This window comes from Marinovum sp. 2_MG-2023 (genome assembly GCF_030548265.1).
Taxonomy (GTDB): domain Bacteria; phylum Pseudomonadota; class Alphaproteobacteria; order Rhodobacterales; family Rhodobacteraceae; genus Marinovum.
Map to the genome: position 1 here is coordinate 1 of NZ_JAUOSD010000023.1, position 54,559 is coordinate 54,559.

Genomic DNA, 54,559 nt, shown 5'->3' on the forward strand with positions numbered 1-54,559 from the left:
CAGACGCGGAAGCCGAATACCCAGATTCAACCTGCAGACTCTCATTATGAATGAGGGACCAGCAGGGGGCAGGTCAACCGCTTCGTCGATTTGACTGACGTCCGCGCCTATCTGGCGGATTTCTACAGCCACACGGGCCGTCCATCCGTCGATCCCGAGTTGCTGATCCGCATGCTTCTGGTCGGCTATTGCTTCGGCATCCGGTCGGAACGGCGGCTTTGCGAAGAAGTGCATCTGAACCTCGCCTATCGGTGGTTTTGTCGGCTTGATCTGAGCGACCGGGTTCCGGATCACTCAACCTTTTCCAAGAACCGCCACGGTCGGTTTCGAGAAAGCGAACTGCTGCGGCACCTGTTCGAGACGACTGTCGCCCTGTGTATCCAAGAAGGTCTGGTCAGCGGCCAGCGCATGGCGATTGATGCCAGCCTGATCGAAGCCGATGCGAACAAGCAGAACTCCACGCCGAAGGAGAACTGGGACGCGGGACAAATCGATCCCGCCGATGCGCCCCGCGCCGTGCGCGAGTATCTCGACACCCTGGACGAGGCCGCTTTTGGCGCCGCCAGCGAGGTGCAACCCAAGTTCACCTCGCGTTCTGATCCCGCAAGCCAATGGACAGCGGCCCTTAAAGGCCCTGCATTCTTCAGCTATTCCGACAATTATCTCATCGACACGGATCATGGTGTCATCTTGGATGTGGAACCCACCCGCTCCATCCGGCAAGCCGAGGTCGGGTCGACAAAGACCATGTTGAAGCGGGTCAAGGAGAAGTTCGACCTGCATCCCGAACGCCTGATCGCTGACACGGCCTATGGCACCGGACCGATGCTGGGTTGGCTGGTTGAACGCAAGATTAACCCGCACATCCCCGTCTTCGACAAATCTGGCCGCAGCGACGGCACCTGGAGCCGAGGTGACTTCGAGTGGGACGCAGAGAACGACGAATACATCTGCCCCGAGGGCCAAGAGCTGAAGCAGTTCCGGCGAAACTATTCCGATCCGAACCGAGGGCCGACCGGACAGGGCAGAACCAAATACCGTGCCCTAAAACTGACCTGCCAGACTTGCCCGTCCAAGGCGAAATGCTGCCCGAATGCAGACGCCAGATCGATCACCCGCGAAGAACACGAAGACGCCCGCCAAATAGCCCGAGACATCGCTAAGACCAAGCAATACGATATCTCCATGAAGCTCCGGAAGAAGGTCGAGATGCTCTTCGCGCACCTCAAGCGCATCCTCGGCCTCGGAAGGCTCCGATTACGTGGCCCATGCGGTGCAAATGACGAATTCCTCCTCGCCGCAACCGCCCAAAACATCCGCAAATTGGCCAAGATCTTTCCTGCACCGCAGCAGACGCGCACAGCCTGATAGGAAAGGCGCTCGCGCCCAACTCAAGCAACGAAATTCTGCGCCCGCGAACGGGTGTTTTTCCGCGGAATCGGCGGAAAGTGGACCTTCGCTGCGCCAATCGCGAACGGCAGCATTGCGCAGGTAGCTGCCGCTTCAAAGCTGCGAAGTGTCGGAGCCCTCAGAACAACGGCCCTAGGCAGAAGGTCGCGCCCGCCACGGCGAAGGTCCCGAGAGAACCCATACCTTTCCGGCGTGCCGGGCTCAGCATCGGCCGGAGAACATCCTAAGCGGTGTGCTAGGTCGCCGCAGGATGGTAGAGTTACGAGTGGGAAACGGGAACAGTGATTGTGTGAAAGTGACCATCACGAATCGCCGTAGTTCTTAACAGCGGATTGGACAATTCGATCACAATTCGCATCCAGGTTGGGCTTAACATCTCGAAGTGGACTGCCAAGCCATTCGGCTGGAAGTCCACGTCTAGCCGCCTCGTCTGAAATGGCTGAGTATCGATCTATCAAGTGCTCGAAGAAAATTTTAACTCTATCAACTCTCTTTTGAATTTTTTCGGTCGTCTTTCTGATTCTGAACACTTCATCGGTTTCGGCGCGCAGTTCGTGCCACAATGCTTCATCTTCAATAAAAGTATCCATACTAGTATTCTCCACAAAAACAAAATTTGAAATAAGATTCCTTATCACAAAGCCACCAAGACGAGATGGAATAAATTCGGCCTCAAAATTTGCCGGTCCATGCGAGACTGTGAAGATATAGCGCGCGCGACAGAGGTCGTCCAAAACTTTAAGCGTAATGTCAGGGGCGAACCCAATATCTAGAAAGATATTACGAATTTTTTCCCCGCTTACGGCTTCAAAATTTTTTCGAGCCGCGTGGTTTGCCAAGCCATGCAACAGGAAAATTCGGAGCATTTGCGCGCTCGACATATCTAGTTTCGCGTCAAATGGATTCGCGATTGGACTATACTCCTCAGAGTATACTGATCGGCTACCGATCATGATGGCGCGCATGGCTTCGTGCTCTGGGAGCTTATAGGTTCCATGCCTTTGATAGAGCTGAACCGCACGACCAGTAGCACTATATCCATTCCTTAGAAAGTCCCGTGTGATCCGAAGGGAAAAGCGAATGTCTCCGGTTGAAAATAGTGAAATTGAGTTGGCGACTTCTGTACCCATAACGGATTCGATAAGTAAGTCGGCGATAACAGATGCGTCGTCTAGAACAATTTCTTTTCCGTCCTCACTGGTGAAATTCACCGATTTGCCCTTTAAGAGTTCCTTGGCAATCGAGAATCTTTTGGACAACACAGAGGTCACATCAGGCGGCTCAACGCTGATCGGCTCGAAGTCAAAGGCATCAAATATTGGCAAACCCCTATTCCTGAAGTAGGTGTTATCCCTCATGGCCAAGATAATATTGCACTTGAGACGTCTGGATATAGCGATTCCGTTGGAGAAAATATCATCCTGAATCTGCTCATCTTCGAATTGATCTATATTATCGAGCACTAAGAAAATAGCCGCATTCTCGGCGGCGTAGGAAATAACCTTCTCAACATATGGTCGCTTCTGCTCATAGTCCTTCTGCAATATTTCAGCTATTTTGAGATTCACTTCACGCTCATCTCCAGCAAGGAGCGCGAGTGGCCCTTTCTTCAATGAGGATATCTCCGACTTGTAGGCATGTTTAAGACACCTATCATAGTCCGACAAAAATGGGTCATCCATTATGTATTGAAAGAGTTCAGAAATTATGAATTCGGAAGCGTTTTCAGACCGGCCGAAGTTTCGAAAGTCGACCTGTATCCAGTGGGGGTAAGGCTCGCCATCCTTCCTGGTAAAGTATTCACGGTTCGTCACTAGATGCGTGTGGTGAATGAAGGTAGTTTTTCCGGAACCAACGGGGCCAAGTATCAGAAGTGCTACTGGCTTGGCCTTGGCGGCTGCCGCGCGAATTCTGTCGCTCACTTGTGTTCTGCCGCCGGACGTCATACCCTTAACTGGTGCCAGCTTGCTCGCCGATCTTCGACGATGGATGTGCATTCCTATCCGTTTATCGTATTTTGTTCGGTCTGGAGTTTCCACGTAGCTTTTTTGAAACAAATCTATATCTGAAACAGTTATGTCCTCAGAAAACGCTGTCTCTATTTCATTGCTGATCACGTGATATACGCTGTTTCGCTTGAACTTTGTAAATGGTTGGTCTATATATTGATTTAATTTTCGCTCAATCAACTGATCTTCGCGACGTCCCAGTAGCTCATTATCAAGTGACCCCGAAATGACCGCTCCCCTTGAAAGCAATGAGTAGAACTCATCTAAATCATCTCTCAAAGCACTTTCGATTGTCGGAAATATTATGGCGGTAGAGCGATCAAACCTTACCCCGTCGTTCCTCAGCGCCGGGAATATAATCCATTGATTCCCGTTTGTGACTACAGCGAACTGCACGCTGAGTTTTCGGCAATAATCTCGTGCCTGAATAATAGCGTCGCCGGTTTCACCAGAGACGAGACGCCTATTGAGGGATTCCTTTCGCTTTGTCGGGACAGTAAGCTCCGCGCGGCCGATCTTTTTAGCTTCAATTACAAACGAGGAGAACCCAGTTCTGACGACGTAATCAGCGTATTCTACACCCCCGTCCTCAGACACATGCTGCTCGACGGTTACGTCATCATGTGTCCAATCAAGGATTTCAAACAAGACTCTATCGATAAGCTTCAACCGTGTTTCAGCTTCGTTTGCCTCATATAGGCGGAGCTTCTCGAAACGCTCGTATATACGGTTTGCTACGTCTTTTTGCATGTCGATCAACTTACCTCAGGCGCGTTGGGGTGGAGGGCCTAGTCCAAGAGAGTTCGGGAAGAGTTGTGGCTATCATTTGCGATAATGATGCAATGCAAGATCTTCTTTCGCAAGTTACACTTTCAACGTTATCAAGGGCACCTAATGCAAGGCCTTTTAGGGTCTTTTCAGCCAGATCGAGACTGCTCTCCACGATCCACTTGATGCGCACCTCAATCGCTCATGAACCACACTGCGCGGAACCGCTCTCGCCCTACATATCGGCGGACAATGTCCACTTTGGGCTGCCTGCGGTCCTTCGATTCGCCGCGCACGAAGTACCGCTGTGGGCCGCAAGCTGACTGCCAGACTGCGCTTATGGTTCTCGGTGAAAGTGCTAATCACACTCAGCATAGTACCTATCCGAATACTTCGGCCAGTCCCGTGCGTGCCCGGTCCGCACCATTTCACAGGCCAGGTCACGCCCGTCTGACAGCTCACACCGCGCGAAGACTCGGCTATTGCGGTCAAAATGGGGTTTCTTTTGCGCGGAATGAATAGGCCTGATTCGAAATGCTACCTGTTGGGCATGGGTTCAAAATTGCAGCAAAAACGTGTGACACCTTGCTTGTAACCCATTGACACACAATAGGCGGGATTTTCCCGCCGTGTGACACCTTGGCGTTGATATCATTGGTTTTTTTGGGAAGATGGTAGGCCCGGCAGGACTTGAACCCGCAACCAAAGCGTTATGAGCGCTCTGCTCTAACCAATTGAGCTACAGGCCCGCCTGAGGGTGATCTACCAGAAGGATACGGCAGGTCAAGTCGGCATGTCGGCTGGTGGAATTGCGCGGGGCTTTGGTGCGGCTGGGGTGCTGGGCATGATCGTTGCGTTTCAATTTGGGACAGGCGCGTGGCACAGGAAACGGGCAGGGCCCACGTGGTGGCCGCGAAATTCACTCAAATTCCCCGCGATACCCCATGCGCCGGGGCCAGATTTGTGGTCCAAAAGGGCGCTCTGTCATAGGATGCGTTGTCATCCAGGCCCAGTTGGTCTATCGCGGCGCACAAACTCAGCAAACGGGATCCGACACATGAGCACATCTCCCAAGAATGGTCTGACTTATAGCCAGGCAGGTGTTGACATTGATGCCGGCAATGCGCTGGTCGAACGGATCAAACCGGCGGCCAAACGCACGACGCGCCCCGGTGTGATGTCGGGTCTTGGCGGATTTGGCGCGCTGTTTGATTTGAAAGCGGCCGGGTATGAAGATCCGATCCTGGTTGGGGCGACCGATGGGGTTGGCACCAAATTGCGGATCGCGATTGACACAGGCGAGGTTGACGGCGTCGGCATTGATCTGGTGGCGATGTGCGTCAATGATCTGGTCTGTCAGGGTGCAGAGCCGCTGTTCTTTCTCGACTATTTTGCCACGGGCAAACTGGAATTGGACATTGCCGCGCGCATTGTCGAGGGCATTGCCGAGGGCTGTGTGCGGTCCGGCTGTGCGCTGATTGGTGGCGAGACTGCGGAAATGCCGGGAATGTACCCGGAAGGTGATTTCGATCTGGCTGGCTTCGCGGTTGGTGCGATGGAACGCGGCGCGGCGCTGCCTGCCGATGTTGCGGTGGGCGATGTGCTGCTTGGCTTGGCAAGTGACGGCGTGCATTCCAACGGCTATTCTCTGGTGCGAAAGGTCGTTGAATTGTCCGGTCTGGGCTGGAACGACGATTGCCCCTGGGCCGAGGGCACGTTGGGCGCGGCGCTTTTGGCGCCCACGCGGCTTTATGTGAAATCCACCCTTGCGGCGGTGCGCTCTGGCGGCGTGCATGCCCTGGCGCATATCACCGGCGGCGGGCTGACCGAAAACCTTCCGCGCGTGTTGAACGCGGGGCAGGGTGCTGCGATCGACCTTGATGCCTGGGATTTGCCGCCTGTGTTTGCATGGCTGGCGGAACATGGCGGGCTGGCGCCCAGCGAAATGTTGAAAACTTTCAACTCTGGCATTGGAATGGTGCTGGTGGTGGCGCCGGACCGGGCCGAGGCTGTGACCGCCTTGCTGGCCGAGGCCGGGGAAACCGTGCATCAGCTTGGGCATGTCACCGAGGGCGACAGCGTGACCTATACCGGGACGCTTGCATGAGCCTTCGGGTTGCCATCCTGATTTCCGGTGGTGGGTCGAACATGGTCACGCTGGTCGACAGCATGACCGGCGACCATCCCGCGCGACCCTGTCTTGTGCTGTCGAACAAGGCGGATGCTGGCGGGTTGGACAAGGCGCGTGCGCGCGGCATTGCCACGGCGGTTGTCGATCACCGCCCCTTTGGCAAGGACCGCGCCGCGTTCGAGGCAGAGGTGCAAAAGGCGCTGGAGGCCGCACAGCCCGACATTATCTGTCTGGCCGGGTTCATGCGGGTTCTGACCGCAGATTTCGTGACCCGCTGGCAGGGGCGGATGCTGAACATTCACCCGTCGCTTTTGCCAAAGTACAAAGGCCTGCACACCCACGCCCGGGCGATCGAGGCTGGCGATTCCGAGGCCGGTTGTTCCGTGCATCTGGTCACGCCAGAGCTGGATGACGGCCCGGTTCTGGGGCAGGCACGGGTCGAAATCCGGGCCGATGACACGCCGGTAACACTGGCAGAACGGGTTCTGGTCGAAGAACATCGCCTTTACCCAGATGTGCTGCGCGCCTTTGCCGGGCAATTGTAACATTCGCAATACACTACCGGCTTTTCATCCTGACATGATGCCCCTATGGTCGTGGAAACGGGAGCGCAAAAAAACCAGAAAAGAGCGCCTATGCGGATCATCACGACGACTGAGGAATTGGCAGAGTTCTGCTCTGCTGCGCGTCAGGAACCCTATGTCACGGTCGACACGGAATTCCTGCGTGAACGGACCTACTTTTCCAAACTCTGCCTGGTGCAGATGGCCATGCCGGGCACCGACGACAGCAATGCGGCGCTGATTGATCCGCTGGTCGAAGGTCTGTCGCTGGAACCGATGTACGAGCTGTTTCGCGATGAAAACGTCGTCAAGGTGTTTCACGCCGCGCGGCAGGATCTTGAAATCTTTCAGGTCGATGCCGGCGTCATTCCGAAACCGCTGTTCGACACCCAGATTGCCGCCATGGTCTGTGGATTCGGCGAACAGGTCGGATATGAAAAACTGGTGCGCTCCATCGCCCGCAAAGGTGTGGACAAGACATCGCGTTTCACCGATTGGTCGCGTCGCCCATTGAGCGAAGCGCAACAGGTCTATGCCTTGGCCGATGTCACGCATTTGCGCCAAATCTATGAATTTCTTGCCAAAAAACTGGAAAAGACCGGTCGCGCCCCTTGGGTGAAAGAAGAATTGGCAATTCTGGAAGACCCGGAAACCTATATCGTGCGCCCGGAAGATGCGTGGAAACGCGTCAAGACGCGGACCACCACACCGAAGTTCCTGGCAATTGTGCGCGAGCTGGCAAGGTTCCGCGAATCCTATGCCCAGGCCAAGGATGTGCCGCGCAATCGGGTCTATAAGGATGATGCGATGCTGGAGCTGGCCTCGACCAAGCCGGCCAATGCATCCGATCTTAGCCGGTCGCGGCTTTTGCTGCGCGAGGCCCGCCGTGGCGAGATCGCCGAAGGTATCCTTGCGGCGGTTGCGGCCGGGGTGGCCTGTCCGGCAGAAGACATGCCGAAACTGGACCGCACGCGCGACAAATTGCAGGTCAACCCGGCGCTGGCCGATCTTTTGCGGGTGCTGCTGAAAGCCAAGACCGAGACCAACGATGTCGCCCCGCGCCTTGTGGCGCCTGCGGCGGATCTCGATGCTTTGGCGGCGGGATTGCGCGACGTGGGCGCGCTGCATGGCTGGCGGTTTGACGTGTTTGGACGCGATGCGCTGCGCCTGTGTGATGGCACGGTGGCGTTGGCGGTCAAAGGCAATTCGGTCGAGATCGTCGATATCGGTTAACCTGTTTGAAATCGGTTAACCGATGGTCGATGTCGGGCGCTCAATATGAGCGGCGTTGAATCGGGGCGGGCCGCGTTTTAGCGGCGCGCCGTGCGCACGTTGTTTTCTGCGATAACCTTGATCGTGCTAATCCCCGCCAGATCCTGATCGGTGACATTGGTGGCGGCGGTGACGCTGCGCACATGTGCATTGCCCCAACCCCGACCGGCCGTTGGTTGAACCGCCCGAAGACTGAAAGCCAGAACTGTCGTGTCTTCCTCTTCTTCGCGCACCAGTTCCACGTCGTAACTGCCGATCGAATGGAAGACGCCGGTCACCTCGATCACCGCGCCGCCGGGCACGCGCCGAATGTGCAATTCGCTGACTTCCTGCACCAATGTGCCGGTATATTCCGGCTCTTCCGCCGGGTCGAGCACGGAGCGGCGTGACGGGATCAGCGGATTGACCGCTTCGGCATCGGCGGGCGCGGCCACTGGCGCCGACGACGACCGACCAAACCAGTTAAATGGATTGTAACGCGACTCGTTCACCGAGGCACAGCCCGCCACAGACGTGGCCATGACCAATGTTACCAGAACCAGTTTGCGCATTGGGTCAGTCTCCCTTTCATTCCCAACCGGGTTAGCGCATTGGCGCGGCGTTGAAAAGCAATTGCGACTGGACCTTTGCGTCCTGGCTTCATAGGTGAAGGAAACCAGCATCGGAGGGACCATGGCCAGCGCCGCGTTCGAAGAGATTGTCGAAGATTTCGAATTCCTGGAAGATTGGGAAGACCGCTATCGGCACGTCATAGAGATGGGCCGGGCGATGACGCCATTGGATGACGCGTTGAAGGTGCCCGCGACCAAGGTCGACGGCTGTGCATCACAGGTCTGGCTGCACACCCGGCCAGAGGGCGGTGTGTTTCAATTTGACGGCGACAGTGATGCGATGATTGTGCGCGGTCTGATCGCGGTGTTGCGGGCGCTTTATAACGGCGTGGCACTGGCGGATGTGGCGGCGGTTGATGCGGCGGGGGAATTTGCCCGTCTGGGATTGCAGGACAACCTGTCAGCGCAGCGGTCCAATGGGCTTCGCGCCATGATCCAACGCATCCGCGAGCGCGCAGCCGAGGCCGCCTGACACCGCCAAGGTCGGCAAACCGGGGGGCAGCGGGGGCAGGACCCGAACCGGCATATTGCCATCGCTTTCCTGCAAAAACAGAAAATGCGGGTCGATTATCAAATCGGCCCGCACCTCGTTTCAAACTTATATCAAATCGACGGTAGTTTTCCGATCAGAACGGAATCTCGTCGTCGATGTCGCGGCTCGGCATGTTTCCGCTGGTCTTGGGGCCGCTGTCATACCCTGTGTCGCGGGGACCAGAGTCATAGTTGCGATCATAGCCGCCGGGATCGCTTGGGCCTTGGTTGCCGCCGGGGCCTTCGCGACCGTCCAGCATGGTCAGCGTGCTGCCAAACCCCTGAAGCACGACCTCGGTGGAATACCGGTCCTGACCGGATTGATCCTGCCACTTGCGGGTTTGCAATTGGCCTTCGATGTAAACCTTTGAACCTTTGCGCAAATATTGCTCGGCAACCCGCACCAGACCTTCGGAAAAAATCGCCACCCGATGCCATTCGGTGCGTTCACGGCGTTCACCGGTGTTGCGATCTTTCCAGTTTTCGGACGTGGCAACCGTCAGGTTGCACACCTTGCCGCCATTCTGAAAATTGCGCACCTCGGGGTCGCGCCCGAGATTTCCGATAAGAATGACTTTGTTGACTGACCCGGCCATGATGCCCCCAAATACGCGTATTGATTGCGCCGCGAATGCGAATCCGGCGGCGATGTGACGTGCACATTACCCCAGCTTGGCCGGGTTAAAAACTGCCTATGACCCATTGGTCTGGTCGAATCCGAAAAAATGCCTATATTGCCCGCAACGTTTTCCAGGATGGAACGATTTTCAATACGACCAGGACGGAATGTATGCACAGGTTCTTTTGTTTGATTTTTTGTGCAGCGCTGATGCCTGCCGGGGCGTTCGCCGAAACGATTTCTTCCAAGGGCAATCCATCGCTGTTTCGGTCGAAGACCGGTCTGCTGGATCGGCGCGCATCGCAGCAATACAACAATTCGATTCGCCTGCAACCGCCCAAGGTGGTGACGCCGACAAAATGGGACACGCAGACCCCGAAATATGCCGGCAAGTACAAGGGCGTCTATTCCACCATGGCGCGGACTGCGGCGCGCCGTCATGGTGTGCCAGAGGATCTGTTCCTGCGATTGGTGCAGCAGGAAAGCGGCTGGAACCCCACCGCCGAGAGTCACAAAGGCGCCTTTGGTCTGGCCCAGCTGATGCCCGCGACGGCACGCGCGCTGGGGGTGGATCACAAGGATCCGAAACAGAATCTTGAGGGCGGTGCACGTTACCTCAAACAACAATACAAAAAATTTGGCTCCTGGCGGCTGGCGCTGGCCGCCTATAACGCCGGTCCGGGGGCGGTGTCGAAATACGGGGGCGTGCCGCCGTACAAAGAGACCAAGAACTATGTGAAGATCATCTGGGGCAGCTAAGCCCCTATTCTTCGTGCCAAATATCCGTCGGCACGGTCTGGAACGGATACCGGCCCAACATGTCATAGACCGGTGCCGCACCCCCGAGGGTGGAGTGCATCAATGTCATTTCTTCCACTGTGAAGTGCGGAATGTGGCGCGCGGCCTGCGTGGCTATGAGCGGTTGGATCTCGTCAGCGACATGGGCGGGCGGGCGCGCCCCAAAGCGGACCAATGTCACATGTGGTTTGAAGGTCTGGCGTTGCGGCGGCAGACCGGCCAGACGCGCCGCCGCGTGAACCGCGCGGTGTATCTGGGCCAATTCCGGGCTGAGGTGCACCGCCGCCACCAACAGCCGGGGTTTGGTGCTGCCAAACAGATCCAGCCCGGCGAATGTCACATCAAACGGCCAAGCACGGATGTCGTCCAATGCCGCATCCAGATCGGCCAGCATCCCCGGTGCAACATCGGCAAAGAAGCCCAGCGTGATATGCATCTGGTGCAGTGCCACCTGATGCCCAGCCCGCAATTGGTCCTGAAGCCCACCCAGATGGTCGCAAACCGCGTCAGGAATGGGCAGCGCCACAAAAAGTCGCATGTCTGACCCCTAGCGTCCCGAACCCTGGTGGCGGAACACCGGCGCGGTGCCGGGATGTTGTGGCGGCTTTGCGGCGGGGTTCATCGCGCGGCGCAGCGATGAGGGGGTCTTGCCGGTGTGATTCTGAATGAAACGGGTGAAATAGGCGGCAGAGCCAAAGCCCAGATGTTTCGCCACGTTCTGGACCGGTGGGTCAGGCTGCGCCAGCAGGGTCCGCGCCGCATGCAGCACCCGCGCGGTCAAGAGATCCGCCGCCGTCATTCCGGCGTTTTCGCGCAACACCCGCGTCAGATGGGTTGGGCTGACATCCAGCATCTCGGCAAAATCCGCCATGGAATGGCCGGCGCGATATTGCTCTTCCACCTGATCGGCGAACCGGCGGCTCAGACGCTGGCCGGCGGTTTCGCGTGTGGTCAGCGCCGGCGACACCCGGTCGGTGTCATCCAGCATCACCAGCATTTGCCGCCGCAACCACACCGCAGCCAGATTGAATTTCGCCAACAGCGCCTCGGCCTGAAGCGGTTGCGGATGTTGTAGTTCGCGTTGGATCATTTCCACAATGGCCGATAATTCCCCCTGCGCAGCGACATCGCGCATCCGCAGATGCTGTACCGTGTTTGGCAACAACCGGTGATCGCCATCGCGCAGGATCAATGCCTGGCCAAAACATTGGTTGCCGATTTCCAGCGAAAACTGGGCACCGGGCGGCAGGTAGATCACATTGTTTGCCCCAATGCCGCGTCGCAAACCGCGAATGGTGGCCCGACCCTGGCCCCGGGTGATCCAGATAAACATATGTTCGTCGCGTGCATGGGGCAGGGCGATTTGCCAGGCCCCCTGTTGCGTCAACTGCGCCAGGGTCGACACCCGCAGCGGCAGCACCGCGTCACCCTGATTGGCCTCGGCTTCGGCGATATGCTTGGGCTGTTGCACGGTCACGGCAGGCGCTGGTCCTTCTGCTCGGCGGGTGTGTGGCATTTTCACCAGCCTGCCGCAGTGCAGCACGTCACGCAAGCTTGTCGTGGCAATCATACCGATTTAGCGGCGAAAATCAGTGAGGTCGGTCACCCATTGACCCGTCAGTTGCGCAGGATCTGCCCCACTTGGCTGGCCGGATGGCCTAGCCCAATGTCGCCGCATCAACCCCATGCCAATCCGCCATGCGCGACCGTAACCAGGTGCGTTGGCGTTTGGCAAATTGACAGGTGGCAATGGTGGCTTTTTCCCGCGCATCCGCCAGCGACATTTCGCCGTTCAAATGCGCAATAAGTTCCGGCGCGCCGATGGCCTTGGCGCTTAGCTGGGTCGGGTCCCAATGCGCCAGATTGGCCTGCGCTTCGTCCAGGGCGCCTTGTTCCAACATCAAATCAAACCGCCGTGCGATCCGCGCATTCAGCCAGTCGCGCTCGACATCCACACGCAGCGCCAGCGTATCGGCCAGCGGCAAAAGCGGCGGCGGCGTGTTGTCCTGCCAATGGGCAAGCCCGCGCCCGGTGGTTTTTTGCACCTCCCAGGCGCGCTGTACCCGCATGGGATTGCGTTGGTCGATGCGCGCGGCGGTTTCCGGGTCAAGATCCGCCAACAACGCGCCGTGGCCTTGGGCAATACGAATATGATCGGCGTCGCGGCGCACCTCGGGCGGGGTGAGCGGAATGTCGGCTAAACCTTTGGTCAGGGATGAAAAATAGAGCCCAGTGCCGCCGATGATAATCGGCCTGTCCGCGCCGTGCAGCAATGGGGCCACATCGCGCAGCCAATGCCCCACGGAATAGGGCGCATCCGCCGCCACATGGCCATAAAGCGCATGTCGTGCCCGTGCCAGATCGTTGTCATCCGGTCTTGCGGTCAGCACACGCCAATTTTCAAACACCTGAATCGCATCGGCATTAATGATCACACCGCCCAGCGTTTCGGCGATGGCCAGCGCAAGCGCCGATTTGCCGCTGGCGGTTGGCCCGACGATCAGGACAGGCCGCATCGGCGCCAGACCGGACAGCACGCCGGGCAATGTTTTTGATTTCTGTGCCACGATCACCTGGTTTCCGTCGATTGCTGCATTGAATTGCCCGCTGTTTTGCGACATTTTGCGCGCAATCTAGCTTTCCCCCAGACCGGAGTACACCATGACCGTCAGCCCCCCTGATGCGACCGCCGCCACGGCCGACAATGAAACCACGTATAAACGCGTGCTTCTGAAAATTTCCGGCGAGGCGCTGATGGGCGATCAGGGCTATGGCCTGCATCCGCCCACGGTACAGCGGATCGCCGAAGAAGTGAAATCGGTGCATGATCTCGGGGTCGAGATTTGCATGGTCATCGGTGGCGGCAATATCTTTCGCGGCTTGCAAGGGTCGGCGCAGGGGATGGAACGGACAACGGCCGATTATATGGGGATGTTGGCGACGGTGATGAACGCCCTGGGGATGCAGGCGGCACTAGAGGAGCTGGGCGTGTTCACGCGGGTGATTTCCGCCATTCCGATGGATCAGGTCTGTGAACCCTATATCCGCCGTCGCGCGGTGCGCCATTTGGAGAAGAAGCGGGTTTGCATCTTTGCCGCCGGCACCGGCAACCCCTATTTCACCACCGACACCGCGGCCACGTTGCGCGCCAATGAAATGTCCTGCGAGGCCATTTTCAAAGGCACCAAGGTCGATGGGGTCTATGACAAGGATCCGGTCAAACATGCGGATGCCAAACGCTATGACACCGTCAGCTATGACGAGGTGCTGCAAAAACACCTTGGGGTGATGGATGCCTCGGCGATTGCGCTGGCGCGGGACAATTCCCTGCCGATCATCGTGTTTTCGCTGGATGAACCGGGCGGGTTCCGCGGGATTTTGGCGGGCCGCGGCACCTATACCAAGGTTGGCGATTAACACCGCCCATCAAGCGGCCCGGGACCCGTCAAAAGGCGGCTGGGGCCGCGTTGTGCCATACCAATGCACGTTTGAAAGCCGTAACAATCTGTGCAAAACGGATAAGCCGGTGTATATCCCGGGTAAACGCGCCACGGGACAGTGAGACTGGGCACTGACACGGGGCCGCCCGACGGGGCCGCCAGACAGGAAAGAGAACAAGACATGTCCGACGATTTCATTCTTGATACCGACGATCTAGAACGCCGCATGGATGGCGCAATGGCCAGCCTGCGGACGGAATTCGCAAGCCTTCGTACCGGCCGGGCCTCGGCCTCGATGCTGGAACCGGTGATGGTCGATGCCTATGGCAGCGCGACCCCGATCAACCAGGTCGGCACCGTCAACGTGCCAGAGCCGCGCATGGTCACAATCAACGTCTGGGACAAGGGCCTGGTCGGCAAGGTTGAAAAGGCGATCCGCGAAAGCGGTCTGGGCATCAACCCGCAGCTGAATGGCACGATCATCATGCTGCCGATCCCCGAACTGAACGAGGAACGCCGCCGCGAACTAACCAAGGTTGCCGCGCAATACGCCGAAAGCGCACGGGTGTCGGTGCGCAACATTCGCCGCGACGGCATGGATCAGATCAAGAAGGCCAAGGCCGACGGCATGTCGGAAGATGACCAAAAGTTCTGGGAAGCCTCTGTGCAGGATCTGACAGATGCTTTCGTCAAAAAGGTGGATGAGGCGCTGGAAACCAAGCAAGCCGAAATCATGCAGGTCTAAGGTGAAGATTGGGCACCGACCAGTTTCGGCGGTGCCCAAAATCACACCCAGTTTCAGTTTCAGTAGACTTCCTTTTCGCCAATCAGGAGCCAGCCCATGGCGCGCGACGCAGACGACACGGACGAACACAAAGGTCCGCGCCACGTGGCGATCATCATGGATGGCAATGGCCGATGGGCGCAGATGCGCCACCGCCCGCGACTGTTCGGCCATCAGGCCGGCGCCCGCCGCGTGCGCGAGATTGTCGAAGCCTGTCCCGAATTCGGCGTGAAATACGTCACGATCTTTGCCTTCTCCACCGAAAACTGGAAACGCACGCAATCCGAAGTTGCCGGCCTGATGAGCCTGTTTCGCCGCTATATCCACAAGGAAATGCAGGCGTTTCGGCGCGAAAACGTGCAGGTCCGGTTTATCGGCGATCGGGTGCGGCTGGATGCCAAGCTGCGTGCCTTGATGGATGAGGCCGAGGAAATGACCGGCGATTGCACCGGCACCAATCTGACCATTGCATTGAATTATGGTGGTCGCGACGAGGTGGCCCGCGCCACCAAACGTCTGGCCCAGGACGTAAAGGCCGGCCGTCTCGACCCGGATAAAATAGACGAAGAAACCCTGCCAAAGTATTTGGATACCTATGTTTTGCCCGATCCCGATCTGGTGATCCGCACCAGCGGCGAGGCGCGAGTGTCGAATTTTCTGCTGTGGCAATCGGCCTATGCCGAATATGAATTCATCGACACGCTTTGGCCGGATTTTTCCGCCGAGGAATTTGGCCGGCTGGTGGGCGCTTATGGTAAACGCGACCGCCGTTTTGGCGCGGTCAAGGTCTGAGATATGGCGCGAAAAGGCGGGAATTGGGATGATCTGATCGTCCGTATCGGATCAGCCATTGTCATGGTGCTTGTCGGTGTTCTGGCAATTGTGCTGGGCGGTTGGTGGTTTCGCGGTCTGATGATTGTGGTCTGCGGCGCGATGGTTTGGGAATTGATCCGAATGATTGGCGGCGCACAGCGGGTTGCGCTGGCGGTGGGGGGGCTGTCGGGGGCGTGTCTGCTCTTGGCGGATATAACCCAGACGGCGGCCAGCTTTGGCCTTATGATCCTGCCCAGCCTGATCGGCCTGTTCCTGATTGCGGCGCATCGCGGCATTTTCCTGCTGTTCAGCCTGGCCATTCCATTGGCCGCATATGCCATGCTCGCCTTGCGCGGCGATTTTGGCCTGTCCTGGCTTTTGTGGCTGGTTCTGGTGGTGGTGGTGACCGATGTGGCCGGGTATTTTGCCGGCCGCCTGTTGGGCGGACCAAAGTTCTGGCCCAAGGTCAGCCCGAAAAAGACCTGGTCCGGTACGGCGGCGGGTTGGATCGGGGCAGGGGCGGTTGGTATGATTTACTGGCTTTCGGGGGCGTCGGGGCCAAGTGTGATCGCGATTTCGATGGCCGTGTCATTGGCTTCGCAATTGGGGGACATCGCCGAAAGCGCGGTCAAACGCCGGGTCGGCGTCAAGGATTCCTCTGGATTGATCCCCGGACATGGCGGTGTGCTGGATCGGTTTGACGGCATGTTGGGCGCGGCATTGTTTGTCTGTCTGATCGTCCAGATCGCAGATTTTCCGCCTGTTGGCATGCCATGAAACGGGTTTCGATTTTCGGCGCAACCGGCTCTATCGGCCAGAACACCATTGATCTGATTTCCCGTGACCGCGCCGGATATGAGGTCGTGGCCCTGACCGGTGGGCGCAATATTGCGCAATTGGCGGCGGATGCCCGAAAGCTGAACGCCAAGGTCGCCGTGACCGCGCATGACGACCTGTTGGAGGATCTGCGCGCCGCATTGGTCGGATCGGATGTCGTGGCCACCGCGGGCGCAACCGCATTGACCGAGGCCGCAGCCCGTCCCGCCGATTGGGTGATGTCGGCGATTGTTGGCGCGGCTGGCCTTGCACCGGGGTTGGCGGCGCTGGAACAGGGCGCGACATTGGCGCTGGCCAACAAGGAAAGCATGGTCTGCGCCGGGCGGTTGATGACCGAAACCGCCGCGACCCATGGCGCGCGAATCCTTCCGGTCGACAGCGAACATTCGGCGGTGTTCCAGGCCCTGATCGGCGAAGATATGGCGGCGGTCGAACGGGTGATCATCACCGCATCCGGCGGCGCGTTCCGCGATTGGCCGATCGAGGCGCTGGCCCATGCCACGCCCGCCCAGGCCGCGACCCATCCCAATTGGGACATGGGCCAGCGCATCACCATCGACAGCGCGTCAATGTTTAACAAGGCGCTGGAGGTCATTGAAACACATGAATTTTTTGATCTTGATCCCAGCCAGATAGAGGTGCTGGTGCATCCTGAAAGCATGATGCATGCGCTGGTTGGATTTCGCGACGGGGCCTTGATGGCGCATGTCGGCCCGCCGGATATGCGCCATGCCATCGGCTTTGCGCTGCATCATCCGGAACGCCGAGAATTGCCGGTGGCGCGGCTGGATCTGGCCCAGATTGCCACCCTGACCTTCCGCCCGCCGGACGAGGTCCGCTGGCCTGCGCTGCGGCTGGCGCGTGAGGTGATGCAGCAGGGCGGATTGAGCGGCGCGGTGTTCAACGCAGCCAAGGAACGCAGTCTCGATCGCTTCATCGCTGGCGACATCGGGTTTTGTGAAATGGCCGAGGTCGTCGAGGCCGTTCTCACCGAAATGTCAGGCCAATCCGGTCTCATTGACGCCGCAATGACCCTTGATAACGTGCGCCAAGTGGACCATTTGGCACGGCAAGAGGCCGATAAGGTCATCCGTGACCGCAAAATAAAGACATAAAAGGTAGGGCAGTTTGGATATCGCAACCCTGATTCCGCAGTTTGGCAACACATTGTTCACATTACTGGCTTTTGTCGTGGCCCTGTCGATCATCGTCGCGATCCATGAATATGGCCATTACATCGTTGGCCGCTGGAGCGGGATCAAGGCGGATGTCTTCTCGCTTGGGTTTGGGCCGGTTTTGTTTTCCCGGGTGGATCGCCACGGCACAAAATGGCAGGTCGCGGCGCTGCCCTTGGGCGGATATGTGAAATTTCGCGGCGATGCCGATGCCGCAAGCGCCCAATCCGATCAGGACAGCCTGAACGCGATGAGCGCCGCAGAACGCCGGTCGACCATGGCGGGCGCGCCGCTTTGGGCGCGGACATTGACGGTTGCCGCAGGCCCGGCATTCAATTTCGTGCTGGCCATGGTGATTTTCACGGCGTTGTTCCTGACGCGTGGGGTGACGTCGGAACCGCTGACCGTTGGCGAGCTGCGCCCGTCGCCCAGCGTGCAGGAATTGCAGCAAGGCGATGTCCTGTTGTCGATTGCCGGTCAGGACGTGCCGAATTTTGATGATTCTGCCGGCTTTGCCGCATTTGTGGCTGCGCTGCCGCCGCAGAATGATCTCGATTATCGTATTCTTCGCAATGGCGATGAAATCATCGTGAGCGGCCCTTATCCCTATCCGCCGAATGTCACCCGTCTGGTGCCGCGCTCGGCGGCTTATGACATCGGGCTGCAACAGGGGGATGTGATTGTCGGGGTTGATGGCAAAGACGTCGCAACCTTTGATCAGATCAAAACCGAGGTCGAGGCATCCGAGGGCAGGGCGCTTTTGCTGGATGTCTGGCGCGATGGCGAGGTTCTGGAATTTGCCCTGGCCCCGCGCCGGGTGGATGAACCGGGCCCGGACGGTGGATTCGTCACCCATTGGCGCGTTGGCATTGTCGGCGGCTTGTTCTTTGATCCGGCCAAAACCGCCCCCAGCGTCGGCGAGGCGATTTCCGGCGGCGTGATGCAGACCGGGGCGATCATCCAAAGCTCGCTTTCCGGCATGTGGCATATCATCACCGGTCAGATTTCCACCTGTAACCTGTCGGGCCCGGTCGGCATTGCCGAAACCTCTGGCCAAATGGCGGCGCAGGGCACTTCCAGTTTCATCTGGTTTGTGGCGGTCTTGTCCGCGGCTGTCGGGCTTTTGAACCTGTTCCCCATCCCGGTTCTCGACGGCGGGCATCTGGTGTTTTACGCCTATGAGGCCGTGGTTGGCCGCCCGCCACATGACCGCGTGCTAAGCGTTCTGATGGCGGTGGGGTTGGCGGTGGTGCTGTCGGTCATGGTCTTCTCGCTCAGCAATGATTTGATCCTCTGCCCCTGATTGATCCCTTGTGATCACCGGCGATCCCCTTGACCGCATCCTTGGCAATGCCCGGATGGGCGGGGGTTTGCCGATCCTTGGTTGCAAAAGTGAAATCATCAACGTTGCAAAGGGGCAGAATTTGCTGTTTGCCCCATTGCTGCCCGATTTGTCGCCTAACCTCTGGCCTGCAACGCCCGAGAAAGAGCGAGAAAAATGCAGACTTTGACCCATGGATATCGCGGATTGCGCCTTATTGCGCATATCAATGCTGACCGGATTCTTTTCATCGCCACATTGGGCTTTGCCTTGATGTTGGCCGGCCATTTGGCCTCTGTCGTCTGAAAACATCCATATTTTGTGTATTTGGCGCAAAGATTCCTGTCTGCGCCCCGCCGCTTGGTTTTGACAACACCCGCCGATACCGATACTCAGCCAATGTGGGATGTTAAACGGATTGGCACATGCATATTCGACAAGGCGCGCGTGCGACCAAACGCACAGCAATTGAGACCGGTCTTCAATCAGTAAAGTCTGTTCTCTTCGCGGGTGCAGCCGCTATCGCGGTTCAGGCGGCGATGGTGCCGACAACCGCCGTGGCACAGAGCTATAGCTTCAATCAGGTTGCAATCGAAGGTGCGCAGCGGATCGAACCAGCCACCATTCTGAGCTATGCCGGCATCGCCCGTGGCCAGAGCGTGTCCGCCGCCGAGTTGAATGATGCCTATCAACGGATTTTGGCCTCTGGCCTGTTCGAAGAGGTCGAAATCATACCGGTCGGCAACAAGCTGGTGATCCGGGTGGTGGAATTCCCCACGATCAACCGCGTTGTGTTTGAAGGCAACCGCCGGATCAAGGATGAGGACCTGAGCGGTTTGGTCACCTCGGCCTCGCGCCGGGTGTTCAATGCATCGACCGCCGAACGCGACGCCCAAACGATTGTACAGGCCTATGCCGAACAGGGCCGCGCCAGCGCCCGTGTGACCCCGCGTTTGATCCGCCGCTCTGACAACCGCGTCGATCTTGCCTTTGAAATTCTCGAAGGCGGGGTGATCGAGGTCGAGCGGATTTCCGTGGTCGGCAACCAGAAGTTTTCGGATCGGCGTCTGCGCCGGGTTCTGGAAACCAAACAGGCGGGTCTGTTCCGGTCGATCATTCGTCGCGACAGCTTTATCGAAGACCGTGTTGCCTTTGACAAACAGGTCCTGACCGATTTCTATTTCTCGCGCGGCTATGTCGATTTCCGCATCAATTCGGTCAATGCCGAGGTCGCCGAGGAACGCGACGGCTATTTCATGACCTTGAATGTGCAAGAAGGCCAGCAGTTCACCTTTGGCGCGATCAGCACCGTATCCGATGTGGCCGAAGTCGATGCAGATGATTTTCAGGATGTGCTGAAAATTCGTCAGGGCGTGGTTTATTCGCCGTCGTTGGTCGAAAATGAAATCGCGCGACTGGAGCGGCTGGCCAACAAGAAGGGCCTGAATTTCATCCGGGTGGAACCGCGCGTCACACGCAACGACCGCACGCTGGAACTGGATGTGGAATTCATCCTGACCCGGGGACCGCGTGTTTTCATCGAACGTATCGACATCGAAGGCAATACCACCACGCTGGACCGTGTTGTGCGCCGTCAGTTTGATGTGGTCGAGGGTGATCCGTTTAATCCGCGTGAAATCCGGCAATCCGCAGAACGCATTCGCGCCCTTGGCTTTTTCAGCTCTGCTGACGTCAATGCACGCGAAGGATCAAGCGCCGAACAGGTGGTGATCGACGTCGATGTGGCCGAACAACCCACCGGGTCGATCGGTTTTGGTGGCTCCTATTCCACCGATGGCGGTGTTGGCGCGAATATTTCCTTCTCGGAAAAGAACTTCTTGGGCCGTGGTCAGCAATTGTCGCTGGAATTCACCACCGCGTCGGGGGCATCCAACTATGCCTTCAGCTTTGCTGAGCCGGCCTTTTTGAACCGTGATCTGCGGTTCGGATTTTCGATCAGCTACACCGAGACAGACAACCAATATACCGACAGCTATGATACTGTGCTGGGCTATTTCAGCACAAGCCTGGCCTTCCCGGTGGCGGAATACAGCACGCTTCAGACCCGCTATACCGCGCGTTACAATGAAATGCGCAATCCCGGCGACGAGCTGGGTGAAATTCTGTCGGCTGAGGTTGCCGAGGCTGGCAAATATACCAGCGGCATCGGCTATACCTATGTCTATGACACCATCAACCGCGGGCTGGACCCGAATTCCGGTGTCCGTTTGGAATTCGGTCAGGATTTCAACGGCTTGGGCGGCAATGTGAATTCAGTTCGCACCACGGCCAAGGCCACGGCGGAAAAGAAGATCCGCAACGAGGAAATCACCCTGCGGGCGGTGTTCGAAGGTGGGGCGCTGTGGACCGGCGGAGATGGCAGCCGTGTTATCGACCGGTTCCGCCTCGGCTCCAGCCGGATGCGCGGTTTCGAACCCGGCGGGATCGGCCCACGTGAACGCGGCGCGGGTGGGGTCAATGACTCGCTCGGTGGCAATTATTTCGCGGTCGCCCGTTTTGAAGCGGAATTTCCGCTGGGATTGCCTGAGGAATACGGGCTGTCGGGTGGGGTGTTCTATGATGTCGGCTCGCTCTGGGGGTTGGACAACACATCGACGTCAAACAGCGTTTTCTATGACGAGGCCTCGGCGCGTCATGTGATCGGTGCGTCGATTTTCTGGACAACGGCCATTGGCCCGCTGCGGTTCAACTTTACCAAGGCGCTGCAAAAAGAAGAGCACGACAAAGATCGGCTCTTTGAATTCACCATTGCGACGCAATTCTGATCGCGGGGGCACGTTTGCGCACCAGTGATGCCAGATCAACGAAGAAGGCGGCGGCGTGGGTCGTCGCCTTTGCCGTCTTTTGGTCCGGGATGACGGGCCTGTTCGGTATGGCACATGCACAAGAGCCGTCCTCGGCCCTGCGCAGTCCGATATTGGTGATTGATTTTGAGACTTTGTTCCGCAACTCGGAATTTGGCCGAGCCATTCAATCCGATCTGGATGAGAAAAGCCGCGCCTTGGCGGCGGAAAATGCCCGGATAGACAGGGAATTGGCGGCCGAGGAAAAGGCGCTGACCGCGCAACGCGGCACCCTGGCCGCCGAAGATTTTCGCAACCTGGCGGATGACTTTGACGCCCGCGTGCAACAGCTTCGCGCGGAACAGGATGAAAAAGCACAGGCGATCAATCGGTTACAGGCAGAGGAACAATTGCAGTTCCGTCAGGCCGCCGTGCCGATCCTGGGCCAGCTGATGTTGGAAACCGGGGCGTTGATCGTGATGGAAAAGCGCAGCGTATTGGTGTTCAATGACGGGATCGACGTAACCGAAATCACCGCTGAACGGCTGGATGCCGTGCAGGCAAACGCGCTGGACAGTCCCACACCGGGCACGGTCGAGGGCACCATCCCAGACGTGCCCCAGGATACTGGCACAGAAGCGACGCCACCCCCCCAGCCGGAGCCCACCCCGGAACCCACGCCAGAATCCACCCCGGAAACCGGCATTGAAAGCGGATCAGATGCCCCCGATGGCATAACCGCAGAGCCCGCCGACCAGGACTGACAGGATCCGGCAAATACTTGCCCGATGCCCACAGGGTTGCTAGGGACAGGTCCGCACAAGACGGATAAAGGAAGACCACAGATGAGCGACACATTGAAAAGCGCGGATATTCAGTTGATCCAGCAGATCCTGCCGCACCGTTATCCGTTTCTTTTGGTGGACAAGGTCGTCGATATCGACGGCTATGCCTCGGCCAAGGGGATCAAGAATGTGACCATGAACGAACCGCATTTTCAGGGGCATTTTCCCAACACCCCGATCATGCCCGGCGTCACGATCGTCGAGGCGATGGCCCAGACCTCTGGTGTGATGATCGGTGTTGCGATGGATCTGGCAGACAAGGATCTGTTGATCTATTTCATGGCGATCGACAAATGCAAATTCCGCCGCAAGGTGGTTCCGGGGGACGTGCTGGAGATGAATGTGAAAACCGTGCGCGGCAAACCCGGTGGCAGGGTGTGGAAATTCGCGGGTGTTGCCACCGTAGACGGTGAAATGGCCGCGGAATGCGAATTCACTGCAATGATGGATCTGTGATGACTGATGGTCTTATCCACCCCAGCGCGGTGATCGAAGACGGCGCGCAGATCGGCGAAGGCGTGCGTATCGGGCCGTTTTGCCATATCGGCCCCAAGGTTGTTCTGGGCCCCCGTGTCGAGCTGATGAGCCATGTGGTGGTGACCGGTCGGACCGAAATCGGCGAAGACACCGTGGTTTTTCCCTTTGCGGTGATCGGTGCGATTCCGCAGGATTTGAAATTCTCGGGCGAAGAGACGCAGCTGATTGTCGGCAAACGCAACCGGATCCGCGAACATGTGACGATGAATACCGGCACCGAGGGTGGCGGCGGCATTACCCGTGTGGGCGATGACGGCCTGTTCATGGCGGGGTGCCATGTGGCGCATGACGTCCAGGTCGGCAACAAGGTGATCGTGGTCAACAACGCCGCTTTGGCCGGTCATTGCGTCATTGAAGACGAGGTGATCATCGGCGGGCTGTCCGGCGTGCATCAATGGGTGCGCATCGGGCGCGGTGCCATCATCGGCGCGGTCACCATGGTGACCAATGATGTGATCCCGCATGGGCTGGTACAGGCCCCCCGTGGCAAGCTGGACGGGCTGAACCTCGTCGGGTTGAAGCGGCGCGGCGTGGCGCGGGCGGATATTACCGCATTGCGGGCTGCATTTCAGATGCTGGCACAGGGCGAGGGCGCCTTTGTTGAACGTGCAAAACGGCTCGGCAATGACAGCGATAATGAATATGTCCGCCAGATTGTCGATTTCGTCGCGGGCGAGACCGACCGCAATTACCTGACCCCCGGGAGCTGATCCAAATGACCGGCAAACTGGCGATTCTGGCTGGCAGCGGCGATCTGCCTGCGGCCCTTGCCATGGCTTACGAAGATGCGGTCTGTGTGGTGTTTGACGGCGTTGACGCCCCGATGCCACGGGTGGATGCCCGCCATCGGTTCGAGGCCTTTGGCGGCTTTCTGGACGATCTGACGGCGCGTGGCGTCGACCGGGTTGTGCTGGCGGGGGGCATTGGCCGACCGCCGCTGAACCCAGCCACCTTTGATCCCTTCATGCAGAAACTTGCCCCGCGTCTGCTGGCGGCATTGCAGGGCGGCGATGATGCCCTCGCACGATTGGTGATCGACGTGTTCGAGGGGGCCGGGATCGCCGTGGTCGGTGCGCATGATCTTCTGCCAGAGTTGACCGCCGCGCCGGGGGCGCTGGTGGGTGCGGAGCTGAGCCCGCAGAACCGGGCCGATTGCGACCGGGCCAATGACATCCTGCGCGCCTTGTCGCCGCTTGACGTCGGGCAGGGCGCGGTGGTGGCCAATGGTCTGGCGCTGGGGATCGAAACCCAGCAAGGCACCGATGCGATGTTGCACTTTGTCGCGGCAACCGACGCCAGCTTGCGGGGCAAGGGCGGCGTTCTGGTCAAACGTCCCAAGGCCGGACAGGATCTGCGCGTGGACATGCCGGCCATCGGCCCGGACACGGTCCGTGCTGCGGCCGCCGCCGGTCTGGACGGGATTGTCATCGCCGCGCGTCAGGTGGTGTTGATCGACCGAACGGGTCTGATTGCCGCGGCGCAGGAGGCGGGGATTTTTGTCTTTGCCGACGAAGGATAGAATGCGCGTCTTTCTGATCGCGGGTGAGCCTTCGGGCGACAAGCTGGGCGCTGCATTGATGGCCGGGCTGCGCGATTTGTTACCCGATGCCGAGATTTCCTTTCATGGTGTCGGTGGGCCCCGCATGGAAGAGGCCGGGCTTGCCAGCCTCTTTCCCATGGATGACATCAGCGTCATGGGCGTCAGTGAAATCCTGTCGCAATATGGCGCGTTGAAAGCGCGTGTGAACGAGGCTGCCGAGGCGGTCATCGCACAGAAGCCGGATGTGCTGATCACCATTGACCTGCCGGAATTCTGTCTGCGGGTGGCGAAAATCGTTAAATCCCGCAGCAACATCCGCACCGTGCATTATGTTGCGCCCACCGTTTGGGCCTGGCGTCCGGGGCGGGCCAAACGTATGGCGCGCCATATTGATCAGGTGCTGGCGTTGTTGCCGTTTGAACCGCCTTACATGACGGCGGCGGGCATGCGCTGTGACTTTGTCGGCCATCCGGTGGTGACAGAGCCGGTGCCAACCGATGCCGAAGTGGCAGAGTTTCGCGCGCGCCATGGGCTGGGCGCGGCACCGACCTTGCTGGTTCTGCCGGGATCGCGGCGCAGCGAAGTTGGACGGCTGGGCGGGATCTTTGGCGACACCCTGGCGCGCATTCATGCCCAACGGCCCGACATGCGATTTGTTGTGCCCGCCGCTGCGCCGGTGGCCGCGCTGGTGCAAGAGGTGACCTCGCATTGGCCGGGCGCGCCGGTGGTGCTGGATGGCACAGCCGCCGGGGCGCAGGACGAAAAACGCCGGGCCTTTCGTGCCGCTGATCTGGCGCTGGCTGCGTCGGGCACCGTGTCACTGGAGCTCGCGGCTGCAGCCACACCGATGGTGATCGCCTATGACATGAATTGGCTGTCGCGCCAGATCATCGGGCGCATGTTGCGGGTGGATACGGTCACATTGGTCAATCTGGTGTCCGAGACGCGGGTCGTGCCAGAGTTCATCGGCAAAGCCTGTCAGCCGGATGCAATTTCCAGTGCGGTTCTGGAATTGGCCAAAGCCCCGGATGGGCAAAAGGCGGCGATGGCGCTGACCATGGATCGGTTGGGACGCGGACAGGAACCCCCGGGGCGGCGCGCGGCGCGTGCCGTGCTTGAGGGACTTGGCTGAGCCGGATCAAACCCGGACATAGCCCGGCCTTAACATTCAACATCCTGACATGAAAACGCCGCCCAGTGGGCGGCGTTCCAATACATCATGGCGGCGAGAGCTTATTGCTGAAGCACGCTGGCCAATTCGAAACCGGCTGTGAAGCCAGACAGCGACATGGTCGAGGCCACGATCTGATCCGGTGCCGCGAAGGGGCGGATCATCACCTTGGCTTCGGCGCCACGTTTGAAGGCGGCAATGTCTTCTGCGGTCAAACCGATGCGGGCGTAACACCCCTGGCGGTTGCAGAAGGAAAACGGATAGCTTTTGGGCTTGGACCCATCCACAGAAATCCCCAGCTGACCCGTCAGCAGCGTTTCCAGCGGCACGATCACGGTCGCACCGGCGGGCAGCTTGCTCTCGGCTGGCAGGCGGAACATAGAAATTTCGGCCAGCGCATTGCCGTTTTCTTCTTTCAGCAATTGATACAGCTGGCAGGGGTCATTTTCCGGGGTCTCGGTCCGGATGCAGCGCAATTCCCAGTCGCCGCTTTCCTGTTTGACATAGGTGCTGCCAAGTTCGGTTGCCTCTTGGCCCACGGCCAACTGATCCTCGACCGAGCTGCCAGCAGCGCCTTCGGCGGGCGTTTCTTCAGCAGCTGCGTCCTGGGCGGCTGCCGGCGCGGTCAGGGCCATCAGGGCAATAAAAGGCAGTAAAGAAAGAAATTTGGGCATCACACCCCCCTTTGTTAACACTTGTCTGAATGCATGCGCCGCATTCGCCCGCTGCGCTTAACATGGTTGATTGCCGCTGTCAGGCGGATTGTCCAATTGCGGGCCGTTCCCATGGTGCATTTTTCCGTGAAGGACTGTCAACGACATGGCAAAGCTGACCGGCAAACCCTTGCCACAATTGGAAAAAGGGGCCGAGTAATCGACCCCTTTTCCTATTTTTTTGCTCCCCGTCGGACTGGCCGACTTAGTCATTGACGGGACGCTACGAACATTTTTGCCGCCGGTCAACAGCCAAGTTATAATTTTTCACCCGGAATGATGAAAGCGCTTTGGTTTCCATGGCTCCGGAACCATCATTTGAAAAAAGGCCGCACCGGGAGGGGCGCGGCCAGTCTGACAGGGAGGAAGTCAATCCAGCCCCGGACAAGGCCCGAACGCTGGACATTACATGGTATGACAGACAAAGGTTAAGCCGAGATTGCGACGCGGGACGTATCCCGATCGCCTATGATGAGAGAGTCGGAGGGGCCCATGGCGGGGATATTCATTGGTGGCGGCGGGCCAGAGTATGGCGAGGCACAGGAGCTGTCGCTGAAATATGCCAATCGACATGGGCTGATTGCCGGGGCCACCGGCACCGGGAAAACCGTGACGCTGCAAATCCTCGCCGAGGGGTTTTCCAAGGCCGGCGTGCCGGTGTTTCTGTCTGATGTCAAAGGCGACCTGTCGGGGCTTGCGGCGGCGGGACGAGCGGATTTCAAATTGCACGATGCCTTTGCCCAGCGCGCGGCCAAGATCGGTTTTCACGATTACGCCTATGCGGCTTTTCCGGTCACGTTCTGGGATCTGTTTGGCAAACAGGGGCACCCGGTGCGCACGACGGTGTCTGACATGGGGCCCTTGCTGATCGCCCGTCTGCTGGAGCTGAGCGAAGCCCAGGAAGGCGTGTTGAACATCGCTTTTCGGCTGGCGGATGAACAGGGTCTGCCGCTGCTGGATCTGAAAGATCTGCAATCCCTGCTGGTCTGGGTCGGAGAGAGCCGCAAGGCGCTGTCGCTGCGCTATGGCAATATTTCCACCGCCTCGATCGGGGCAATTCAACGGCGGTTGTTGGTGCTGGAAAATCAGGGCGGCGCTGGCCTGTTCGGCGAGCCGGCGCTGGAGCTGGATGATCTGATGCAGGTCGACGCCGATGGGCGCGGGCGGATCAATATTCTGGCTGCGGATACGTTGATGGCGTCGCCACGGCTCTATGCGACGTTTCTTTTGTGGCTGTTGTCAGAATTGTTCGAAACCCTGCCAGAGGTCGGTGACCCCGACAAACCAAAGCTGGTCTTTTTCTTTGACGAGGCGCATTTGCTGTTTGATGGCGCGCCGGATGCGCTGGTCGACAAGGTGGAACAGGTAGCACGCCTGATCCGGTCCAAGGGGGTCGGGGTGTATTTCATCACCCAGAACCCCGATGACGTGCCAGAGGATATTCTGGGGCAGCTGGGCAACCGGGTGCAACATGCGCTGCGTGCCTTTACCGCCCGCGATCGCAAGGCGCTGCGCCTGGCGGCGGAAACCTATCGTGACAATCCCAGGTTCGATATTGAACAGGCAATCCGCGAGGTTGGTGTCGGCGAGGCTGTGACCTCGATGTTGCAGAAAAAGGGCGTGCCGGGGATGGCGGAACGCACTCTGATCCGTCCACCGTCGTCCCAGCTGGGACCATTGAGCGCCGAGGCGCGGCGCGCGGTGATGGCGCAATCACCTGTGTCCGGGAAATATGACCAGCCACAGGACCGGGTGTCAGCCTATGAAATCCTGACGCAACGGGCCAAGGATGCCGCACAGGCCGCAGAAGCGGCAGAGCGTGCCGAGGACGAGGCCGAGGAAGTGGCAGAACGGGAGTACCGATCCGCCCGGCGATATTCTGGCAAACGCGTGTCCCGTTCCACATCCCGCCCCAGAACCCGGTCGCGCCGGGAAGAAAGCTTTGGCGAGGCGATGACCAAAGTGGTGATCAAGGAGCTGAAGGGCACCACAGGACGGCGCATCGTGCGCGGCATCCTGGGGGGATTGTTCAAGGGGCGGTGACGGCACGCGGCGCAAACCTTGCGCATTCCGGTCCCGGACCTCGCTCCGGGACCTCCCGGTCAAATCGCCGCTGAGGTGCACATTGCGGAGCTCCCGGATCATGTCCGGGAGCGCGCTGATCCTTCTTACTTGCTTCTAGCGCTCAGGCAGCAAGCCGCGTGGTGCAAAGCGCAGCACTACCAACAGGATCACCCCCATGGTCAACAACCGCATATGCGCCACCGAATTCAACAGATGGATTTTCAGATCTGATCCATCTGCCATGCCGGACGTCACCAGATCCATGACGGCAGCGCCAATCGGTTCGACCTGAACCCAAAGGAACCAGATCAACATTCCCCCCAGCACCGCGCCAAAATTATTGCCCGATCCGCCGACAATCACCATCACCCAGATCAGGAACGTGTAGCGCAACGGCTGATAGCTCGCCGGGGTCAACTGGCCGTCCAGCGTGGTCATCATCGCCCCCGCCATGCCGCAAATTGCCGACCCGAGAACAAAGATCTGCAAATGCCGCCGGGTCACATCCTTGCCCATGGCGCGCGCTGCAACCTCATTGTCGCGAATGGCGCGCATCATGCGGCCCCAGGGTGATTTCAGCGCCAATTGCGCCAGGACCAGCACCACCACCAAGACAACAGCAAACATCAGCCCATAGCCGACCTTGACATAAAGGGTCGAGGCCGTCGTCACATCCAGACCAAGATCGGTGGCGCGCGCGACAAAGGCCGGATCATTCTGCAAATCGATCTCATAGGGCACCGGCCGGGGCAGGCCGATCACATTCTTGACGCCCCGCGCCAACCAATCCTCGTTCTTCAGGACCGCAATGATGATCTCGGCAATGCCCAATGTCGCAATCGCCAGATAATCCGAACGCAGGCCCAGGGCAATTTTGCCAATGACCCAGGCCGCACCAGCGGCCAGCAGACCGCCCACCGGCCAGGCCAGCACAATCGGCAGGCCCAGACCGCCAAGGTATCCGGTCACGGCCGGGTCGATCTTTTCAATTGCGGTTGTCGCCGGATCAAACAACAGACGATACAGGACGAAACCGGCGATCAAGACCGCCAGCATGGCCACCGCGCGCAGCTTGCCGCGGGGGATAGAGCGTGTCAGCCATATGGCCAGCGCAATGGTCGCCGCACCCACCGCCAGCGCCGCCAGAACGCCGGTGCCGCCCACGGCCCATGCCGCCCGCACTGGCGGCATGGAAATGATCACCGTCGCCAACCCGCCAAGCGCCACAAACCCCATGACCCCCACATTGAACAATCCGGCAAATCCCCATTGCAGGTTGACCCCCAACGCCATCAACGCCGACACCAACCCCATGTTGAGGATCAACAGCGCCGAGTTCCAGCTTTGCACAAACCCCGTGCCAAGGATCAGCGCGACAACAAAGACAAACAGCGCCGTGCTTCGAAGTGACTGGCTCATACTGATTTCCCCTTGAACAACCCCGTCGGCCTGACCAGCAGGACAATCACCAGGATCACGAAACTGACGGCGAATTTGTAATCGGTCCCCAGAAGCTGCAACAAACTGTCCGGCGCCAGCGCATCGGGCAGGGCATAGGTCGCAACCTTCTTCCAAGCATAGGTGATCCCGACCTCGGAAAATGCAATCAGGAAACCACCGGCAATGGCGCCGATTGGGCTGCCCAAACCGCCGACAATCGCACTGGCAAAAACCGGCAAGAGCAGCTGGAAATAGGTGAAGGGCTTGAACGTCTTGTCGAGACCGTAAAGCGTTCCGGCAATTGTCGCCAAGGCCGCCACAATCAGCCAGGTGATCATCACCACCCGCTCGGGGTTGATGCCGGAAAGCAGCGCCAGATCCTCGTTGTCGGAATAGGCGCGCATGGATTTGCCGGTGCGTGTCCGGTTCAGGAACCAGAACAGCACCGCAACGGTGATCACCGCCGTCACCAGCGTCAACCCTTGGGTAGTGCGGATCGCCAAGCCTTCGTCAAGGCCGGTCAAAGCCTTGAAATCACGCACGGAAATAATGAATCTTTCGCCATCCGCAAACCGCTGATCGTCCGGGCCGATGATGAAGCGCACCAATCCGTTATAGATGAACATCACCCCCATCGACACAATCACCAGGATCACCGGCTTGACCCTCTGCTTGCGATAGAATCGGTACACCGTGCGGTCGGTGATCAGGACCAGCGCCATCGCACCAAGAATACCAAAGGGCAGCGCAAGCAGGGCGGTGGGCAGCGGCCCCAAGCTGACACCCCAGCCCTGCAAAAGCCAGGTCACAAGGATGGTGACCATTGCGCCAAAGGCCATGGTGTCGCCATGGGCAAAGTTCGAAAACCGCAGAATGCCATAAATCAACGTCACCCCCAGCGCGCCCAACGCCAGTTGCGCGCCATAGGCTATCGCAGGAATAAGAACGAAATTCGCAAGCGCGACAAATGCGTTGAGCAGATCCATACCTCAGCCCCCCAGAAAACTTTGCCGAACCTCAGGATCACCCAAAAGGTCCGTGCCGGTTCCGGTATGGGCATTGGCGCCCTGTACCAGAACATATCCTTTGTCGGCAATCGCCAATGCCTGACGCGCGTTCTGCTCCACCATCAGGATGGAAATCCCGGTGCGGGCCACTTCGATGATACGGTCAAACAATTCATCCATCACAATCGGCGAGACACCCGCTGTCGGCTCATCCAGCATCAGAACCTGGGGCTGGGTCATCAAGGCACGGCCAACAGCGACTTGCTGGCGCTGTCCGCCCGACAATTCGCCTGCGGCCTGCCGCCGCTTGTCCTTCAATATCGGAAACAACTCATAGACCTGTTCGATGGCGTCGCCAAAATCATCGCGCCGGATGAAAGCCCCCATTTCAAGGTTCTCTTCGACGCTCATCGAGGTGAAGATATTATTGGTCTGCGGCACAAACCCCATGCCACGCGCGACCCGGTCCTGGGGCGACAGGGCCGTGATGTCCTGACCATCCAGCCGCACCGCGCCAGAGCGGACATCGAGCATGCCGAATACCGCCTTCATCGCGGTGGATTTGCCCGCGCCATTCGGCCCGACAATTACCGCAATCTCACCCTTGTCCACCGCAATGGTACAATCATGAAGAATGTCCGGCCCCTTGCCATAGCCACCGGTCATTGTGTCGCCAATCAAAAACGGTTCAGACAATCGCTCGCCCCTTCATCTGACCAAAAATATCCCGGGGGGTCTGGGGGGCTGGCCCCCCATTGCGCGACAGATCACCCATCATGCTGGCTCCTTGTTCTTCAAACCGGTGCCAAGATAGGCTTCAATCACATGTTCATCGGCTTTGATGTCTTCTATTGTGCCCTGGGCCAATTTGCGCCCCTCGGCCATGACAATCACCGGATCACACAGACGGGCAATGAAATCCATATCATGCTCGATCACACAAAAGGTATAGCCGCGTTCCTTGTTCAGGCGCAGGATCGCGTCGCCGATGGTGTTCAACAACGTGCGGTTCACCCCGGCGCCGACCTCATCCAGAAACACGATGCGCGCATCGACCATCATCGTGCGGCCCAGTTCCAACAGTTTCTTCTGCCCGCCGGAAATCGCACCGGCCGGATGATCGGCCAGATGGCCAATGGTCAGAAAATCCAGAACCTCATCGGCCTGCGCACGTAATGCGCGTTCCTCTTCGGCAATGCGTTTGCGGCCAAACCAGGTGTTCCATAGAACCTCGCCCGATTGTCCGCCCGGCACCATCATCAAATTCTCGCGGCAGGTCATTGTGGAAAATTCATGTGCGATCTGAAACGTTCGCAACAAACCTTGGGCAAACAATTTATGGGGCGGCAATCCGGTGATGTCGCGGTCTTCCATGAAGACACGGCCCGACGTCGGTTGAAGAACCCCGGCGATCACATTGAAAAGCGTGGTTTTTCCGGCACCATTCGGCCCGACAAGCCCGGTGATCGAGCCTTTTTCAATACTTAATGTCGCGCCGTCCACCGCGTGAAAACCGCCGAAATGTTTGTGTAGATTTTCAACTCGGATCATGACTCGGTCCCTGTGGCGGCCCCTTGGCGGCGCTCGTCTTTTGTAAAAACAGCCCGGCGCTGTGCCGGGCTGTTGATGTTACAAGATGTCGGAAAAATCAGCGATAGCCGATTTCTTCCAGTTTGCCATCTTTCATTTCGACCTCGACGTAGCCGCCGGATGCTTCACCGGGCGCGATCAATTCGACCGAAGACGCACCGACATAGTCGATGTCACCGCCACCGGCGATGATTTCCAGCGCCTTGGCCAGCTCGCCGGCATAGATCTTTTCGCCCGGCGCATTGGCCAGTTCCATCACCTTGGCCGCCGCATCCGCGCCCGTGGTCGATCCCGCCGCTGCCATCGACAGAAGGATCAGCGCCATGGAATCATATCCTTCCTTGGCATAGGCCGATGTGCCGTCGAACCCGGCTGCTTCGGCCATGGCGATATATTCATCACCACGTTCGTTCTGAACGCTGGGGTTCTGTCCGAACGAGCCGTCGATGTCGCTGCCGAATTTTTCTTCCAGCGCAGCGCCGATCATGCCGTCAGGCAGGACAAAGGTGTCAAATGCGCCGGTATCAAGCGCGGCTTGGATCACCCCGGAGCCCCCTTCATCCACATAGCCGATCACCACCAGGGCATCGCCGCCCGCAGAGGCAAGCGAGCCGACCTCAGCCGAATAATCCGCCTTGCCGTCTTCATGGGCCGCCGACAGGGTCACCGACCCGCCGGCCGCTTCAAATGCTTCCTGGAACGACGACGCAAGACCCGAGCCATAGTCGTTGTTGGTATAGGTCAGTGCGACCGAGGAAATGCCGCGATCGCCCAGGATTTCGGCCATAACCTGACCCTGACGGGCGTCGGACGGTGCCATACGGAAGAACAAGCCATTGTCTTCGATGCTCGACAGGCCGGGCGAGGTCGCCGAAGGCGAGATTTGCAACACGCCATTGGGCAGCGCGACATTGGTCAGCACCGCGCCGGTCGCGCCGGAACACATGGCCCCCATGATCGCAACCACACCATCCGAGGTGACAAGCCGTTCTGCCGCCGCCGTGGCCGCCGCAGAATCGGCACAGGTGCCGTCGCCGCGCACCGCCTCAAGCATTTTGCCGTCCAGAATGCCGCCGGCTGCGTTGATCTCGTTCAGCGCCAGTTCCGCGCCGCCTGCCATTGGCGGTGCCAGCGATTCCAGCGGGCCGGTAAAGCCCAGAATCACGCCGATTTTCAATGTCTCGGCATGGCTTGCTGCTTGGGCTGAAACCGCCGCGAGGCTTGTCAAAGCCGTTGCCATCAAAAACTTTTTCATTCCGTCTCTCCCTGATTGGACCTCTGTCCTGACCAAAGCCTATGCCCGGTTTCAAGGAAAGAAAAGCCCGATTGCGGTTGCGTGTTGCGAAGCTGGGGGGATGCGTCATGTCGGGCTGGACCTGGCGGTTTTGCGCACTATCGTCCTCACCTGCGGGGATAGGAGATTTGGAATGTTGCGTCTGGTGTTTAGTGTGATCTGTGCGCTGTTGCCCATGCGGGCGATGGCGTTGGAAACCTCGGCTGGGGATGTTGTCATCACCCCGGTTGTGCAAGGGCTGGACGCGCCTTGGTCGCTTGGGTTCTTGCCCGGCGGTGGTTTGCTGATCACCGAACGCGCCGGGCGGCTCTTGCATGTGTCGCAAAGCGGCGCGGTGACGGATGTGGCCGGTTTGCCCGAGGTGGCGGCCGTGGGGCAGGGCGGATTGCTGGACCTGTTGGTGCCACGTGATTTCGCCAGCAAGGGCGAGGTTTTTCTGTCTTATGCCCAGCCTGACGGCGACGGTGCAGGCACCGCCATCATGCGCGCCACCCTGTCGCCGGACCGTGCAAAGCTGACAGATGTGCGCAGGATTTTCACCATGACTGCGCCGTCCGAAGCTGGGCAGCACTTCGGCTCGCGTCTGGTTGAGGCCAAGGATGGCACGCTGTTTCTGACCATTGGCGACCGGGGCGAACGCCCACTTGCGCAGGATCTGACGCGGCACAACGGCAAGGTGCTGCGCCTGTCCCGTGACGGCGCGCCGGCGGCGGGAAACCCGGATCTGGGCGACGGGGCCTTGCCGGAAATCTGGTCCTATGGTCATCGCAACCCGCAAGGGGCGGCATTGGATCTGGCGGGCAATCTTTGGGTCAACGAACATGGCGCGCGCGGCGGGGATGAGGTCAATCGAATCCGACCAGGCGTGAATTACGGCTGGCCGGTGATCGCCTATGGGCGGCATTATTCCGGTGCAAAGATCGGGGAAGGCACGGAAAAATCCGGCATGGCCCAGCCAGAGCATTATTGGGATCCCTCAATTGCGCCGTCAGGTATGGTGTTTTATTCCGGCGCGCTCTGGCCGGAATGGCGGGGCGACATCTTTGTCGGGTCTTTGAAATTCGACTATATTTCCCGGCTTGATGGTGCGCCACTGGCCGAACGTGAACAGATTCAATCCGACGCCACCCAACGGGTGCGCGACATCCGCGAAGGCCCCGACGGCGCGATTTGGTTTCTCAGCGTTGGACGGGGTGCGGTGATGCGTATGGCGCCCGCGCAGTGATGTGTATGGCGTCGTGCGCAAGGAAGCCACTGGATTTAAAGAACTGTTAAGGCCAAACTCCATAGAAAAGGAGTTTCAATCATGGGTCTTTTGCGGCGATTTCTGGTGTGCATTCTATTGGCAATGACACCGATTCCGGTTCTGGCGGAATCAAGCACCGCGTTTTTTGACAGCTATCTGGCACTGCGGGCGCGGCTGGATCCCCTCATGAAAAACCGCGACATCGCAGAGGTGATGCGCGCGTTTGGAGATGCTTCGGAGGATAGCGCGCTAGAAGACCTGGAACGCCGGGTCCGTAATATTTTTCCGCGCGATTTTCAAGAGGTTGCCCTGATTCGGCGGCAAGACATGGATCACGGGTTTCGCCAGGAATTGATCGCCTATTGGGACGGCGTCAGCTATATTTATGTCTATCTGGTGATACACCAGCGTGATGATGGTCTTGTGACCGTTGTGATGAATTTCAACACGGAATTCGACGATCTGAACAGCAAGTTCTAAAGCAAAGGCCGGGGTTTCCCGGCCTCGCGCTCCTTAGGCCCCCGGCATGCCATGGCTGCCGCGTTCGCGGTAGGGGGTTGTGTCATAATGTGCGCGGTAACATTTGGAAAAATGCGACGGGCTGGCAAACCCACAGGCCAAGGCGACATTGATCACGCTCATATCGGTCTGCATCAACAGATTGCGGGCCTTTTCCAATCGCAGCTCCATATAATACCGTTTTGGCGAGCGGTTAAGATAGCGGCGAAACAGCCGTTCCAATTGGCGGGTCGACATGGCCACTTCTTGCGCCAGAAGCGACGGGCTTATCGGCTCTTCGATATTGGCTTCCATCTTCTGGATCACCTGGCTCAGCTTGGGATGGCGCACCCCGATCCGGGTCGGAACCGACAACCGCTGGGTGTCCTGATCGGTGCGGATCGCGGAATAGATCATCTGATCCGCTACCGCATTGGCCAGTTCCGAACCGTGGTCATCGGCCAGGACCTTGAGCATCATGTCAATCGAACTGGTGCCGCCGGCGGTGGTGATCCGATTGCCATCAATGGCGAACACGGCCTTGGTCAGAGAGATGTTTTCAAATTCCTCGGTGAAACTGTCGTGGTTTTCCCAATGAATGGTGGCGCGCCGCCCGTCCAGAAGACCCGCCCGCGCCAAAGTGTAACTGCCGGTGCAGAGCCCGCCGGTCTTCAGCCCCTTGCGGGATTCGCGCCGCAACCAGTTCAACAGCCGTTTGGTGGTGGCGTGCTGGATTTCCATGCCGCCACAGATCATGATGACATCGTCACGCTTCAATTCTTCGAGGTCGCCCTGCAGGCGGAAATCCGTTCCCGCCGAACAGGTGCGGATGCCGCCGCCTTCGCCAATGATGAACCAATCATAGAGCTGCATCCCCGACATCCGGTTGGCAATCCGCAGACATTCCAGAGCTGCCGCAAACGGCAGAAGCGAGAAATTTTCCAGCAACACAAACACAAACCGCCTTGGTTTGACCGAAGTGGCCGGTTGACTGTCTGTGGTGTCTGGAATCATTGGCGCGGACCCTTTGGCTGGATGTCGCTTTTCGACCGGCATGTCGCAAATCAATCGCGTCGCACCAATTGGCCCCAGCTGATTGCCCGCGTCAAGCACAAGGTCGGACAAGAGCAAAATCGCGTATGGCCACTGAGGGCGGGTCTTTGTATAAGCCCCCGATCATAGTCTTTGACTGATACCGCTAACCACCGGAGATAAAGAGATGAGCGAGTGGCAAAAATCTGACTGGCGCAACAAGCCCCGGGTCCAGATGCCCGAATATACCGATACAGCCGCGCTGAATGCTGCCGAGGCACAGCTGGCCAAGTATCCGCCGCTTGTCTTTGCTGGTGAGGCCCGGACATTGAAGGCCAAACTGGGCGCGGCATCACGCGGCGAGGCGTTCTTGCTGCAAGGTGGCGATTGCGCCGAAAGCTTTGACCAGTTCAGCGCCGATGGCATCCGTGACACGTTCAAGGTGATGTTGCAGATGGCGATGGTGTTGACCTTTGGTGCCAAGGTGCCCGTGGTCAAGGTGGGCCGCATGGCCGGCCAATTCGCCAAACCACGCAGCGCCCCGACCGAGGTCAAGGATGGCCAGGAGCTGCCAAGCTATCGCGGTGACATCATCAACGATCTGGCGTTCACGCCCGGGTCGCGCATTCCCGATCCGCAGAAGATGTTGCAGGCCTATACCCAATCGGCGGCGACGCTGAACCTGTTGCGGGCGTTTTCGACCGGCGGCTATGCCGATGTGAACCAGGTCCATCAGTGGATTTTGGGCTTCACCGATCGGGATGAATCCGAGAAATACCGCGAAATGGCCGGGCGGATCACCGATGCGCTTGATTTCATGCGCGCGGCCGGGGTGAACGGCGAAAGCAGCCATGCGCTGCACACCGTCAGCTTCTACACCAGCCACGAGAGCCTGTTGCTGGAATATGAAGAGGCGCTGACGCGTCTGGATTCGACCTCTGGCAAATGGCTGGGCGGGTCTGGCCACATGCTTTGGATCGGTGACCGCACCCGTCAGCCTGATGGCGCGCATGTGGAATTCGCCCGCGGCGTGATGAACCCGATCGGGCTCAAATGCGGCCCGACCACCAGCGCCGAAGACCTCAAGGTGCTGATGGAACGGTTGAACCCGGAAAACGAAGCCGGCCGTCTGACCCTGATTGCCCGTTTTGGTGCCGGTAGCGTGGGCGACCACCTGCCGCGCCTGATCAAGGCCGTACAGGAAGAAGGCGCCAATGTCGTGTGGTCCTGTGATCCGATGCATGGCAACACAATCAAATCGGCCACCGGGTACAAAACCCGGCCGTTTGACTCGGTCCTGCGTGAGGTGCGCGAATTCTTTGCCATCCACAACGCCGAGGGCACAATTCCCGGCGGTGTGCATTTCGAAATGACCGGCCAGGATGTCACCGAATGTACCGGTGGCGTGCGGGCGGTGACCGACGAAGATCTGAGCGACCGGTATCACACCGCCTGTGATCCCCGCCTCAATGCCTCGCAGTCGCTGGAACTTGCGTTCCTGGTGGCAGAGGAACTGGTCGCGCGGCGTGCGCCGGGCACATCCAGCGTCGCGGTGTAATACCCCGGCAAGGCCGGTTTTTGCTGGCCGGATGCCTGACATAGAAAAAGCCCCGGTTTAACGGCCGGGGCTTATTTATGTGACCTGACAGCGACTTGGATGACGTTGCTATTGTTTGACCTCAGTCTGCGTTATTCGCAACCAGCCGCAAATAGGGCACCGGTCCGTCCTTGAACTGCGGTTCCTGTCTGGGGGACTGCGATGCCGGATCTCGACGCGTGCCGTCGATGTGGGCAAAGCCCGGCGCCGGATCACCAAATCCCAATTTGCGTGGCGCAGGTTTTGGGGCGGCGGCCATGCGCGCATCGGAAGTCACCATCGGGGTCACATCGACCTGAACGATTTCGAACCGGCGCGGCGCACGACCAACCGGGCCGTCGGTCACAAAACAGCCCAGAATGCGGCTGACATCGCCAAAATCATCGGCCAAAGGCAGCAGCGTCATGCGCCCGTTCAATGCAGGCTTGCCCAGACGTTTTTCCGCCAGAAGCGTGATTTCGACGCGCGCCGGGGTGTCGAACACCGCTTGCACCGCATGCGACAGCCGCTCGCGCGACACCGGAACCGTCATCGCCGACAGTGGCATACCGCGCACTTCCATCCCCATCAGATCACACAACAATCTGCCACCAATGCGCAGACGGGCGTGGGTGGGCGCGATACGTTCCGCGATAAAGGCGTTTTCCAGCGCGTTTTCGATGCCGCGCGGATCAATTTCCGACCGGGGCGGCACATTGCGGCCATTGCGCATCGCCTCCCAATAGGTGTCGACCGTCCTGAGGGGCCGGATCCAACTGGCCCGCAGCTTGTCACTTAGTGGGACAACATCGGTTGCGGCGGCAGGTTGCAAAGCATTGTTTAATTCTTCCTTATAATCACGCGGCGACATCATTTAATCCTCAACAATTGCCCGTCCCATTGTTTTGTGCGAAATTTCAGTGCGTTCTGGGGCTTTGGCCAGAGTTAATTTGGCGTTACAATGGTTACTCAATTCCTAACATCGCATGATTTCATCGAATTTTGTGGATTTTCAGAACGTTTGGTTAACTTCGATACGGCATAGGCCCCGACCGAAATTTGCCGCATCGCGTCTGGGCCGGGCCGTGACGCGCGGTGTCGGGACCGGGGAAACCCTTTGCGAAGTGCAAATGAAGTGTTACTTCGGTATGTGACCGCTATATATTGCGGTGCGAAGCGCAGAGTTGCCGCAATTTTGTAATGAGGGACGTGATGTTGCAATCAATGACCGGATTCGCCTCGGGGCAGGGCGAGGCAGACGGATTTTCCTGGGTTTGGGAGATTCGCAGCGTGAATGCCAAGGGGCTGGATCTTCGCTTGCGCGTGCCGGACTGGATCGAGGGGCTGGAGGCCGAATTGCGCAAGATTGCCGCCGCCCAGTTGCGGCGGGGCAATGTGACGATCAATCTTCGGCTGACCCGTGCAGAGGGCGGCAGCGGCCAGAAATTGAATGCGGCGCATCTGGATACGGTGCTCGACGCGCTGGCGGAAATCGAACATCAGGCAATGGCGCGCGGCGTATCGCTTGGCCCGTCGACCTCGACCGGGATCATCGCGTTGCGCGGGATCCTGGAACAAGAGGAAACCCCAACCGATTCCGCCGCGCTGAGGGCCATATTGATCGAAGATTTTCAACCGGTTATGGCATCCTTTTGCGAGATGAGATCACGTGAGGGCAGCGCGCTTTTCACCGTGTTGAACAGCCATCTGGATCAAATCGAAACCTTGGTGACACAGGCGGATACCACCGCCGAGGCCCGCAAGCCCAAAGCCCGCGAAACTCTGAAAACCGCGCTTGCACAGGTTCTGGACGCCGCCGCCGATGTCGACGAGGCCCGCCTGACCCAGGAATTGGCGCTTTTGGCCATCAAGTCGGATATTACCGAAGAAATCAAACGGTTACAGGCGCATGTGAATGCCGCAAGGGAGCAGCTGACGCGACAGGAAAGCGTCGGGCGCAAGATGGATTTCCTGATGCAGGAGTTCAACCGAGAGGCAAATACCCTGTGTTCGAAATCCGGCGACAGCGATTTGACGTCGGTAGGGCTGGACCTTAAGGCCGTGATAGACCAAATGCGTGAGCAAGTTCAAAACGTGGAGTGAATAATGTCCAACACCCAGCGTCGTGGCCTGCTTGTCATCCTGTCGTCGCCCTCTGGCGCCGGCAAATCCACCCTGGCCAAACGGTTGCGGGCCTGGGACAGCAGCATTGTGTTTTCCGTCTCGGCCACCACCCGGACACCGCGCCCCGGTGAGATTGACGGCGTCGACTATCACTTTGTAACGGAACAGAATTTCCGCACCGATGTGGCAGAAGGCGGCATGTTGGAACATGCGCATGTCTTTGGCAATTTCTACGGCTCGCCCAAAAGTGCGGTCCAGGACGCCATCAATGCCGGCAAGGATGTGTTGTTTGACATCGACTGGCAGGGTGCCCAGCAGATCCGCAATTCGGATTTGGGCCAGCACACGCTGTCGATCTTTTTGCTGCCACCGTCGATCCCGGAGCTGCGCCGCCGTCTGGAACAACGGGCCCAGGACAGTGACGAGGTGATTTCCAAGCGGATGCAGAAAAGCTGGGACGAGATAAGCCATTGGGACGGCTATGATTTTGTTTTGGTGAACGATGATCTGGACACCACGGAACGCAACCTGAAAACCATCATCGACGCCACCCGCCTGCGCCGGTCGCAGCAACCGGAATTGACCGAACATGTTCGCAAGCTTCAGGCAGAATTCGGAGAACTTTCATGACCTTGTATGCGTTGGATGATGTGGTGCCGCAATTGGCGGCGGATTGCTGGGTTGCACCGGATGCCAATTTGATTGGCCGTGTCGCGGTTGAAGACGGCGCATCGGTCTGGTTTGGCTGCACCTTGCGCGGCGACAACGAGGAAATTCGCGTTGGCCGTGGCAGCAATGTGCAGGAAAACACCGTGTGCCATACGGATATCGGTTATCCGCTGACCATTGGTGCGGGCTGTACCATTGGCCACAAGGTGATGTTGCACGGGTGCAGTATCGGCGACAACAGCCTGATCGGTATGGGGGCGATTGTGTTGAATGGCGCAAAGATCGGCAAGAATTGCCTGATCGGCGCCGGCGCGCTGATCACCGAAGGCAAGGAAATCCCCGACGGCAGTTTGGTCATGGGGGCACCCGGCAAAGTCGTGCGCCAGCTGGACGAAGCCGCAATCGAAGGTTTGCGCAAGTCCGCCATCGGCTATCAAAACAACATGCGCCGATTTCGCGCGGGTCTGAAACCTGTCTGACCGCCTGCGGAAATCATCCGAGACCAATTTGCCACTGATCTGAAGGACCCCTGATATGCGCCTGCGCAATGACAAGGGCACGCTGATGCGGCCCGATCTGCCCACCACCGGTGTCAGCCGTCCGGTGGTCACGCCGCTTTCGCCTTCGGTTGTTTATGCCTCTGACACGCCTGATATGCTGGACAGCCAATATGCCGGTCTGGCCGAGGGGTTCACCTATGCCCGCGAAGGTCATCCCAATGCTGATGTTCTGGCGCGCCGGATTGCAGCGATGGAGGGTGTCGATCAGGGGATCGTGGTCGGGTCGGGCATGGCGGCGGTTACGGCGGTGCTGCTTGGGCTTTGCAAGGCGGGTGATCATGTGCTGGGCAGTGATCAGCTCTACGGTCGGTCGCTGCGCATGATGCGCGAAGACCTGCCGCGGTTTGGCATTGCTGCCGATCTGGCGGATGCGACGGATATCGAGGCCTTTCGCGCGGCTGTGCGGCCCAACACCCGGATGATCCTGATCGAAGTGGTGTCCAACCCGACGTTGCGGGTGGCCGACATGATTGGCATCGCGGCATTGGCCAAAGAGACTGGCGCGATCCTGGTGGTTGACAATACCTTTACCACGCCCAGCGGGTTTCTGCCGTTTGATCACGGCGCGGATGTGGTGTTGCATTCGGTTACCAAGCTGTTGGCGGGGCATGCCGATGTGACATTGGGCTGGGCGGCGGCGCGCGACCCGGACCATCAAAAGGCGATCTACGACTTTGCCGTCACCACCGGCCTGACTGCATCGCCGTTTGATTGCTGGCTGGCAGAACGTGGGCTTTTCACCTTTGACCTGCGGTTTGATCGTGCGCAGCGCACCGCAGCGACGCTGGCGGATGCGCTGGCGGATATGGCGGGGGTGCGGCGGGTGATCTATCCGATGCGGGCGGATCACCCGGAAAACGCGCGGGCCAATCTGATCCTGCGCGGCGGCTGCAACATGGTGTCGTTCGAGATTGCAGGCGGGCGCGCCCAGGCCAATGCGCTGACCGAAGCGGCGCGAGGCATTGCCTTTGCCCCGACCCTTGGCGATGTCGGCACGACCCTGTCGCACCCGGCCTCGTCCTCGCATCGTGCCTTGACGCCAGAGGCACGCGCCGCGATGGGCATGACCGAAGGCTTCTTTCGGGTCTCGGTCGGGCTGGAAGACCCGGAGGCCCTGATCGCGGAATTCGCCCAGGCGACCGCAGCAGCACAGGCGGTCTGAGCCATGCCATACAGCGCGGAAATGTTGCAATCGGTGATCGACGCCTTGCCCCAGGCTCTGGTGGCGATTGGTGCGGATGAACGCATTCGCCATACAAATGAACCTGCGCTGAAACTGGTCGGGCTCAACCCCGAGGGCAAACATTTCATCACCACCCTGCGCCAGCCCGCTTTGCTGGATACGATCGAGGCCACACTGGGCGATCGCAAGACGCGCGAGACCTCGTTTCTGACCCGCGAAGACGGGCAGGATGTGACCTATAACGTGCGCTGCGCCTCGATCCAGATTGGCCCCGAATTCGGGGTTCTTCTGTCCTTTGAGGATGTGACCCATCTGGCGGTGGCCGGACAGATGCGCCGCGATTTTGTCGCCAATGTCAGCCATGAGCTCAAAACCCCGCTGACCGCGCTTTTGGGGTTCATCGAAACCATTCTGCATGGCCCGGCGCATGATGATGCGGTGGCGCGGGATCGGTTTCTGGCGATCATGGAATCCGAAGCCGAGCGGATGAACCGGTTGGTGGGTGATCTTTTGTCCTTGAACCGCGTCGAAGCGACGGAACGCATGCGTCCAACCACGCGCATCGACCTCAAGGCGCTGGTACAATCGGCCCTTGGCGGATTGGCGGGCATGGCGGATGATGTCGGGCTGGAGGTGGTGACGGATCTGCCTGATGACCCGGTTTTTGTCGCCGCAGACGAAGACCAGCTGCGGCAGGTGCTGAACAATCTGATTGAGAACGCGATCAAATACGGCGCAGAAGGCAAACACATCGAAGTGTCGCTGACATCACCGGCCTTTCATCCGCGCATGCGCTGCGACACGGTCGAACTTGTGGTGCGCGATCACGGGGCGGGGTTTGACCCGGTGCATATCCCGCGGCTGACGGAACGGTTCTACCGGGTCGATAACCACCGCTCGCGCGAGATGGGCGGAACCGGTCTGGGGCTGGCCATCGTCAAGCATATCGTCGGCCGGCACCGGGGGCGGATTCAGATTGAGTCGGCTCTGGGGCAGGGATCAACCTTTCGGGTTTTGTTGCCCGTATGAAGTTGACCCAGGGGCAGTCAAGCGTTTGATTCGCAAGAATTTCGCTATGCTTTCCCGTTTGTGACACGTGTTTGACCGGAACCCGCGTGAATTCCGCGCCACACAGCCGTATGACGGGAGTGCGCATGGGGATTGTGAAGTTTTCTTAACAGTTTGTTGCGGTGAGATGTCGCGCGGGGCATCATGGAAAGTATATTATTTTCAGGGTGTTAAACGGCGACATTGAAATTCGACGCGAATTTGTTCGAGAATAATTTCTCTGCGCCCGCCAGTGTCATAAAACCGTTACAAAACCGTCACAAAAGCATAGCTGAACGCCAATAGCAGTGCGCTCAGCGGACGCCACTGCTTTGTTAACCCCGGCGTCCCGTTTTGCGACAACAGGAGCTCTTCCATGAAATTTGTGAAACTGACCGCCTCCACTCTGGCGATCGCTGCCGTTTCCGCCACTGCCGCAGCCGCGCGCGACAACGTACAAGTCGCCGGTTCCTCGACAGTTCTGCCTTATGCCTCGATCGTGGCTGAGCTGTTCGGCGACAACACCGACTTCCCGACACCCGTTGTTGAATCCGGTGGATCGTCCGCTGGTCTCAAGCGCTTCTGCGAAGGCGTTGGCGAAAACACCATCGACGTTGCAAACGCATCGCGCAAAATCCGTGAAAAAGAAATCAAAGCCTGTGCCGAAGCTGGCGTGACCGACATCATGGAAGTGCGCATCGGCTATGACGGCATCGTGTTTGCCTCGCAGCAAACCGGCCCTTCCTTCACCGAGTTCACCCAGTCCGACATCTTCAACGCTCTGGGCGGCACTGTTCTGAAAGACGGCGAGCTGGTCGAAAACCCCTACAACACATGGGCCGAATTCAACGCCGATCTGCCTGACGTTGAAATCGCGGGTTTCATCCCCGGCACCAAGCACGGCACACGTGAAGTGTTCGAAGAAAAAGTTCTGTTGATCGGTTGCGAAGCCACCGGCACAATGGAAGCCATGATCGCCAGCGGCATGTCGGAAGACGATGCAGAAGATGCATGCCTTGACGTGCGTTCGGACGGCAAATCGGTCGACATCGACGGCGACTACACCGAGACCCTGGCGCGCATCGACTCCAACCCGAACGGCGTTGGCATCTTTGGTCTGGCGTTCTACGAGAACAACACAGACAAGCTGAAAGTTGCGACAATGGCCGGCGTTGCACCGTCGACTGAAACCATTTCGACCGGTGAATACCCTGTGTCGCGTCCGCTGTACTTCTACGTGAAGAAAGCGCACATCGGCGTGATCCCCGGCCTGAAAGAATACGCTCAGTTCTTCGTCGCTGACGAAATCGCTGGCGGTTCCGGCCCTCTGGCCAACTATGGCCTGGTTGCTGACCCTGAACTGGCAGCGACACAAGACGCCATCGCCAACGAAGTCACCATGGGCGACAACATGTAATCAAGGCTTCGGCCTGATTGCCGGGGGCGGCGTTTCTGCCGCCCCCATTCCTTTTTGGACATTTATCCGAACAAGACCGAAGGGGGGCACATGCCTTTATTCTGGCTATTCCTGATCGTACTGGCGATCGCTGCTGTCGGCTTTGTGATCGGCCGCGCACGCGCCATGACCAGCGCAGGTGGTGACAGCCGCGATCTGCATTCGTTGCCGTCCTACTATGGTTGGAACGTGGCGCTGAAAGCGGCGGTTCCGGCCTTTGTGGTGCTGGTTGTCTGGCTTCTGGCCCAACCTTTTTACATCAATTCCACGGTTTCAAAGATGCTGCCCGACAGCGCCATTCCCGAAAGCTCGTCTCGCGGGTTGGTGATGGCCGAAGTGCGCCGCGCCGCCAACGGGCTGGATAACGCAGTGGCCCAGGGCGTGATGACCGAGGACTTTGCCCGTAACGCACGTGCTGACATCACCGATGTCACCCAGCGTTTGAAAGATGCGGGTCAGATCGTGACATCGCAGATCACCCAACCGGTGATGCATGCCGCACAGCGGTATCGTGTTCTTTCGCAACAGGGCACAACGGCCATGACAATCGCGGTTGTGGCGATTGCATTGATTGGCATGTTCCTGGGGTTCCGCGAAACAACCGCCGCATTCCGCGCCCGCAATGTGGTCGAGGCCGGTATTCGCGCGCTTTTGGTCGCGGCGGCCTCTATCGCTGTTCTGACCACTTTGGGAATTGTTCTGTCGCTGGTGTTCAACACCATCGAATTCTTCCGTCTTTATCCGGCCTGGGAATTCTTCACCGTGCTGGAATGGGCGCCAAGCTTCTCTGGTCGGGGTGGCTCGTCCGAGCTGGGTGTTCTGCCGCTGCTTTGGGGCACATTCTATATTTCGATCGTGGCGCTTGCCGTGGCCGTGCCTATCGGGTTGTTCGCCGCCATCTATCTCAGCGAATATGCCTCGCCAAAAGTGCGGGCCATTGCCAAACCCATGCTCGAGGTTCTGGCCGGTATTCCGACCATCGTTTATGGTCTCTTCGCGCTTTTGACCGTGGGTCCGCTGCTGCTGAGTGTGTTTGGTGACGATGGTCTGGGCTGGATGCAGGCCGGGACTGCGGTGATGACCGCGGGTCTGGTCATGGGCATCATGCTGATCCCCTTTGTCAGCTCGCTCAGCGATGACATCATCAACTCGGTGCCGCAATCCATGCGCGACGGATCTTATGGTCTGGGCGCGACCAAATCCGAAACCATCAAACAGGTGATCATTCCGGCCGCTCTGCCGGGCATTGTGGGGGCCATCCTTTTGGCCGCATCGCGCGCCATTGGCGAAACCATGATTGTTGTTCTGGGGGCAGGGGCTGCGGCGCGGCTGTCGATGAACCCCTTCGAAGCGATGACCACCGTGACCGCAAAAATCGTCAGCCAGCTGACCGGCGATGCCGATTTTGCCTCGCCCGAGGCGCTGGTCGCCTTTGCGCTGGGCATGACCTTGTTTGTCCTGACACTGGGGCTGAATATCTTCGCGCTTTATATCGTGCGCAAATACCGGGAGCAGTACGAATGACCGACGCAAGCCTGAACACGCCCGGAGCTGGCCCAGCGGCAAAGCCGAAATCCTCGCTGGCTGTTCTGGACGACCGTACCAAACGCCGCAATGCATCCGAGGCCCGTTTCAAGGCCTATGGGCTGGGCGCGATCCTGATTGGCATCTTCTTTCTTGTGGTGCTGGCTGTGTCCATCATCCGCTCGGGCGCACCGGCCTTCAGCCGGACGGTGCTGGATGTGGAATTCAACCTGAGCCAGGAACAGGTCGACGGTGCCGAGAAGGAATTGTTCAAGACCAAGGCCTATGAACAATTGTTCATTGCCAAGCTGGAAGAACAATTGCAGGCCAGCGGCATGCAGGTTGCCTTTGATGCCGGTGCGATTGAACGTATCGTCGGCAAGACCGGCGCCACCATTCGCGAACATTACAAGGCCAATCCCGGCGACATCGGCAAACCTGTCAGCTTTGAGCTGGCGGCCTCGAGCCGGGTTGACGGATACTTCAACGGCCGTGTGACCCGCGAAGCCCTGCAAGACAGCCGGTTCCTGCAATTGAGCGATCTTGACCTTGTGGATGCCCTGCATGATGCCGGGATCATTCGCGGCTCGTTCAACTGGACCTTCATCACCGGCGCAGATTCCGGTGTGGACAACCCCGGTGGTGCCGGGATCGGGGCCTCGGTTGTCGGCTCTTTCTTCATGATGCTGGTGGTCTTGTTCCTGTCCTTGCCGATTGGCGTTGCCGCCTCGATCTATCTTGAGGAATTTGCCAAGCGGAACCGTTTTACCGATCTGATCGAGGTGAATATCTCCAACCTCGCGGCTGTGCCGTCGATCGTTTTCGGTATTCTGGGTCTGGCTGTGTTCATCCAGTTCATGCATCTGCCGCAATCGGCGCCGCTGGTGGGTGGTCTGGTGCTGACACTGATGACCCTGCCGACAATCATCATTTCGACCCGTGCCTCGCTGAATGCGGTGCCGCCGTCGATCCGCGATGCGGCGCTGGGTGTTGGCGCGTCCAAGATGCAGGCGGTGTTCCACCATGTTCTGCCCTTGGCCATGCCGGGCATTCTGACAGGCACCATCATCGGTCTGGCCCAGGCATTGGGTGAAACCGCGCCGCTGTTGCTGATCGGTATGGTTGGTTTTGTGGCGCGCGGCTATCCCGATGGCATCGCCGCCGGCTTTACCGAACCGAACTCGGCCATGCCGGCCCAGATCTATACATGGGCGGCACGCGCCGATGTAAGCTTCTATGAAAAGGCCTGGGGCGGGATTATTGTCCTTCTGGTCTTCCTTTTGACAATGAACATCATCGCCATCATCCTGCGTCGCCGCTTCGAGCGTCGTTGGTAACCGGTCCGGGAAAGGATTAACATCATGTATGACACACCTCGCACCGCGGAGAGTAAAGTGGCCACCAATACGACGAAAATCGCCGCAAAGAAGGTTCAGGTCTATTATGGCGACACCCATGCCATCAAGGATGTGGATGTCGAAATCGAAGACAAGACCGTCACCGCCTTTATCGGCCCATCGGGTTGCGGCAAGTCGACCTTTCTGCGCTGTCTGAACCGGATGAATGACACCATCGACATTTGCCGCGTCGAAGGCGATATCCTGATCGACGGCGAAGACATCTATGACAAAAAGGTCGACCCGGTGCAGTTGCGCGCCAAGGTCGGCATGGTGTTCCAGAAGCCGAACCCATTCCCCAAGTCGATCTATGACAACGTGGCCTATGGTCCGCGCATTCACGGTCTGGCCCAGAACAAGGCAGATCTGGATGAAATCGTGGAAAAATCACTGCGTCGTGGCGCGATCTGGAACGAGGTCAAGGACCGTCTGCACGCCCCCGGCACCGGGCTTTCCGGTGGTCAGCAACAGCGTCTGTGCATTGCCCGCGCTGTCGCAACAGAGCCGGAAGTCCTGTTGATGGATGAACCCTGTTCGGCGCTGGACCCGATTGCCACGGCACAGGTCGAGGAATTGATCGACGAGCTGCGGTCGCAGTATTCGGTGGTGATTGTGACCCACTCGATGCAACAGGCCGCACGCGTCAGCCAGAAAACCGCGTTCTTCCACCTCGGAAATCTGGTGGAATTCGACGACACGCCGAAGATCTTCACCAATCCCGAAGATCCACGCACCGAAAGCTATATCACTGGCCGGATCGGCTAAGGAGAGAACGATGCAAGAGCATATTGTAAGCTCATTCGATCGGGATCTGGAAGGCATTCAGGCCCAGATCATGAAAATGGGCGGTCTGGTCGAACAGGCGATTTTGAACGCGGCGCTGTCGCTGGAAACCCGTGATGACGAGCTGGGCGAAAAGGTCCGTCTGGGTGACAAGGCGATCGACGCGCTGGACGAGGCCATTCACGAAGATGCCGCACAGGTCATCGCGCTGCGCGCGCCGACCGCCGTGGACCTTCGGATTGTCCTGTCGGTGATGAAGATGTCGGCGGATCTGGAGCGGATCGGCGATCTGGCCAAGAACATGGCCAAACGCAATTCGGTTCTGATGCAGCTGACACAGATCGACGGGGCCACCGCCGCATTGCGCCGTATGGCGCGCGAGGTCGAGTTGATGCTGAAAGACGGGCTTGATGCCTATATTCAGCGTGACGCTGCCCTGGCCGCGGATGTGATCCAGCGCGACCGTGACGTCGATCAGATGTATAATGCGACCTTCCGGGAATTCCTGACCTTCATGCTGGAAGATCCGCGCAATATCACATCCTGCATGCACCTGCATTTCATTGCGAAAAACATCGAACGCATGGGCGATCATGTGACATCGATTGCAGAGCAAGTGATCTTTCTGGTCGAGGGCGAATTGCCGGAAGAACGTGTCAAAGGCGACAACACATCTTCTGACAAATCGCTGTCGCCACAGCCGGGAGAATAATGAATGTCGGCGGAACAACCTACTGTCCTTGTGGTCGAAGATGAACCGGCGCAACGCGAAGTCCTGTCTTACAACCTGGAGGCCGAAGGCTTTCGGGTGAGCAAGGCCGAAGACGGCGAACAGGCGCTATTGTTGGCCGAAGAAGATGCGCCGGACATCATCGTTCTGGATTGGATGTTGCCCAATGTTTCGGGCATCGAGGTCTGCCGCCGATTGAAATCCCGCGCAGAAACCCGTGGCGTGCCGGTGATCATGTTGTCGGCGCGCTCGGAAGAGGTGGACCGGGTTCGCGGTCTTGAAACCGGGGCGGACGATTATGTCGTCAAACCCTATTCGGTGGTGGAATTGATGGCCCGTGTGCGGGCGCAATTGCGGCGCACCCGGCCGGCCAGTGTCGGTGAACGTCTGGAATACGAAGACATCATTCTGGACAGTGAAACCCATCGGGTGACACGATCGGAAAACCAGTTGAAACTTGGCCCGACCGAGTTTCGCCTGTTGACCACCTTTATGGAAAAGCCGGGTCGGGTCTGGACACGGGAACAGCTTCTGGACCGGGTCTGGGGGCGCGACATCTATGTCGATACCCGCACCGTTGACGTGCATATCGGGCGTCTGCGCAAGGCGCTGTGCCAGTTTGGTGGCAATGATCCGCTGCGCACGGTGCGCGGCGCGGGATATGCCCTGGGCTGATCTGAACACAACCGATGACGCCCGCAAGGGCGGAAGAGGGCGCTCTTCCAGCCTTTGCGGCTGTCATCGCGGTTGTTCGATTGGAAATTTGATCAAAATGCGGATTTCCTCGGCCATATCTCTGCGTTAGGTTGGCGCCAGCGCAAAAGATATTGGAGCCGCCTCATGTCTTCTTCAGCCCCATCACCGCTCAAACCAAAAGATGCCCCCGATCTGGGACGGCTGGATTGGGCCGATCCCCTGCGTCTGGTGGATCAATTGACCGAAGAAGAGCGGATGGTCGCTGAGGCCGCCCGCGCCTATGCCAGTGAAAAGCTCGCACCGCGGGTGATTGATGCCTTTGAGGCCGAAACCGTCGACCCAAGTGTCTTCGCCGAAATGGGCGAAATGGGATTGTTGGGCACCACCATCCCAGAGGAATATGGCGGGATTGGCGCAGGCTATGTGACCTATGGCCTTGTCGCCCGCGAGATCGAGCGGGTCGACAGCGGCTATCGCAGCATGATGTCGGTGCAATCCAGCCTGGTGATGTATCCGATCTATGCCTATGGCAGCGAAGCGCAGCGACAGAAGTACCTGCCCAAACTCGCCACCGGTGAATGGATCGGCTGTTTCGGATTGACCGAACCGGATGCCGGGTCCGATCCCGGCGGTATGAAAACCCGTGCGGAAAAGATCGACGGCGGCTATCGGCTGACCGGCAGCAAGATGTGGATTTCCAATGCGCCGATTGCGGATGTGTTTGTGGTCTGGGCCAAGTCCGACGCCCATGACGGCAAGATCCGCGGTTTTGTTCTGGACAAGGGCTGCAAGGGGCTGAGCGCGCCGAAGATCGGCAAGAAATTGTCCCTGCGCACCTCGGTCACGGGCGAGATCGTGATGGACGGTGTCGAGGTCGGCGAAGACGCGCTTTTGCCGAATATCCAGGGGCTTAAGGGGCCGTTTGGCTGTCTTAACCGGGCGCGCTATGGCATCGCCTGGGGGGTGATGGGCGCCGCAGAATTCTGTTGGCATGCGGCACGCGAATATGGTCTGGATCGCAAGCAATTCAACAAACCGCTGGCCGGGACACAGCTGTTCCAGAAGAAGCTGGCCGATATGCAGACCGAGATTGCCCTGGGCCTGCAGGCCGCGTTGCGGGTCGGGCGGTTGATGGATGATGCGGCCGCCGCGCCGGAAATGATCAGCCTGATCAAACGCAACAACTGTGGCAAGGCGCTGGATATGGCGCGGATGGCGCGGGACATGCATGGCGGCAACGGGATTTCCGGTGAATTTCAGGTGATCCGCCACATGGTCAATCTGGAAACCGTGAACACCTATGAAGGCACACATGACGTGCATGCGTTGATCCTTGGCCGGGCGCAAACCGGGCTACAGGCGTTTTTCTAGGGCAGGGCGATCGCCAGCCTTCAACCGTATATAACTTAAAGGAATCAATACTATGCTGCGCGGACTTGATCCAATACTGAGCCCCGATCTGATCTATGCATTGCGCGCGATGGGCCATGGCGACACGATTACCATCGCGGATGCCAATTTCCCGGCTGAAAGCAGCGGACCCGAAGTGGTGCGTCTGGATGGGATCAGCGCAACGGATGTCTTGCGCGCGGTGATGAGCGTGATGCCACTGGACACTTATGTCGATGCGCCAGCCCATGTGATGCAGGTGGTCGACGCGCCTGATACAATCCCGGAAGTCGTGAAAGAGTTTCAACAGATCATCAATGACGTGGCCGATGCGCCCGCACAGATCAAGGGACTGGAACGATTTGATTTCTATGACAACGCACGCGAGTCTTTCGTCGTTGTGCAGACCGGCGAAACCCGGCTCTATGGCAATATCATTTTGAAAAAGGGCGTGATTGGCAGCTGAGGCTGAAGGCGCTTTTAACTCAATAGGTTAAATGTCGTTTTCGCAGTTGAACCTGAACAGTGTTTGCCGTTTGGCAATGTCACTGTTCAGGTTTGTCGCGCCAAATCAAAAGATCTCGATGTCAGAGGTCAGACCAGCGGTGCTGTTGACACCATCCAGCGTGATGGAATTTCCACCCCCGAAATCAAACACCACATCGCCGTTTTCCACCGATGCAAAGCGGTTGATCACCTGCGCCTCGGTAAGTCCGCCACCCCAAAGCGCATCATCAAGGTGCAATTCATCGACGCCAACATCATAATCGGTGATCACATCATCTTCGATCCTGTTGCCGAAAAAGACAAACGTATCAGCACCTTGACCGCCGGTTGCAATGTCGTCACCGCCACCGATCCGCAGTTCATCATCACCGCCACCACCCGACAGCGTATCCGCGGCAAAACGGCCAGTTTGATTGTTGTCGATCAGCACATCATTGCCGCTGCCGCCGTCCAACGTGTCCCGGCCGGAACCGCCGTCCAGAATATCGTCACCCATCTGCCCGGCAATCGAGTCATGATTGAACCCACCGCGCATGTGATCATCGCCGCTGCCGCCAAAGAGCAGATCGCTGCCACCACCACCGTACACGGAATCGTCGCCGCCGCCGGCGTGAATTTCATCGTTCCCCGCGCCACCAAAGAGCCGGTCAGCATTGAAGTTCTCGCCAGAAACGTCCCGGATTACATCGTCTCCGGCACCTCCACACACCATATCCCGGCCATGGCCGCTATAGATCGTGTCATCGCCGTTGCCACCAAAGAGCCGATCACCCTGGGTGCCGCCGTACAACAAATCCTTACCACCGCCACCGTGCAGAACGTCGCGATCGTTGCCGCCGCTCAGCGTATCGTTTCCGGTCCCGCCGTTCAGACGATCGTTGCCTGAATCGCCTTCGATACGGTCATGTCCGGTGTTGCCGGAAATTGTGTCGTTGCCCATGCCGCCGGACACTGTGTCGTTACCACTGCCGCCCCAAATCACGTCGTTGCCACCAAGCGCCCGGACAATATCGTCGTTCAAACCCGCCGCGATAAGATCGCCGTCCACGGTACCTTCAACCGCATGATGCAGGTCCATATGGTCGCGATCAATGTCATGAATAACGATACCGCCATCAGGTGCAAATCCGATCGGAACAACGTTTTGCGGATCTACGTAGCGAATGTCGGGCAGGGCGTCGAGGTCGGGCAGCAGCGCCTCTGTAATGAAGTGATGCTCATGTTTGTGTCCATTCGAGCCACCATCGTCATTCATGTCGACCCGCGCGCCTTCGAGTGTGTAGAAGATCTGGCCACCCGTGGGCGTTTCGATCAACAACCAGGGCTGCTCTTCGCTGCCTGCGTCGTTGTGACCTCCATTAAAGGCGACGATACGCACGTTGTTTGGCAAATCGTTAAGATCGAGCAACCGACCCTCGATCCGGATTTCATCGCGGGCCATGTCAAAGTCTTCGATCCGCCCGACAACGACACCGGACACGTTCGAAATGTTGGTGAAATTGAACGTATCGTTGCCGCCACCGGACCGCGCATGATGGCCATGCGAAAATACTGACATCGGCTCAAAATCCAGATTATCCCAATGGTTACGGGTGTTTTCCGGACCATCCCCAAAGGTGTGAATTTGGCTTAGACCTTCGGAAATCGTGAAAGTTCTCGTCGGCATGTCGTTCTCCCAGTAGCGTTTTCAGTCATGCGCTCGGGCAAATCTTGCTGAGCACAGGAACATTGAAACCACGCCGAAAAGTGTTCTGGGTCTGTGCAGAGGTACGGTTAACGGCTCTTTGAGGGCGTATCTCTATACCGCCGTTGGCCGCGTCCTGCGCGGACGAGACAGCGGCCTGTGCTTTAGAGGGGGAACTATGCGAAGGAGACCGGTATTTACCGGGGAGCCGGCATTTTTCGCATGCGGGCTATGGGGTTGGGCATGTTTTCTAACAGGAGTCGGACTTCAGGGTAGCGCACACCAGCTACATTCGCTGTTGCAACCAAGTTGAAATGTCACCGGGTTTGCAAAGCAGAAGTGTCACCGTGGGGCCTGGAAGCAAAGCCTGA

The 54,559-nt window shown here is 58.6% G+C and carries 50 protein-coding genes, 1 tRNA gene and 1 pseudogene; 36 read left to right on the forward strand and 16 right to left on the reverse strand.

Going from position 1 to position 54,559, the window contains the following annotated elements:
* Positions 1-84: 84 nt before the first annotated feature.
* Positions 85-1,368: pseudogene (locus Q4577_RS19340) on the forward strand (IS1182 family transposase); the annotation flags it as partial.
* 344 nt (positions 1,369-1,712) lie between these two features.
* On the opposite strand, the gene Q4577_RS19345 reads toward Q4577_RS19340, so the two are convergent.
* Positions 1,713-4,169, reverse strand: a complete 2,457-nt coding sequence (locus tag Q4577_RS19345) for a P-loop NTPase fold protein (protein WP_303472106.1) — start codon at positions 4,167-4,169, stop codon at positions 1,713-1,715.
* Between the two features lie 690 nt (positions 4,170-4,859).
* Positions 4,860-4,936, reverse strand: a tRNA-Ile gene (locus Q4577_RS19350).
* 308 nt (positions 4,937-5,244) lie between these two features.
* Between Q4577_RS19350 and purM the strand changes: the two genes are divergently transcribed.
* The 3 genes from purM to rnd all read left to right on the forward strand — a co-directional run bounded on the left by purM (position 5,245) and on the right by rnd (position 8,114).
* Positions 5,245-6,294 carry a phosphoribosylformylglycinamidine cyclo-ligase gene (gene purM / locus Q4577_RS19355; protein WP_303472104.1) on the forward strand — a complete coding sequence of 350 codons (1,050 nt, stop codon included), beginning with the start codon at positions 5,245-5,247 and terminating at the stop codon, positions 6,292-6,294.
* Positions 6,291-6,863: a phosphoribosylglycinamide formyltransferase gene (purN, locus tag Q4577_RS19360; protein ID WP_303472102.1), complete on the forward strand. Its 573-nt coding sequence runs from the start codon at positions 6,291-6,293 to the stop codon at positions 6,861-6,863. The genes purM and purN overlap by 4 nt, the downstream gene beginning before the upstream one ends.
* Positions 6,864-6,953: 90 nt before the next feature.
* Entirely contained in the window at positions 6,954-8,114 is a 1,161-nt protein-coding gene (rnd, locus tag Q4577_RS19365) for a ribonuclease D (RefSeq protein ID WP_244686743.1), read from the forward strand.
* A 77-nt stretch (positions 8,115-8,191) separates the two neighbouring features.
* Here rnd and Q4577_RS19370 read toward each other — a convergent pair whose 3' ends face one another.
* Positions 8,192-8,704, reverse strand: a complete 513-nt coding sequence (locus Q4577_RS19370; RefSeq protein ID WP_303472100.1) for a hypothetical protein — start codon at positions 8,702-8,704, stop codon at positions 8,192-8,194.
* Between the two features lie 121 nt (positions 8,705-8,825).
* On the opposite strand from Q4577_RS19370, the gene Q4577_RS19375 reads away from it, so the two are divergent.
* Positions 8,826-9,236: a SufE family protein gene (locus tag Q4577_RS19375; protein ID WP_303472098.1), complete on the forward strand. Its 411-nt coding sequence runs from the start codon at positions 8,826-8,828 to the stop codon at positions 9,234-9,236.
* Positions 9,237-9,390: 154 nt separating this feature from the next.
* On the opposite strand, the gene ssb is transcribed toward Q4577_RS19375, so the two are convergent.
* A complete protein-coding gene (ssb, locus tag Q4577_RS19380; protein ID WP_280520511.1) occupies positions 9,391-9,891 on the reverse strand; it encodes a single-stranded DNA-binding protein in 501 nt (166 codons plus the stop codon).
* A 233-nt stretch (positions 9,892-10,124) separates the two neighbouring features.
* Between ssb and Q4577_RS19385 the strand changes: the two genes are divergently transcribed.
* Positions 10,125-10,673 (forward strand): lytic transglycosylase domain-containing protein, encoded by a 549-nt coding sequence (locus Q4577_RS19385; protein WP_303472096.1) that lies wholly within the window; start codon positions 10,125-10,127, stop codon positions 10,671-10,673.
* 4 nt (positions 10,674-10,677) lie between these two features.
* On the opposite strand, the gene thpR is transcribed toward Q4577_RS19385, so the two are convergent.
* The 3 genes from thpR to miaA form a co-directional block, all read right to left on the reverse strand.
* Positions 10,678-11,250: an RNA 2',3'-cyclic phosphodiesterase gene (gene thpR, locus Q4577_RS19390; protein ID WP_303472094.1), complete on the reverse strand. Its 573-nt coding sequence runs from the start codon at positions 11,248-11,250 to the stop codon at positions 10,678-10,680.
* A 9-nt stretch (positions 11,251-11,259) separates the two neighbouring features.
* Positions 11,260-12,228, reverse strand: a complete 969-nt coding sequence (locus Q4577_RS19395) for an AraC family transcriptional regulator (RefSeq protein WP_303472092.1) — start codon at positions 12,226-12,228, stop codon at positions 11,260-11,262.
* Between the two features lie 142 nt (positions 12,229-12,370).
* Positions 12,371-13,228: a tRNA (adenosine(37)-N6)-dimethylallyltransferase MiaA gene (miaA, locus tag Q4577_RS19400; RefSeq protein WP_303472110.1), complete on the reverse strand. Its 858-nt coding sequence runs from the start codon at positions 13,226-13,228 to the stop codon at positions 12,371-12,373.
* A gap of 145 nt (positions 13,229-13,373) precedes the next feature.
* On the opposite strand from miaA, the gene pyrH reads away from it, so the two are divergent.
* From pyrH to lpxB, 13 genes are all read left to right on the forward strand, one after another.
* Positions 13,374-14,129 carry a UMP kinase gene (pyrH, locus tag Q4577_RS19405; RefSeq protein WP_303472090.1) on the forward strand — a complete coding sequence of 252 codons (756 nt, stop codon included), beginning with the start codon at positions 13,374-13,376 and terminating at the stop codon, positions 14,127-14,129.
* Positions 14,130-14,333: 204 nt separating this feature from the next.
* Positions 14,334-14,897 carry a ribosome recycling factor gene (gene frr / locus Q4577_RS19410; RefSeq protein WP_244686733.1) on the forward strand — a complete coding sequence of 188 codons (564 nt, stop codon included), beginning with the start codon at positions 14,334-14,336 and terminating at the stop codon, positions 14,895-14,897.
* A gap of 96 nt (positions 14,898-14,993) precedes the next feature.
* Positions 14,994-15,728, forward strand: a complete 735-nt coding sequence (locus Q4577_RS19415) for an isoprenyl transferase (protein ID WP_303472088.1) — start codon at positions 14,994-14,996, stop codon at positions 15,726-15,728.
* A 3-nt stretch (positions 15,729-15,731) separates the two neighbouring features.
* On the forward strand, positions 15,732-16,526 hold the full coding sequence (locus Q4577_RS19420) for a phosphatidate cytidylyltransferase (RefSeq protein WP_303472086.1): 795 nt from the start codon (positions 15,732-15,734) through the stop codon (positions 16,524-16,526).
* Positions 16,523-17,701 carry a 1-deoxy-D-xylulose-5-phosphate reductoisomerase gene (dxr, locus tag Q4577_RS19425; RefSeq protein ID WP_303472084.1) on the forward strand — a complete coding sequence of 393 codons (1,179 nt, stop codon included), beginning with the start codon at positions 16,523-16,525 and terminating at the stop codon, positions 17,699-17,701. Before Q4577_RS19420 ends, dxr begins: the two co-directional genes overlap by 4 nt.
* 13 nt (positions 17,702-17,714) lie before the next feature.
* Positions 17,715-19,064, forward strand: a complete 1,350-nt coding sequence (gene rseP, locus Q4577_RS19430) for an RIP metalloprotease RseP (RefSeq protein ID WP_303472082.1) — start codon at positions 17,715-17,717, stop codon at positions 19,062-19,064.
* A gap of 195 nt (positions 19,065-19,259) precedes the next feature.
* The gene (locus tag Q4577_RS19435) at positions 19,260-19,388 is read left to right on the forward strand and encodes a hypothetical protein (RefSeq protein WP_303472081.1); all 129 of its coding nucleotides are present in this window, start codon (positions 19,260-19,262) and stop codon (positions 19,386-19,388) included.
* A gap of 233 nt (positions 19,389-19,621) precedes the next feature.
* The gene (gene bamA / locus Q4577_RS19440; RefSeq protein ID WP_303472108.1) at positions 19,622-21,868 is read left to right on the forward strand and encodes an outer membrane protein assembly factor BamA; all 2,247 of its coding nucleotides are present in this window, start codon (positions 19,622-19,624) and stop codon (positions 21,866-21,868) included.
* Between the two features lie 107 nt (positions 21,869-21,975).
* The gene (locus Q4577_RS19445) at positions 21,976-22,650 is read left to right on the forward strand and encodes an OmpH family outer membrane protein (RefSeq protein WP_303472079.1); all 675 of its coding nucleotides are present in this window, start codon (positions 21,976-21,978) and stop codon (positions 22,648-22,650) included.
* 81 nt (positions 22,651-22,731) lie between these two features.
* A complete protein-coding gene (fabZ, locus tag Q4577_RS19450; protein ID WP_244686721.1) occupies positions 22,732-23,187 on the forward strand; it encodes a 3-hydroxyacyl-ACP dehydratase FabZ in 456 nt (151 codons plus the stop codon).
* Positions 23,187-23,978, forward strand: a complete 792-nt coding sequence (gene lpxA, locus Q4577_RS19455) for an acyl-ACP--UDP-N-acetylglucosamine O-acyltransferase (RefSeq protein WP_244686719.1) — start codon at positions 23,187-23,189, stop codon at positions 23,976-23,978. Before fabZ ends, lpxA begins: the two co-directional genes overlap by 1 nt.
* Positions 23,979-23,983: 5 nt before the next feature.
* A complete protein-coding gene (locus Q4577_RS19460) occupies positions 23,984-24,787 on the forward strand; it encodes an LpxI family protein (protein WP_303472075.1) in 804 nt (267 codons plus the stop codon).
* Position 24,788: 1 nt separating this feature from the next.
* On the forward strand, positions 24,789-25,940 hold the full coding sequence (lpxB, locus tag Q4577_RS19465) for a lipid-A-disaccharide synthase (RefSeq protein ID WP_303472074.1): 1,152 nt from the start codon (positions 24,789-24,791) through the stop codon (positions 25,938-25,940).
* A gap of 101 nt (positions 25,941-26,041) precedes the next feature.
* On the opposite strand, the gene Q4577_RS19470 is transcribed toward lpxB, so the two are convergent.
* Positions 26,042-26,653, reverse strand: coding sequence for an invasion associated locus B family protein (locus tag Q4577_RS19470; protein ID WP_303472072.1), 612 nt, complete (start codon positions 26,651-26,653; stop codon positions 26,042-26,044).
* A gap of 531 nt (positions 26,654-27,184) precedes the next feature.
* On the opposite strand from Q4577_RS19470, the gene Q4577_RS19475 reads away from it, so the two are divergent.
* Positions 27,185-28,735 carry a helicase HerA-like domain-containing protein gene (locus Q4577_RS19475; protein ID WP_303472070.1) on the forward strand — a complete coding sequence of 517 codons (1,551 nt, stop codon included), beginning with the start codon at positions 27,185-27,187 and terminating at the stop codon, positions 28,733-28,735.
* Between the two features lie 135 nt (positions 28,736-28,870).
* On the opposite strand, the gene Q4577_RS19480 is transcribed toward Q4577_RS19475, so the two are convergent.
* From Q4577_RS19480 to Q4577_RS19500, 5 genes are all read right to left on the reverse strand, one after another.
* Positions 28,871-30,175, reverse strand: a complete 1,305-nt coding sequence (locus Q4577_RS19480; protein ID WP_244686706.1) for a branched-chain amino acid ABC transporter permease — start codon at positions 30,173-30,175, stop codon at positions 28,871-28,873.
* A complete protein-coding gene (locus Q4577_RS19485) occupies positions 30,172-31,182 on the reverse strand; it encodes a branched-chain amino acid ABC transporter permease (RefSeq protein ID WP_303472067.1) in 1,011 nt (336 codons plus the stop codon). The genes Q4577_RS19480 and Q4577_RS19485 overlap by 4 nt, the downstream gene beginning before the upstream one ends.
* A gap of 3 nt (positions 31,183-31,185) precedes the next feature.
* Positions 31,186-31,899, reverse strand: coding sequence for an ABC transporter ATP-binding protein (locus Q4577_RS19490; RefSeq protein ID WP_303472065.1), 714 nt, complete (start codon positions 31,897-31,899; stop codon positions 31,186-31,188).
* Between the two features lie 78 nt (positions 31,900-31,977).
* Entirely contained in the window at positions 31,978-32,754 is a 777-nt protein-coding gene (locus Q4577_RS19495; RefSeq protein ID WP_244686700.1) for an ABC transporter ATP-binding protein, read from the reverse strand.
* Between the two features lie 97 nt (positions 32,755-32,851).
* On the reverse strand, positions 32,852-34,048 hold the full coding sequence (locus Q4577_RS19500) for an ABC transporter substrate-binding protein (RefSeq protein WP_303472062.1): 1,197 nt from the start codon (positions 34,046-34,048) through the stop codon (positions 32,852-32,854).
* A 172-nt stretch (positions 34,049-34,220) separates the two neighbouring features.
* On the opposite strand from Q4577_RS19500, the gene Q4577_RS19505 reads away from it, so the two are divergent.
* The gene (locus Q4577_RS19505) at positions 34,221-35,312 is read left to right on the forward strand and encodes a PQQ-dependent sugar dehydrogenase (RefSeq protein ID WP_303472060.1); all 1,092 of its coding nucleotides are present in this window, start codon (positions 34,221-34,223) and stop codon (positions 35,310-35,312) included.
* Between the two features lie 81 nt (positions 35,313-35,393).
* Positions 35,394-35,813 carry a hypothetical protein gene (locus Q4577_RS19510; protein WP_303472058.1) on the forward strand — a complete coding sequence of 140 codons (420 nt, stop codon included), beginning with the start codon at positions 35,394-35,396 and terminating at the stop codon, positions 35,811-35,813.
* 33 nt (positions 35,814-35,846) lie between these two features.
* On the opposite strand, the gene Q4577_RS19515 is transcribed toward Q4577_RS19510, so the two are convergent.
* On the reverse strand, positions 35,847-36,845 hold the full coding sequence (locus tag Q4577_RS19515) for a GlxA family transcriptional regulator (RefSeq protein WP_303472056.1): 999 nt from the start codon (positions 36,843-36,845) through the stop codon (positions 35,847-35,849).
* Between the two features lie 205 nt (positions 36,846-37,050).
* Between Q4577_RS19515 and Q4577_RS19520 the strand changes: the two genes are divergently transcribed.
* Positions 37,051-38,421: a class II 3-deoxy-7-phosphoheptulonate synthase gene (locus Q4577_RS19520; RefSeq protein WP_303472054.1), complete on the forward strand. Its 1,371-nt coding sequence runs from the start codon at positions 37,051-37,053 to the stop codon at positions 38,419-38,421.
* Positions 38,422-38,542: 121 nt separating this feature from the next.
* Here Q4577_RS19520 and Q4577_RS19525 read toward each other — a convergent pair whose 3' ends face one another.
* The gene (locus tag Q4577_RS19525; RefSeq protein ID WP_303472052.1) at positions 38,543-39,310 is read right to left on the reverse strand and encodes a PAS domain-containing protein; all 768 of its coding nucleotides are present in this window, start codon (positions 39,308-39,310) and stop codon (positions 38,543-38,545) included.
* Between the two features lie 341 nt (positions 39,311-39,651).
* On the opposite strand from Q4577_RS19525, the gene Q4577_RS19530 reads away from it, so the two are divergent.
* The 13 genes from Q4577_RS19530 to Q4577_RS19590 all read left to right on the forward strand — a co-directional run bounded on the left by Q4577_RS19530 (position 39,652) and on the right by Q4577_RS19590 (position 52,463).
* Complete coding sequence (locus Q4577_RS19530; RefSeq protein WP_303472050.1) at positions 39,652-40,542, forward strand: YicC/YloC family endoribonuclease; 891 nt, start codon at positions 39,652-39,654, stop codon at positions 40,540-40,542.
* Between the two features lie 3 nt (positions 40,543-40,545).
* Positions 40,546-41,193 (forward strand): guanylate kinase, encoded by a 648-nt coding sequence (gene gmk / locus Q4577_RS19535; RefSeq protein ID WP_244686688.1) that lies wholly within the window; start codon positions 40,546-40,548, stop codon positions 41,191-41,193.
* Positions 41,190-41,711: a gamma carbonic anhydrase family protein gene (locus Q4577_RS19540; RefSeq protein WP_303472047.1), complete on the forward strand. Its 522-nt coding sequence runs from the start codon at positions 41,190-41,192 to the stop codon at positions 41,709-41,711. Before gmk ends, Q4577_RS19540 begins: the two co-directional genes overlap by 4 nt.
* Positions 41,712-41,766: 55 nt before the next feature.
* The gene (locus Q4577_RS19545; RefSeq protein ID WP_303472045.1) at positions 41,767-42,954 is read left to right on the forward strand and encodes a PLP-dependent aspartate aminotransferase family protein; all 1,188 of its coding nucleotides are present in this window, start codon (positions 41,767-41,769) and stop codon (positions 42,952-42,954) included.
* A 3-nt stretch (positions 42,955-42,957) separates the two neighbouring features.
* A complete protein-coding gene (locus Q4577_RS19550; RefSeq protein WP_303472043.1) occupies positions 42,958-44,004 on the forward strand; it encodes a cell wall metabolism sensor histidine kinase WalK in 1,047 nt (348 codons plus the stop codon).
* Positions 44,005-44,398: 394 nt separating this feature from the next.
* Positions 44,399-45,439 (forward strand): substrate-binding domain-containing protein, encoded by a 1,041-nt coding sequence (locus tag Q4577_RS19555; protein ID WP_303472041.1) that lies wholly within the window; start codon positions 44,399-44,401, stop codon positions 45,437-45,439.
* A gap of 90 nt (positions 45,440-45,529) precedes the next feature.
* Positions 45,530-47,002 carry a phosphate ABC transporter permease subunit PstC gene (pstC, locus tag Q4577_RS19560; RefSeq protein ID WP_303472039.1) on the forward strand — a complete coding sequence of 491 codons (1,473 nt, stop codon included), beginning with the start codon at positions 45,530-45,532 and terminating at the stop codon, positions 47,000-47,002.
* Positions 46,999-48,339 (forward strand): phosphate ABC transporter permease PstA, encoded by a 1,341-nt coding sequence (pstA, locus tag Q4577_RS19565; RefSeq protein WP_303472037.1) that lies wholly within the window; start codon positions 46,999-47,001, stop codon positions 48,337-48,339. Before pstC ends, pstA begins: the two co-directional genes overlap by 4 nt.
* Before the next feature lie 24 nt (positions 48,340-48,363).
* Positions 48,364-49,164: a phosphate ABC transporter ATP-binding protein PstB gene (gene pstB / locus Q4577_RS19570; protein WP_244686679.1), complete on the forward strand. Its 801-nt coding sequence runs from the start codon at positions 48,364-48,366 to the stop codon at positions 49,162-49,164.
* 10 nt (positions 49,165-49,174) lie between these two features.
* Positions 49,175-49,894 carry a phosphate signaling complex protein PhoU gene (phoU, locus tag Q4577_RS19575; RefSeq protein WP_244686677.1) on the forward strand — a complete coding sequence of 240 codons (720 nt, stop codon included), beginning with the start codon at positions 49,175-49,177 and terminating at the stop codon, positions 49,892-49,894.
* A gap of 3 nt (positions 49,895-49,897) precedes the next feature.
* Positions 49,898-50,587: a phosphate regulon transcriptional regulator PhoB gene (gene phoB, locus Q4577_RS19580; protein WP_244686674.1), complete on the forward strand. Its 690-nt coding sequence runs from the start codon at positions 49,898-49,900 to the stop codon at positions 50,585-50,587.
* Positions 50,588-50,752: 165 nt separating this feature from the next.
* Positions 50,753-51,979 (forward strand): acyl-CoA dehydrogenase, encoded by a 1,227-nt coding sequence (locus tag Q4577_RS19585; protein WP_303472033.1) that lies wholly within the window; start codon positions 50,753-50,755, stop codon positions 51,977-51,979.
* 52 nt (positions 51,980-52,031) lie between these two features.
* The gene (locus Q4577_RS19590; protein WP_303472031.1) at positions 52,032-52,463 is read left to right on the forward strand and encodes an RbsD/FucU family protein; all 432 of its coding nucleotides are present in this window, start codon (positions 52,032-52,034) and stop codon (positions 52,461-52,463) included.
* A 105-nt stretch (positions 52,464-52,568) separates the two neighbouring features.
* Here the strand turns inward: Q4577_RS19590 and Q4577_RS19595 are convergent, their stop codons facing one another.
* Positions 52,569-54,170 carry a calcium-binding protein gene (locus Q4577_RS19595; protein WP_303472029.1) on the reverse strand — a complete coding sequence of 534 codons (1,602 nt, stop codon included), beginning with the start codon at positions 54,168-54,170 and terminating at the stop codon, positions 52,569-52,571.
* Positions 54,171-54,559 lie beyond the last annotated feature (389 nt).

Bases quoted from the DNA above. Each gene is read 5' to 3' on its own strand.
- Q4577_RS19370 (WP_303472100.1), bottom strand. From the start codon at position 8,704: ATGCGCAAACTGGTTCTGGTAACATTGGTCATGGCCACGTCTGTGGCG.
- Q4577_RS19530 (WP_303472050.1), top strand. From the start codon at position 39,652: ATGTTGCAATCAATGACCGGATTCGCCTCGGGGCAGGGCGAGGCAGAC.
- Q4577_RS19480 (WP_244686706.1), bottom strand. From the start codon at position 30,175: ATGAGCCAGTCACTTCGAAGCACGGCGCTGTTTGTCTTTGTTGTCGCG.
- Q4577_RS19500 (WP_303472062.1), bottom strand. From the start codon at position 34,048: ATGAAAAAGTTTTTGATGGCAACGGCTTTGACAAGCCTCGCGGCGGTT.
- Q4577_RS19590 (WP_303472031.1), top strand. From the start codon at position 52,032: ATGCTGCGCGGACTTGATCCAATACTGAGCCCCGATCTGATCTATGCA.
- Q4577_RS19435 (WP_303472081.1), top strand. From the start codon at position 19,260: ATGCAGACTTTGACCCATGGATATCGCGGATTGCGCCTTATTGCGCAT.
- Q4577_RS19460 (WP_303472075.1), top strand. From the start codon at position 23,984: ATGACCGGCAAACTGGCGATTCTGGCTGGCAGCGGCGATCTGCCTGCG.
- pstA (WP_303472037.1), top strand. From the start codon at position 46,999: ATGACCGACGCAAGCCTGAACACGCCCGGAGCTGGCCCAGCGGCAAAG.
- Q4577_RS19420 (WP_303472086.1), top strand. From the start codon at position 15,732: ATGGCGCGAAAAGGCGGGAATTGGGATGATCTGATCGTCCGTATCGGA.
- pstB (WP_244686679.1), top strand. From the start codon at position 48,364: ATGTATGACACACCTCGCACCGCGGAGAGTAAAGTGGCCACCAATACG.
- Q4577_RS19540 (WP_303472047.1), top strand. From the start codon at position 41,190: ATGACCTTGTATGCGTTGGATGATGTGGTGCCGCAATTGGCGGCGGAT.
- Q4577_RS19415 (WP_303472088.1), top strand. From the start codon at position 14,994: ATGGCGCGCGACGCAGACGACACGGACGAACACAAAGGTCCGCGCCAC.
- Q4577_RS19585 (WP_303472033.1), top strand. From the start codon at position 50,753: ATGTCTTCTTCAGCCCCATCACCGCTCAAACCAAAAGATGCCCCCGAT.
- Q4577_RS19520 (WP_303472054.1), top strand. From the start codon at position 37,051: ATGAGCGAGTGGCAAAAATCTGACTGGCGCAACAAGCCCCGGGTCCAG.
- dxr (WP_303472084.1), top strand. From the start codon at position 16,523: ATGAAACGGGTTTCGATTTTCGGCGCAACCGGCTCTATCGGCCAGAAC.
- lpxB (WP_303472074.1), top strand. From the start codon at position 24,789: ATGCGCGTCTTTCTGATCGCGGGTGAGCCTTCGGGCGACAAGCTGGGC.
- Q4577_RS19470 (WP_303472072.1), bottom strand. From the start codon at position 26,653: ATGCCCAAATTTCTTTCTTTACTGCCTTTTATTGCCCTGATGGCCCTG.
- phoB (WP_244686674.1), top strand. From the start codon at position 49,898: ATGTCGGCGGAACAACCTACTGTCCTTGTGGTCGAAGATGAACCGGCG.
- Q4577_RS19345 (WP_303472106.1), bottom strand. From the start codon at position 4,169: ATGCAAAAAGACGTAGCAAACCGTATATACGAGCGTTTCGAGAAGCTC.
- Q4577_RS19525 (WP_303472052.1), bottom strand. From the start codon at position 39,310: ATGTCGCCGCGTGATTATAAGGAAGAATTAAACAATGCTTTGCAACCT.
- Q4577_RS19515 (WP_303472056.1), bottom strand. From the start codon at position 36,845: ATGATTCCAGACACCACAGACAGTCAACCGGCCACTTCGGTCAAACCA.
- pyrH (WP_303472090.1), top strand. From the start codon at position 13,374: ATGACCGTCAGCCCCCCTGATGCGACCGCCGCCACGGCCGACAATGAA.
- Q4577_RS19395 (WP_303472092.1), bottom strand. From the start codon at position 12,228: ATGCCACACACCCGCCGAGCAGAAGGACCAGCGCCTGCCGTGACCGTG.
- purM (WP_303472104.1), top strand. From the start codon at position 5,245: ATGAGCACATCTCCCAAGAATGGTCTGACTTATAGCCAGGCAGGTGTT.
- Q4577_RS19485 (WP_303472067.1), bottom strand. From the start codon at position 31,182: ATGGATCTGCTCAACGCATTTGTCGCGCTTGCGAATTTCGTTCTTATT.
- Q4577_RS19495 (WP_244686700.1), bottom strand. From the start codon at position 32,754: ATGATCCGAGTTGAAAATCTACACAAACATTTCGGCGGTTTTCACGCG.
- Q4577_RS19375 (WP_303472098.1), top strand. From the start codon at position 8,826: ATGGCCAGCGCCGCGTTCGAAGAGATTGTCGAAGATTTCGAATTCCTG.
- pstC (WP_303472039.1), top strand. From the start codon at position 45,530: ATGCCTTTATTCTGGCTATTCCTGATCGTACTGGCGATCGCTGCTGTC.
- Q4577_RS19550 (WP_303472043.1), top strand. From the start codon at position 42,958: ATGCCATACAGCGCGGAAATGTTGCAATCGGTGATCGACGCCTTGCCC.
- frr (WP_244686733.1), top strand. From the start codon at position 14,334: ATGTCCGACGATTTCATTCTTGATACCGACGATCTAGAACGCCGCATG.
- Q4577_RS19555 (WP_303472041.1), top strand. From the start codon at position 44,399: ATGAAATTTGTGAAACTGACCGCCTCCACTCTGGCGATCGCTGCCGTT.
- bamA (WP_303472108.1), top strand. From the start codon at position 19,622: ATGGTGCCGACAACCGCCGTGGCACAGAGCTATAGCTTCAATCAGGTT.
- Q4577_RS19595 (WP_303472029.1), bottom strand. From the start codon at position 54,170: ATGCCGACGAGAACTTTCACGATTTCCGAAGGTCTAAGCCAAATTCAC.
- miaA (WP_303472110.1), bottom strand. From the start codon at position 13,228: ATGCGGCCTGTCCTGATCGTCGGGCCAACCGCCAGCGGCAAATCGGCG.
- Q4577_RS19545 (WP_303472045.1), top strand. From the start codon at position 41,767: ATGCGCCTGCGCAATGACAAGGGCACGCTGATGCGGCCCGATCTGCCC.
- gmk (WP_244686688.1), top strand. From the start codon at position 40,546: ATGTCCAACACCCAGCGTCGTGGCCTGCTTGTCATCCTGTCGTCGCCC.
- ssb (WP_280520511.1), bottom strand. From the start codon at position 9,891: ATGGCCGGGTCAGTCAACAAAGTCATTCTTATCGGAAATCTCGGGCGC.
- Q4577_RS19475 (WP_303472070.1), top strand. From the start codon at position 27,185: ATGGCGGGGATATTCATTGGTGGCGGCGGGCCAGAGTATGGCGAGGCA.
- Q4577_RS19505 (WP_303472060.1), top strand. From the start codon at position 34,221: ATGTTGCGTCTGGTGTTTAGTGTGATCTGTGCGCTGTTGCCCATGCGG.
- Q4577_RS19510 (WP_303472058.1), top strand. From the start codon at position 35,394: ATGGGTCTTTTGCGGCGATTTCTGGTGTGCATTCTATTGGCAATGACA.
- purN (WP_303472102.1), top strand. From the start codon at position 6,291: ATGAGCCTTCGGGTTGCCATCCTGATTTCCGGTGGTGGGTCGAACATG.
- thpR (WP_303472094.1), bottom strand. From the start codon at position 11,250: ATGCGACTTTTTGTGGCGCTGCCCATTCCTGACGCGGTTTGCGACCAT.
- phoU (WP_244686677.1), top strand. From the start codon at position 49,175: ATGCAAGAGCATATTGTAAGCTCATTCGATCGGGATCTGGAAGGCATT.
- lpxA (WP_244686719.1), top strand. From the start codon at position 23,187: ATGACTGATGGTCTTATCCACCCCAGCGCGGTGATCGAAGACGGCGCG.
- rnd (WP_244686743.1), top strand. From the start codon at position 6,954: ATGCGGATCATCACGACGACTGAGGAATTGGCAGAGTTCTGCTCTGCT.
- Q4577_RS19385 (WP_303472096.1), top strand. From the start codon at position 10,125: ATGCCTGCCGGGGCGTTCGCCGAAACGATTTCTTCCAAGGGCAATCCA.
- fabZ (WP_244686721.1), top strand. From the start codon at position 22,732: ATGAGCGACACATTGAAAAGCGCGGATATTCAGTTGATCCAGCAGATC.
- Q4577_RS19445 (WP_303472079.1), top strand. From the start codon at position 21,976: ATGGCACATGCACAAGAGCCGTCCTCGGCCCTGCGCAGTCCGATATTG.